Source organism: Streptomyces sp. NPDC096132, assembly GCF_044763345.1.
GTDB lineage: Bacteria > Actinomycetota > Actinomycetes > Streptomycetales > Streptomycetaceae > Streptomyces.
Window position 1 is genome coordinate 724,288 of record NZ_JBIWGA010000001.1, and the last position, 57,671, is coordinate 781,958.

Annotated in this window: 40 protein-coding genes and 4 pseudogenes (1 of these 44 running past the window's edge); 26 read left to right on the forward strand and 18 right to left on the reverse strand. The window is 71.5% G+C overall.

What is annotated here, in order from left to right:
- The 3 genes and pseudogenes from ACIRF9_RS03100 to ACIRF9_RS03110 form a co-directional block, all read right to left on the reverse strand.
- Positions 1-377, reverse strand: a pseudogene (locus ACIRF9_RS03100) (hypothetical protein); the annotation flags it as partial.
- A gap of 325 nt (positions 378-702) precedes the next feature.
- Positions 703-2,643, reverse strand: coding sequence for a glycogen debranching N-terminal domain-containing protein (locus ACIRF9_RS03105; protein ID WP_403815384.1), 1,941 nt, complete (start codon positions 2,641-2,643; stop codon positions 703-705).
- Positions 2,640-4,046, reverse strand: a complete 1,407-nt coding sequence (locus ACIRF9_RS03110) for an MGH1-like glycoside hydrolase domain-containing protein (protein WP_403815387.1) — start codon at positions 4,044-4,046, stop codon at positions 2,640-2,642. Before ACIRF9_RS03110 ends, ACIRF9_RS03105 begins: the two co-directional genes overlap by 4 nt.
- 120 nt (positions 4,047-4,166) lie before the next feature.
- Here ACIRF9_RS03110 and ACIRF9_RS03115 point away from each other — a divergent pair, with 120 nt between their 5' ends.
- The 7 genes from ACIRF9_RS03115 to ACIRF9_RS03145 all read left to right on the forward strand — a co-directional run bounded on the left by ACIRF9_RS03115 (position 4,167) and on the right by ACIRF9_RS03145 (position 15,010).
- Positions 4,167-5,387, forward strand: coding sequence for an ROK family protein (locus ACIRF9_RS03115; protein ID WP_403815390.1), 1,221 nt, complete (start codon positions 4,167-4,169; stop codon positions 5,385-5,387).
- A gap of 422 nt (positions 5,388-5,809) precedes the next feature.
- A complete protein-coding gene (gene ppdK, locus ACIRF9_RS03120; protein WP_403815393.1) occupies positions 5,810-8,557 on the forward strand; it encodes a pyruvate, phosphate dikinase in 2,748 nt (915 codons plus the stop codon).
- A gap of 404 nt (positions 8,558-8,961) precedes the next feature.
- Entirely contained in the window at positions 8,962-9,126 is a 165-nt protein-coding gene (locus ACIRF9_RS03125) for a hypothetical protein (protein WP_403815397.1), read from the forward strand.
- A 569-nt stretch (positions 9,127-9,695) separates the two neighbouring features.
- On the forward strand, positions 9,696-11,525 hold the full coding sequence (locus tag ACIRF9_RS03130) for an ABC transporter ATP-binding protein (RefSeq protein ID WP_403816099.1): 1,830 nt from the start codon (positions 9,696-9,698) through the stop codon (positions 11,523-11,525).
- A gap of 246 nt (positions 11,526-11,771) precedes the next feature.
- Positions 11,772-12,194 (forward strand): hypothetical protein, encoded by a 423-nt coding sequence (locus ACIRF9_RS03135; RefSeq protein WP_403815400.1) that lies wholly within the window; start codon positions 11,772-11,774, stop codon positions 12,192-12,194.
- A gap of 78 nt (positions 12,195-12,272) precedes the next feature.
- Complete coding sequence (locus ACIRF9_RS03140; protein ID WP_403816102.1) at positions 12,273-12,944, forward strand: ABC transporter ATP-binding protein; 672 nt, start codon at positions 12,273-12,275, stop codon at positions 12,942-12,944.
- A 587-nt stretch (positions 12,945-13,531) separates the two neighbouring features.
- Positions 13,532-15,010, forward strand: coding sequence for an FtsX-like permease family protein (locus ACIRF9_RS03145; RefSeq protein WP_403815403.1), 1,479 nt, complete (start codon positions 13,532-13,534; stop codon positions 15,008-15,010).
- On the opposite strand, the gene ACIRF9_RS03150 is transcribed toward ACIRF9_RS03145, so the two are convergent.
- The 3 genes from ACIRF9_RS03150 to ACIRF9_RS03160 all read right to left on the reverse strand — a co-directional run bounded on the left by ACIRF9_RS03150 (position 14,976) and on the right by ACIRF9_RS03160 (position 19,283).
- Positions 14,976-16,133, reverse strand: coding sequence for an alkaline phosphatase PhoX (locus ACIRF9_RS03150; RefSeq protein WP_403815406.1), 1,158 nt, complete (start codon positions 16,131-16,133; stop codon positions 14,976-14,978). The genes ACIRF9_RS03145 and ACIRF9_RS03150 overlap by 35 nt on opposite strands.
- Positions 16,134-16,599: 466 nt before the next feature.
- The gene (locus ACIRF9_RS03155) at positions 16,600-18,681 is read right to left on the reverse strand and encodes a SulP family inorganic anion transporter (RefSeq protein WP_403815409.1); all 2,082 of its coding nucleotides are present in this window, start codon (positions 18,679-18,681) and stop codon (positions 16,600-16,602) included.
- Positions 18,678-19,283, reverse strand: coding sequence for a carbonic anhydrase (locus ACIRF9_RS03160; protein WP_403815412.1), 606 nt, complete (start codon positions 19,281-19,283; stop codon positions 18,678-18,680). Before ACIRF9_RS03160 ends, ACIRF9_RS03155 begins: the two co-directional genes overlap by 4 nt.
- A gap of 267 nt (positions 19,284-19,550) precedes the next feature.
- Between ACIRF9_RS03160 and ACIRF9_RS03165 the strand changes: the two are divergent.
- A pseudogene (locus tag ACIRF9_RS03165) lies at positions 19,551-20,447 on the forward strand (response regulator transcription factor); the annotation flags it as partial.
- A 311-nt stretch (positions 20,448-20,758) separates the two neighbouring features.
- Positions 20,759-22,258 (forward strand): ATP-binding protein, encoded by a 1,500-nt coding sequence (locus tag ACIRF9_RS03170; RefSeq protein ID WP_403815415.1) that lies wholly within the window; start codon positions 20,759-20,761, stop codon positions 22,256-22,258.
- Between the two features lie 471 nt (positions 22,259-22,729).
- Here the strand turns inward: ACIRF9_RS03170 and nirD are convergent, their stop codons facing one another.
- The 3 genes from nirD to ACIRF9_RS03185 are packed head-to-tail and all read right to left on the reverse strand — an operon-like array spanning position 22,730 to position 26,993.
- On the reverse strand, positions 22,730-23,092 hold the full coding sequence (gene nirD / locus ACIRF9_RS03175) for a nitrite reductase small subunit NirD (RefSeq protein WP_403815418.1): 363 nt from the start codon (positions 23,090-23,092) through the stop codon (positions 22,730-22,732).
- Positions 23,089-25,686, reverse strand: a complete 2,598-nt coding sequence (nirB, locus tag ACIRF9_RS03180) for a nitrite reductase large subunit NirB (protein WP_403815421.1) — start codon at positions 25,684-25,686, stop codon at positions 23,089-23,091. The genes nirD and nirB overlap by 4 nt, the downstream gene beginning before the upstream one ends.
- Positions 25,686-26,993 carry an NAD(P)/FAD-dependent oxidoreductase gene (locus ACIRF9_RS03185; RefSeq protein WP_403815424.1) on the reverse strand — a complete coding sequence of 436 codons (1,308 nt, stop codon included), beginning with the start codon at positions 26,991-26,993 and terminating at the stop codon, positions 25,686-25,688. The genes nirB and ACIRF9_RS03185 overlap by 1 nt, the downstream gene beginning before the upstream one ends.
- A gap of 254 nt (positions 26,994-27,247) precedes the next feature.
- On the opposite strand from ACIRF9_RS03185, the gene ACIRF9_RS03190 reads away from it, so the two are divergent.
- The 6 genes and pseudogenes from ACIRF9_RS03190 to ACIRF9_RS03215 form a co-directional block, all read left to right on the forward strand.
- Positions 27,248-27,808 carry an RNA polymerase sigma factor gene (locus ACIRF9_RS03190; RefSeq protein ID WP_403815427.1) on the forward strand — a complete coding sequence of 187 codons (561 nt, stop codon included), beginning with the start codon at positions 27,248-27,250 and terminating at the stop codon, positions 27,806-27,808.
- Positions 27,805-28,623: a zf-HC2 domain-containing protein gene (locus ACIRF9_RS03195; protein ID WP_403815429.1), complete on the forward strand. Its 819-nt coding sequence runs from the start codon at positions 27,805-27,807 to the stop codon at positions 28,621-28,623. Before ACIRF9_RS03190 ends, ACIRF9_RS03195 begins: the two co-directional genes overlap by 4 nt.
- A gap of 29 nt (positions 28,624-28,652) precedes the next feature.
- Positions 28,653-29,462, forward strand: coding sequence for an ABC transporter ATP-binding protein (locus ACIRF9_RS03200; protein WP_403816105.1), 810 nt, complete (start codon positions 28,653-28,655; stop codon positions 29,460-29,462).
- On the forward strand, positions 29,459-30,838 hold the full coding sequence (locus ACIRF9_RS03205) for a hypothetical protein (protein ID WP_403815432.1): 1,380 nt from the start codon (positions 29,459-29,461) through the stop codon (positions 30,836-30,838). Before ACIRF9_RS03200 ends, ACIRF9_RS03205 begins: the two co-directional genes overlap by 4 nt.
- Positions 30,835-31,395 (forward strand): hypothetical protein, encoded by a 561-nt coding sequence (locus ACIRF9_RS03210; RefSeq protein ID WP_403815435.1) that lies wholly within the window; start codon positions 30,835-30,837, stop codon positions 31,393-31,395. The genes ACIRF9_RS03205 and ACIRF9_RS03210 overlap by 4 nt, the downstream gene beginning before the upstream one ends.
- A 589-nt stretch (positions 31,396-31,984) precedes the next feature.
- A pseudogene (locus tag ACIRF9_RS03215) lies at positions 31,985-32,278 on the forward strand (TSUP family transporter); the annotation flags it as partial.
- Between the two features lie 32 nt (positions 32,279-32,310).
- Here ACIRF9_RS03215 and ACIRF9_RS03220 read toward each other — a convergent pair.
- The 3 genes from ACIRF9_RS03220 to ACIRF9_RS03230 form a co-directional block, all read right to left on the reverse strand.
- Positions 32,311-33,024: a class F sortase gene (locus ACIRF9_RS03220; protein ID WP_403815438.1), complete on the reverse strand. Its 714-nt coding sequence runs from the start codon at positions 33,022-33,024 to the stop codon at positions 32,311-32,313.
- 132 nt (positions 33,025-33,156) lie between these two features.
- The gene (locus tag ACIRF9_RS03225) at positions 33,157-33,684 is read right to left on the reverse strand and encodes a hypothetical protein (protein ID WP_403815441.1); all 528 of its coding nucleotides are present in this window, start codon (positions 33,682-33,684) and stop codon (positions 33,157-33,159) included.
- Positions 33,685-33,898: 214 nt separating this feature from the next.
- Positions 33,899-34,333, reverse strand: a complete 435-nt coding sequence (locus tag ACIRF9_RS03230; protein ID WP_403815443.1) for a gamma-glutamylcyclotransferase family protein — start codon at positions 34,331-34,333, stop codon at positions 33,899-33,901.
- 191 nt (positions 34,334-34,524) lie between these two features.
- Here ACIRF9_RS03230 and ACIRF9_RS03235 point away from each other — a divergent pair, with 191 nt between their 5' ends.
- Both ACIRF9_RS03235 and ACIRF9_RS03240 read left to right on the forward strand, forming a co-directional pair.
- Complete coding sequence (locus tag ACIRF9_RS03235) at positions 34,525-36,171, forward strand: M4 family metallopeptidase (RefSeq protein ID WP_403815446.1); 1,647 nt, start codon at positions 34,525-34,527, stop codon at positions 36,169-36,171.
- Between the two features lie 127 nt (positions 36,172-36,298).
- Positions 36,299-37,078 (forward strand): DUF6215 domain-containing protein, encoded by a 780-nt coding sequence (locus ACIRF9_RS03240; RefSeq protein WP_403815449.1) that lies wholly within the window; start codon positions 36,299-36,301, stop codon positions 37,076-37,078.
- 204 nt (positions 37,079-37,282) lie between these two features.
- Here ACIRF9_RS03240 and ACIRF9_RS03245 read toward each other — a convergent pair whose 3' ends face one another.
- Positions 37,283-37,624 (reverse strand): hypothetical protein, encoded by a 342-nt coding sequence (locus ACIRF9_RS03245; protein ID WP_403815452.1) that lies wholly within the window; start codon positions 37,622-37,624, stop codon positions 37,283-37,285.
- Positions 37,625-37,868: 244 nt separating this feature from the next.
- On the reverse strand, positions 37,869-39,374 hold the full coding sequence (locus ACIRF9_RS03250; protein ID WP_403815455.1) for an MFS transporter: 1,506 nt from the start codon (positions 39,372-39,374) through the stop codon (positions 37,869-37,871).
- Positions 39,375-39,587: 213 nt separating this feature from the next.
- Between ACIRF9_RS03250 and ACIRF9_RS03255 the strand changes: the two genes are divergently transcribed.
- Positions 39,588-40,340 (forward strand): TetR/AcrR family transcriptional regulator, encoded by a 753-nt coding sequence (locus tag ACIRF9_RS03255; RefSeq protein ID WP_403815458.1) that lies wholly within the window; start codon positions 39,588-39,590, stop codon positions 40,338-40,340.
- A 3-nt stretch (positions 40,341-40,343) separates the two neighbouring features.
- Here the strand turns inward: ACIRF9_RS03255 and ACIRF9_RS03260 are convergent, their stop codons facing one another.
- Complete coding sequence (locus tag ACIRF9_RS03260; RefSeq protein WP_403815460.1) at positions 40,344-42,824, reverse strand: molybdopterin oxidoreductase family protein; 2,481 nt, start codon at positions 42,822-42,824, stop codon at positions 40,344-40,346.
- Between the two features lie 299 nt (positions 42,825-43,123).
- Between ACIRF9_RS03260 and ACIRF9_RS03265 the strand changes: the two are divergent.
- The 3 genes and pseudogenes from ACIRF9_RS03265 to ACIRF9_RS03275 all read left to right on the forward strand — a co-directional run bounded on the left by ACIRF9_RS03265 (position 43,124) and on the right by ACIRF9_RS03275 (position 46,779).
- Positions 43,124-44,744: pseudogene (locus tag ACIRF9_RS03265) on the forward strand (amino acid adenylation domain-containing protein).
- Positions 44,741-45,988, forward strand: a complete 1,248-nt coding sequence (locus ACIRF9_RS03270) for a hypothetical protein (protein ID WP_403815463.1) — start codon at positions 44,741-44,743, stop codon at positions 45,986-45,988. Before ACIRF9_RS03265 ends, ACIRF9_RS03270 begins: the two are co-directional and overlap by 4 nt.
- Positions 45,989-46,011: 23 nt before the next feature.
- Positions 46,012-46,779 (forward strand): enoyl-CoA hydratase-related protein, encoded by a 768-nt coding sequence (locus tag ACIRF9_RS03275; RefSeq protein ID WP_403815465.1) that lies wholly within the window; start codon positions 46,012-46,014, stop codon positions 46,777-46,779.
- 809 nt (positions 46,780-47,588) lie between these two features.
- Here the strand turns inward: ACIRF9_RS03275 and ACIRF9_RS03280 are convergent.
- A complete protein-coding gene (locus ACIRF9_RS03280) occupies positions 47,589-48,266 on the reverse strand; it encodes a vancomycin high temperature exclusion protein (protein ID WP_403815467.1) in 678 nt (225 codons plus the stop codon).
- A gap of 208 nt (positions 48,267-48,474) precedes the next feature.
- Between ACIRF9_RS03280 and ACIRF9_RS03285 the strand changes: the two genes are divergently transcribed.
- The 5 genes from ACIRF9_RS03285 (at position 48,475) to ACIRF9_RS03305 (ending at position 55,387) form a co-directional block, all read left to right on the forward strand.
- Positions 48,475-49,254 carry a sirohydrochlorin chelatase gene (locus ACIRF9_RS03285; RefSeq protein ID WP_403815469.1) on the forward strand — a complete coding sequence of 260 codons (780 nt, stop codon included), beginning with the start codon at positions 48,475-48,477 and terminating at the stop codon, positions 49,252-49,254.
- Between the two features lie 137 nt (positions 49,255-49,391).
- A complete protein-coding gene (locus ACIRF9_RS03290; protein ID WP_403815472.1) occupies positions 49,392-50,657 on the forward strand; it encodes a deoxyguanosinetriphosphate triphosphohydrolase in 1,266 nt (421 codons plus the stop codon).
- Positions 50,658-50,790: 133 nt separating this feature from the next.
- Complete coding sequence (locus ACIRF9_RS03295) at positions 50,791-52,056, forward strand: NAD(P)/FAD-dependent oxidoreductase (protein ID WP_403815474.1); 1,266 nt, start codon at positions 50,791-50,793, stop codon at positions 52,054-52,056.
- A gap of 147 nt (positions 52,057-52,203) precedes the next feature.
- Positions 52,204-54,099, forward strand: a complete 1,896-nt coding sequence (dnaG, locus tag ACIRF9_RS03300) for a DNA primase (protein WP_403815477.1) — start codon at positions 52,204-52,206, stop codon at positions 54,097-54,099.
- Between the two features lie 115 nt (positions 54,100-54,214).
- Positions 54,215-55,387 carry an RNA polymerase sigma factor gene (locus ACIRF9_RS03305; RefSeq protein ID WP_403816108.1) on the forward strand — a complete coding sequence of 391 codons (1,173 nt, stop codon included), beginning with the start codon at positions 54,215-54,217 and terminating at the stop codon, positions 55,385-55,387.
- 145 nt (positions 55,388-55,532) lie between these two features.
- On the opposite strand, the gene ACIRF9_RS03310 is transcribed toward ACIRF9_RS03305, so the two are convergent.
- Together ACIRF9_RS03310 and ACIRF9_RS03315 are read right to left on the reverse strand one after the other, a co-directional pair.
- Entirely contained in the window at positions 55,533-57,461 is a 1,929-nt protein-coding gene (locus ACIRF9_RS03310) for an ABC transporter ATP-binding protein (RefSeq protein ID WP_403815479.1), read from the reverse strand.
- A protein-coding gene (locus ACIRF9_RS03315) for an ABC transporter ATP-binding protein (RefSeq protein WP_403815482.1) crosses the window boundary here: on the reverse strand, positions 57,461-57,671 show its 3' portion. Its footprint extends 1,523 nt past the window's final position; only the last 211 of its 1,734 coding nucleotides appear in the window; the start codon falls outside the window, past its right edge; it ends in the stop codon at positions 57,461-57,463. Before ACIRF9_RS03315 ends, ACIRF9_RS03310 begins: the two co-directional genes overlap by 1 nt.

Genomic DNA, 57,671 nt, shown 5'->3' on the forward strand with positions numbered 1-57,671 from the left:
GGTTCGTTCGCGTCCGTCGGCTTCTCGGCGGTCGCCGGTTCCTTGGCGCCCGCCGGTTCCTGCGTGTCTACCGGCTTCTCGGTGGGCGCTGCTTCGTTCGCGTCCACGGGTGCCTCGGCACCCGCCGGTTCGTTCGCGTCCGTCGGCTTCTCGGCGGTCGCCGGTTCCTTGGCGCCCGCCGGTTCCTGCGTGTCTACCGGCTTCTCGGTGGGCGCTGCTTCCTTCGCGGCCACGAGTGCCTCGGCGGTCGCCGCTTCGTTCGCGTCCCCCGGCTTCTCGGCGGGCGCCGGTTCCTCGGCACCCGCCGGTTCCTGCGTGTCTACCGGCTTGTCGGCGGGCGCCGCTGTCTCCGCGCCCGCCGGTTCCTCGGTCGCCATCGATCGCTCGGCCTTCACCGATGCCCCGGCAGCCGCCGACTCCTGAGCACCCGTCGGTTCCCCAGCCGGCGGCTCTTCCTCGGCGCTCGTGGACTGCGCGACGTCGTCCTCGGGTTCTTGCGAAGCCGGCGGCTGGGATGAGCGAGTGGAGACAGGCACCCGAGGGTCCTTCCGTACGAAGCCCGGTGGTTCGGCGGGTCCGACGCGGGAAGTCGGATCCGCCTCAGTTTCGTACGGCCTGCCCTCGGCGCGCGTTCAGCCCCCTCGGCCAGTGCTCGGCAAACACCGTGCAAACGTCAGGCCAAGCACCCGGCCGAGGCGGGCGTCACGCACCCCCGACCGCTGTGAGCAGCGCCAACGGGGCCGCCGCCGAGCGGGATTCGCGCACGCACGCGTGCGGGTACGGAACCGGCTCCGCGTGGGTGTCACGGCCGTAGCCCGCGAGCACCTCGGGAAGCCGGTGACCGGTCGCCGTCGCCGCGTCGACCAGGGCGTGGGCGACCGTGCGGGCCTCGTCGTGCAGGCCGTAGCGGGCGAGGCCCAGCGTGATCAGCGCGTTGTCGTGCGGCCAGACCGAGCCGCGGTGGTAGGAGAGCGGGTGGTACGCCGGCTGCCCGGCGGCGAGGGTGCGCACGCCCCAGCCCGAGAAGAAGTCCGGCTCGAGCAGGCGCCGGCCGACGACCTCCCCGTACTCCTTGTCCAGCAGCCCGGACCAGAGCAGATGCCCGGCGTCGGAGGCCAGCGCGTCGACCTGGCGGCCCTCCCCGTCCAGCGCGAGCGCCGGGAAGGACCGCTCGGCCATCCAGAAGTCCCGCTGGAAGCGGTCGCGCAGGTCGGCGGCCGCCTGTTCGAGCAGGGCCGCGTACGTGGCGTCCTCCCACACCGTGCGCGCCACCCACGCCGTGCGGCGCAGCGCGTCGTACGCGTACCCCTGGGCCCCCGCCGCCATGACCGCTCCGGTTGCGCGGGTGCCGTCCGCGGAGCAGATGGCGCCGGGGGAGTCCTTCCAGTTCTGGTTGGCGAGACCGCCCTGGTCGGCGCGGTAGACCAGGTAGCCGCGGGAGGTCAGCCCGCCGTGGTCGAGCATCCAGCCGATCGCCGCACGGGCGTGCGGCTCCAGCCGGCGGGCCATCGCGATGTCGCCCGTCTGTTCGACGTACGCCCCGAGGACGACGAGGAAGAGGGGCGTCGCGTCGACCGAGCCGTAGTAGCGGCCGAACGGGACCTGCCCGAAGTGGGCCAGCTCGCCGTGGCGCACCTCATGGACGATCTTGCCGGGCTGGGACACCGACTGCGCGGCGGTCCCGGTCGCCTGGGTGGCGGCCAGGGCCGGCAGCGTGGCGGCGGCCAGCTGCGGACGGTAGGGGAGGGCGAAGAGGGAGGTGAGCAGGGCGTCGCGGCCGAGCAGGGTGAGGAACCAGGGCGCTCCGGCGGCCGGGACGCGCAGTTCCTCGCCGTCCGGACCGGTCGCGTGGACCTGGAGCGCGGCCAGGTCGGAGAGCCCTCGAACACAGGCGGTCGCCAGTTCGGGCCATTCCGTAGGAAAAGCGACACCTTCCACAAACTCGCCCTCGACCGCAAGTAGCTTTTCGGCCATTGCGGACGGGGAGCGGGGCACCCGCAGCGCCCGCTTCTCGCCATGCGGCCGGGCCATCACGCGCAGGACCAGTTCGGCGGAACCGTGCGCCTCCAGCTCGAGCTTCCACACCAGCCGGCGGGCGCCGGTGCCGGTCTCCTCGACGCCGTCCGGGGCGGGCTCGGCGGTCACCGTCGTGGAGGACTTCCACTCACCGCGCCGGTACGTGAACTCCACGCCGTCGTCGAGGACCTCGCGAGCGCGGACGGCTCCCGTCTTGGCGTACGTACGGTGGTCGGAGCGCAGCTCGAACTGGTCGGTGAAGTCCGCGTCGACGGTCACGGCCAGGCGGACCGTGGTCGCCACCGACCGGTTGCTGACGACCCTCACCGACTCCACGAACGACCCGTCCCCGACGCCCTGTTCACGGAAGAGCGTGCAGGACGGCGGCTCGTTGCGCCCGCCGCGCGGGACGAGCACACAGCGTGTGGTGTCCCCGGTCGTGACCGGCGCGAGCGCCTCCGGCACCGCCCCGTCCACCGTCAGCTGCCAGCGGCTGAGGTGCCGGGCGTCCCTGACGAATAACCCCTCCGGGGAGGAGCCGGCGCCCCGTACGCCGCTGATGTCCCCGCGGTCGCCCACGGCGGCGAACGTCCCGCCGTACACGAGCAGATGATGCCGGTCCGTCATCCCTGGTCCCCTCCCTTGTGGGCCGTGGCGTGCTGATGAAGCAGGTCGAGCGTGAGCGCGGCGGTCCAGCTGAAGCCGGTCGCGCCGCAGGCCTCGCCGGTGTACGGGTCGACGTACTCGGCGAAGTCCGAGGTGAGCGCGGTGTCCAGGACGGCCTCGCGCAGCGCGTCCGCGTCGGCGGTGCGGCCGTGCAGTCGGAGACCGCGCTCCAGCAGCCAGGCGGTGTTGAACCAGGCCGGGCCGCGCCAGTAGCGGTGCGGGTCGAAGGCCTCGCCGAGCAGGTCGTAGCTGGGGACGAGACGGGTGGTCGTACCGACCGCGAAGTGCGGGCCCTTCAGCGTGCGGACGACGGCCGTCGTCACCTCGCGCGGCAGCCCGGGCAGGAGGAGGGGGACGAGTCCGGAGACCCCGCGCTCGCGCACGAGCCCCCCGCCCCGCACGTCCCGGCAGAAGAACATCCCCTCCGCCGGGTCCCACAGCCGCTCGACGAGCGCCGCCGTCAGCCGCTCCGCGCGCGCGTGCCGGGCGGTGGCCGTGGCCCCCAGCTCCCGCGCGATCCGCGCGAGGGCGTGCTCGGAGGCGATGAGCAGCGCGTTGAAGGAAGGATCCTCCACCGCGAAGTCGCTGTTCCCGTCGGCGTACTGCCCGTCCCGGTAGTCGGTCGCCAGCCGCACGTACCGCCCGTAGTCGAGATCCGTCGGCCGGTCCTCGGCCGCCCCGTGGTCGAGGTCGGCGCGCCGGAAGGAGCGCGCCGGGGCCGGGACGATCCGGGCGAGCGGGGCGTCCCAGCTCGGGGCGTTGTCCATGCCCTGCTCCCACGGGTGGACGACGCAGGCGAGCCCGCCTCCGCCGAGGTCGCGCCGGTGCAGCAGATAGCGGTGCCAGGCGGCCAGCCGTGGGTAGACCCGGGCCAGGAAACCCCGTGCCCGGGAGAGCCCCGGATCGGCGCGGTGCACCAGCCAGGCGGCGAGCGCGTGCACCGGTGGCTGCACGATGCCCGAGGTCTGTACGGTGCGCGGGGCGCCCGCAGCGCGCCCCGCGGTCGAGGAGCGCCAGAAGTCGGGGCTCGGGAAGTACGCGTCGAGCGGCACGGAGGGGTTGAAGACGATGTGCGGGATGCGCCCGTCACCCCACTGGGCGTCCAGCAGCGTCTCCAGCTCGGTCTGCGCCCGCAGCGGCGAGACATGCCTCAGGCCGATCGCGATGAACGCCGAGTCCCAGGACCACTGGTGCGGGTACAGCCGGCGCGAGGGCACCGTCGACGTGCCCGTCCAGTTGTCCTCCAGCACCTCCGCCGCCCCGCGCCGCAGGGCCCTGAGGTGCGGCGAACCCGGCGGTGCCGCCGGATCGTATACGGCGGCGTACTCCGCCGGGCGGGCGATGAGCTGGGCGGTGCGATCCACTCGGGGCTCCCCGAAGACGACAAGGCTCCCTGGTTCGGCAGGGTCTACCGTAGGGTTACGTCTATTTAACACGCAAAACTCAATATGTAATGCAAGCTTGAGAAACACAAGGGGGTGCGCATGACGGGGCGTCCGGGACGGACCGGCAAGGCGAGCGGTCAGGCCAGTGCGGGAGATCTGCTGGAACTGGTGCGCAGCGGTCGGGCGACGACACGCGGTGCCCTCCAGCAGGCCACCGGCCTCTCCCGCGCGACCGTCGGACAGCGCCTGGACCGCCTCTTCCGCGCGGGCTGGCTGCGCGAGGGCGCCGGCGGCCCGGTCGACTCGCCGCTCGGCGGCCGCCCCTCGATCACCCTGGAGTTCGACGACGCGCACGCGGTCGTGCTCTCCGCCGACCTGGACACCCGGCACGCGCGCGCGGCCGTGCTGTCCCTGACCGGCGAGATGCTCGCGGAGCACTCCGGGACGCTGGCCGTCGAGGACGGCCCGGACACGGTGCTCGGCGAGCTGGGCGGCTGGTTCGCCGAGCTGCTGGAGAAGGCGGGCCACCGGGCGGAGGAGGTCTGCGGCATAGGGCTGGCCGTGCCCGGCCCGGTGGACAGCGAGACGGGCCGGGTGGTGCAGCCGCCGATGATGCCCGGCTGGGACGGCTACGACATAACCGGCCGGCTGGCGAGGGCGTTCACCGAACGCACCGGGGCGGCCGCGGTGCCCGTCCTGGTCGACAACGACGCGAACCTCATGGCATACGGCGAACAGCGCACCGGATACCCCGACTGCTCGGCGTTCGTCCTGGTCAAGGTGTCGACGGGCATCGGCGCCGGGGTCGTGGTCGACGGCTCGATCTTCCGGGGGATCGACGGCGGCGCCGGGGACATCGGACACATCCGGGTGGGCGCCGAGGCACTGTGCCGGTGCGGCTCCTACGGCTGTCTCGCCGCCGTCGCCAGTGGTGGTGCCGTGGCCCGGAAGCTGGCCGAGACCGGGGTGCCGGCGGCCTCCGGCTCGGATGTGCGGGATCTGCTGGCGGCCGGGCACCCGGGGGCTTCGGCGCTGGCGCGGGAGGCGGGGCGCCGGGTGGGGGACGTGCTGGCGACGGTCGTGACCCTGCTGAACCCGGGCGTGCTGATGATCGCCGGGGACCTGGCGGGAACCCCCTTCCTCACCGGGGTGCGCGAGCTGCTCTACCAGCGGGCGCTGCCGCGTTCCACCGCCCATCTGGACGTGGTCACCTCGCGGCTCGGGGACCGGGCGGGGCTGGTGGGAGCGGGTGCGCTGGTCGTGGAGCACCTGTACGCGCCGGAGCGGGTGGAGGAGCGGTTGCTCGCCCTGGGGGTGTGAGGGACGCTCGTATGACAGGCGGGTTTCACTGCGGATACCCGTCCGCATGGTGGAACCGGGCCATGGGCCGCAGCGTGATTCTCGCCACCCTTGAGGGGGGTTGTGCTCAGATGAGCGGATCATGGATCGAATGCACTTCTCCAAGGGGTGGCACTGGGTGCCACCCCTTGATCGTTCATCGATCGAAATCAGACGTGCGGAGTGCCTGCTCATCTGAGCGGCAAATCGCACCTATGGGGTCCGTCGCGTTCAAGAAGTGAAAACATATGCCGGTCTCCGCTTGCCAAGCTTTGACTTTCGATCCACTGGCGGACGACTGGTTACAGGCACATGACGCACGAGTGGACGTACCCAGGCGCCTTCGATCTGGGTATGTTCCTCGCCGTCAGGGCAGCCACCGCGTCCTCGAGGAGTCGAGACCCGTGTCGGAAAACAAAGATCTCCCGGTAACCGAGCAGGCCGCGAGCGTTGAGGGCGTGAAGTTCGTTTACGACTTCACCGAGGGCAACAAGGACCTCAAGGACCTCCTCGGTGGCAAGGGCGCCAACCTCGCCGAGATGACCAACCTGGGCCTTCCCGTTCCGCCCGGCTTCACGATCACCACCGAGGCCTGCAAGGTCTACCTCGACAGCGGCGAGGAGCCGGCGGCACTGCGTGACGAGGTGAGTGCGCACCTCGTGGCGCTGGAGGACCGGATGGGCAAGAAGCTCGGCCAGCCGGACAACCCTCTCCTCGTGTCGGTCCGCTCGGGCGCGAAGTTCTCCATGCCGGGAATGATGGACACGGTCCTCAACATCGGCCTCTCCGACAAGTCGGTCCAGGGCCTGGCGGCCCAGGCCGGCGACGACCGCTTCGCCTGGGACTCCTACCGCCGGCTCATCCAGATGTTCGGCAAGACCGTCCTCGGCGTCGACGGCGAGCTCTTCGAGGACGCGCTGGAGTCGGCGAAGGCGGCGAAGAAGGTCACCGTCGACACCGAGCTGGAGGCGGCGGACCTGAAGAAGCTGGTCACCAGGTTCAAGAAGATCGTCAAGACCGAGGCCGGCCGGGACTTCCCGCAGGACCCGCGCGAGCAGATGGACCTCGCCATCAAGGCGGTCTTCGACTCCTGGAACGGCGACCGCGCCAAGCTGTACCGCCGCCAGGAGCGCATCCCCGGCGACCTCGGCACCGCCGTCAACGTCTGTTCCATGGTCTTCGGCAACCTGGGCCCGGACTCGGGGACGGGTGTCGCGTTCACGAGGGACCCCGCCTCCGGCCACCAGGGCGTCTACGGCGACTACCTCCAGAACGCCCAGGGCGAGGACGTCGTCGCGGGCATCCGCAACACCGTCCCGCTCGCCGAACTGGAGCAGATCGACAAGAAGTCCTACGACCAGCTCCTCGGGATCATGGAGACGCTGGAGAACCACTACAAGGACCTCTGCGACATCGAGTTCACCATCGAGCGCGGTCAGCTGTGGATGCTCCAGACCCGCGTCGGCAAGCGCACCGCCGGTGCCGCCTTCCGCATCGCCACCCAGCTCGTCGACCAGGGCCTGATCGACGAGACGGAGGCGCTTCAGCGCGTCAACGGCGCCCAGCTCGCCCAGCTGATGTTCCCCCGCTTCGACGAGGACGCGAAGGTGGAGAAGGTCGGCCGGGGCATCGCGGCCTCCCCGGGCGCGGCCGTCGGCAAGGCGGTCTTCGACTCGTACACCGCCGTGAAATGGTCCCGCTCGGGCGAGAAGGTCATCCTGGTCCGCCGGGAGACCAACCCCGACGACCTCGACGGCATGATCGCGGCCGAGGGCATCCTGACCTCCCGCGGCGGCAAGACCTCCCACGCGGCCGTGGTGGCCCGCGGCATGGGCAAGACCTGTGTCTGCGGCGCCGAGGAGCTCGAGGTCGACACCAAGCGCCGCCGGATGACGGTCCCCGGCGGCCACGTGGTCGAAGAGGGCGACGTCATCTCCATCGACGGCTCCTCCGGCAAGGTCTACCTGGGCGAGGTCCCGGTGGTCCCCTCCCCGGTCGTGGAGTACTTCGAGGGCCGGATGCACGCGGGCGCCGACGACGCCGACGAACTGGTCGAGGCCGTCCACCGCATCATGGCCTTCGCCGACCGCAAGCGCCGGCTGCGCGTCCGCGCCAACGCCGACAACGCCGAGGACGCGCTGCGCGCCCGCCGCTTCGGCGCCCAGGGCATCGGCCTGTGCCGCACCGAGCACATGTTCCTCGGTGACCGCCGTGAGCTGGTGGAACGCCTGATCCTGGCGGACACGGAGACCGAGCGCGAGGAGTCCCTCAAGCAGCTCCTGCCGCTGCAGAAGAAGGACTTCGTCGAGCTCTTCGAGGCGATGGACGGCCTGCCCGTCACCATCCGCCTCCTCGACCCGCCGCTGCACGAGTTCCTGCCCGACATCACCGAGCTCTCGGTACGCGTGGCACTCGCCGAGTCCCGCCAGGAGCCGCACGAGAACGAGCTGCGCCTGCTCCAGGCCGTCCACCGCCTGCACGAGCAGAACCCCATGCTGGGGCTCAGGGGCGTGCGGTTGGGCCTGGTCATCCCCGGTCTGTTCACCATGCAGGTCCGCGCCATCGCCGAGGCCGCCGCCGAGCGCAAGAACGCCAAGGGCGACCCGCGCGCCGAGATCATGATCCCGCTCGTCGGCACCGTCCAGGAGCTGGAGATCGTCCGCGAGGAGGCCGACCAGGTCGTCGCGGAGGTCGAGGCGGCGACCGGTGTCTCGCTGAAGCTGTCGATCGGCACGATGATCGAGCTGCCGCGCGCCGCGCTGACGGCGGCCCAGATCGCCGAGGCCGCCGAGTTCTTCTCCTTCGGCACCAACGACCTCACCCAGACGGTGTGGGGCTTCAGCCGGGACGACGTGGAGGCGAGCTTCTTCACGGCGTACCTGGAGAAGGGCATCTTCGGAGTCAGCCCCTTCGAGACGATCGACAAGGACGGCGTCGGCTCCCTGGTGAAGGCGGCGGCGAAGGCGGGCCGCGAGACCCGTCCCGACCTCAAGCTCGGCGTCTGCGGCGAGCACGGCGGCGACCCGGAGTCGGTCCACTTCTTCCACGAGGCCGGACTCGACTACGTCTCCTGCTCCCCGTTCCGGATCCCGGTGGCCCGGCTGGAGGCGGGGCGGGCGGCGACGCAGTCGGAGGGCAGCGACCACCGCTGAGTCCCTGCGGGGCGCTGAGCCTCCTTGAGGGGGCTGAGCCCCCTGAGGGGCCATTGAGCCCCGGAGCCGTCGTCGGTCCCCGACCCTCAGTACCGATCGACGGCGGCTCCGGCACGCAAGAGGAGGGCGGCACCCTGTGCGGGGGTGCCGCCCTCTTGTGTTGCCTCTGGTGTTGCCGATTGGGCTGGTCAACGCGGCACACCCATTCAATTCCCAGGAAAACCCAAGGTTTTCACAGCTTTCTTTTCCTCGCAGAATTCTGGGTTTTCTCTTCCCCTTCTGATGGGCCGTGTTAAGTTCTTTCTCATCGGGCGGCGGGATCGCCCAGGGTGACGACCCTGATCCCTCACCTGTCCGTGCGGAATTCCCTTCCCGCAGATACTGGAAACTCAGAAGGAGTCAGTATGAGCTTCAGGGTGATTGCACCGCTTACCCCCCGCCGGAACGCCAACGCGGACCCGAACGCGAACCCCGCCGCCAACGCCGGCCAGGTCCCGCCGCCCCCGCAGCAGCAGCGGCGCCGCCGCCCCCGCCCGGGTGAGCCGGTGCCCCAGCAGCCCGGCTTCTGAGGAAGAACCCCCTGGTCAAACGGGAGGGCCGTCGGTGATCCGTCGGCCCTCCCGGGTTGTGCACGGGCTGTGGATCCACTCGGAAACACCTGGCAATCAGGCAAAGTCACGGAACTTGCAGCACTCTCGCTCATAAATTGTTCATGCTTCGAGTCGTGCCCTGAATCACGCCCTGAAGCGTGCTCCTGGTCGTGTGTGATGGGAGAAATATGCGCGCGCCCAAGAAGTCTTCAGGGTTCGATTTCCCTCGGCATATCCCGCCGGGCCTGGAACTGTCGGAATACGGTCTGCCGATTTTCCGGGAAAAGGAAGAGGGCGTCGGCGGGGCCGGGGGCGGCGCCGAGGCCGGTGTCGACGGCGAGGGCCACGGATATGCGTACGAGGACTATGGGGAGGCGTACGAGGGCTTGGGGGCTGAGCACGAGTCCTTCGGGGATGCCTACACCGCCCCCGGCACTGAGTACGACGCCGCCCCCAGCAGTGAGCACCACGACACACTCCCTTCTCCTCTCTCCCCCCTCTCTCCTCCCGCCCTGTCCCCCCGCGCCGCCTTCCGCCGCTTCTGGCCCATGACGAAGGGGCTGCGCCAGTGGCTGGTGGGGGTGTGGCTGTGCACCGTGCTGGGTGCGCTCGCCGAGACCGCCGCCATCCTGCTGTTCAGCGGCCTCACCGACAATGCCCTGCAGAAGGGCTCACTGGACGCCTTCTGGACCCCCGCGGTCCAGTGGCTCGGCATCGCCGTGGTGGGCGCCGCCATCGGCTACGCCGGCGGCTCCCTCGCGGTCTGGGTCTCGGAGCGGTTCGTGATGCGGCTGCGCGAGCACGTCTTCGATCACGTACAGAAGCTGCCCCCGCACTTCTTCCAGCGCCACCGCCAGGGCGACCTGCTCTCCCGGCTGACCGGCGACGTGGAGGCCATCGAGCAGATGGCGGTGTCAGGCCTGGTGGGCACGGCCTCGGCGCTCTTCAGCGCGGTCTTCTACGCGGCGGCCGCGTTCTGGCTGCGCTGGGACCTCGCGGCGGCGACCTTCGTCCTGGCCCCGCTGTTCTGGCTGGCGGCCAAGAAGTTCTCCGCCGGCGTCAGGTCCGTGGCGCGCGAGGGCCGGGTGGCCGACGGCGCGGTCACGTCCGTAGTAGAGGAGTCCCTCGGCAACCTCGTCCTCACCCAGGCGTACGGCCGTCAGGACGCCGAGCGGCGCCGGCTGAGCCAGGAGGCGACGGCGTGGTTCCGGGCCGCCGTCCGCTCGGCGCGGCTCAACCAGGCGTACGGGCAGCTCGTGCAGGTCATCGAGACGGTGTGCGTCCTGGCGGTGATCGGCATCGGCGTCTGGGAGATCTCGGAAGGCCAGATGACACTGGGCCAGCTGTTGGCCTTCGCCGCCCTCCTCAGCTACCTCTACCCGCCCATCCGCAGCCTCGCCCAGCTGGGCCTCCTGATCACCGCCGCCACCGCCGGCGCGGAACGGCTCGCCGAGATCCTGGACACCCGCCCCGCGGTGGCCGACCCCACGAGCCCGACGCCCCGGGAGACGGGACGCCCGGACGGCGTCATCGAGATGCGAGACGTCTCCTTCCGCTATCCGGGCACGCAGGCGGCGGCCGTCGAAGCCCTCTCCTTCACCGTGAATCCCGGGGAGCTGGTGATCATCACCGGCCCGAGCGGAGCGGGCAAGTCCACCATCTCCAAACTCCTCCTCCGCTTCTACGACCCCGACTCCGGCGCGGTCCTCCTGGACGGCACCCCGCTCCACGACTTCCCCCTGGACCGACTGCGCGAGTACATCACCCTCCTCCCCCAGGAGACCCTCGTCCTGCACGACACGGTTCGCGCGAACATCGCCTGCGGCCGGCCCGGCGCGAGCGACCAGGCGATCGTCGACGCGGCGAAGGCGGCCGACGCACACGACTTCATCACCGCACTGCCCCAGGGGTACGACACACAGGTCGACCCCAACTCCTCCCGCCTCTCGGGCGGCCAACTCCAGCGCCTCGCCATCGCCCGGGCCGTACTGCGCGACGCCCCGGTCCTCGTCCTCGACGAACCGACCACCGGCCTGGACGCCATCGCCACCCGCCGCATCATCGAGCCCCTGCGGCGCCTGATGACCGGCCGCACGACCATCATGATCACCCACGACCTCACCCTGACCCCCGACGCCGACCGCATCCTCGTCATCGACCACGGCGAAATCGTGGAAACGGGCCGCCACGAAGACCTCATCAACCGAGGCGGCACGTACACCCGGCTTCATGGCTCTCAGGGCGCGGGGGTGACGGAGGGGGCTTTGGCGGAGCCGGGCGTAGGCGCGTACGCACCATTCCCTCCGGGGGTGTACACGGGGCAGGCCCAGGGTGAGCCGTACGGATGGACGGACTCTTGGGCTGGGCGGGCGTCATGAAGTGAGGAGTGTGGCTGAAATCGGCGGTCCCTGATCCTTACTGATCGGCGGCGGTTCGGCGTGCAAGAAGAGGGCGACACCCTGTTCGGGGCGTCGCCCTCTTGTGTTGGGTTTGGGGCGGCGTGGCTGGAAGTCGATCACCTGATGTAGTGGAGATCGGTGACTGAAGGTTTCGCCTTGTGATTGATCCATTACCTTCTGTGATGCCCGGAGGCTGTCGGGCTTTCGGCTCCAGGAAGGTGAGGCATGAAGAAGGTATTGGCCAGCGTGATGGCGGCAGCGGCGTTTCTGGCGGGTGCCGGTACGGCCGTGGGGGCGGGGGACTGGCGTGCGATCGAGACGCTGAGGTCGCCGGGCGTCAAGTTCCAGCAAGGTGACTACCGCTTCAATCCTCCAGGGCGGAACCATGGAGCCTTCGAATGGCGGGGAAGGCTGAGGGACGCAGACAAGGAAGACGGTCACAACGTCTACATGGAAGTGCGCGTCCAGGGCCACGACTGGGTTGCCTACTATGGCAAACAGGGCAAGACGGTCTTCATGCATCACCTGAACTGGGATGGTGCCCAGCGGTACACCAACCACGCCTTCGTTCGATCCTGTCGCGACAAGGGCACCCTCCGGCCGGACAACTGTTCCATGGCCAGGCACTACCAGATTGCGCGCGACTAGCATCCGGCCGAACTCTGAGCCCAGATGCGTGCATCTGGGCTCAGCTTGTCATAGGGGAACGTCATCAACACGTCAGAAATCCTGTCCGCCAAAGAAGTTGATCTCTTCTATGGTGAGACCCCTGCCGTGCGGCAAGCGGATATCTGCTTGCGTCGCGGAGAGGTCGTTGCGATTACCGGCCAAAGCGGCTCAGGCAAGTCGTCTCTTCTGTACTGCCTGGCTGGGGTGCTGCCTGTGGCGCGCGGCAAGGTGTCCTTTGAGGGTCATATCCTCGCTGATTTTGACGACGAGGAGCTGAGTGCGCTGCGTCGCGAGCGGTTCGGGTTTGTCTTCCAATACGGCGAGCTCCTACCCGAGTTGACCGTGGAGGAGAACGCCGCGCTTCCACTGCGACTGGCAGGGCAACGCAAGGCTAAAGCCCTGGCCGCTGCTGGAGAGGTTTTGGGGCGGCTGGGGCTCGCAGATCTGCGACAGCGCAGACCCTCTCAGGTTTCGGGCGGCCAGAGCCAACGTGTGGCCGTTGCCCGAGCGTTGGTTCATCGACCTGCTGTGGTCTTCGCGGACGAGCCGACGGGCTCGCTCGACAGCGCCAACGCCGCAGCTGTGCTGGAGGAGTTCTTGTCCCTGGCTCGTTCGCAGGGGACGGCAGTCGTGCTTGTTACCCACGATGCCGAAGTCGCTGCCCGTGCAGATTCCCGCTACAGCATGCGTGACGGCGTCCTTACGGCCCTGGCGCGGGAGGCTTCGTGAAGGAGCTACTCCTAGGTCTTCGCCTGCTGCTGGGTAGCGGGCGGGGCAACCGTGCGCGGTTCCTGCTAATGGTTCTGGGAGGTGCAATCGGAGTGTGCTGCCTTGCCATGGTGCTTGCAATTCCTGGAGTCCTGGCGGCGCAGGATGCGCGGCAAGCGGCACGGCAACCGGGCTGTGTGTCGCATGGCCAGCCGAAGTGTGCTCCTGGAGAGGAGGCGGCCCTTGAGGTCACCAGGAGAGACCCGTATGGTTCTCACCCCTTGACCCGTGTCTTCCTGGCACGTGGGACGGCTGCGGTGGAGCTACCCCCGGGGTTGGATAGCTTTCCCAAGTCCGGCGACGTATTCGTCTCCCCGCAGTTGCACAAGGCGCTCCAGAGGGAGCCGGGTCTCTCGAAACTCCTCCCGGGCAGGGAGCGGGGGCAAATTGAAGCATCGGGTCTGATCCGTCCTGACGAGCTTTACGCGTACATCGGAGTTCATCGCGACGCACTCGAGAAGCAAGGCGCACCCCTTAATCATTTCGGGACAGCGCGCCCATGGTCTCCCACTGTAGAGCCCTCGGCCCTCGATATTGTGCGATTCACCATGGCAGCGGTCGTGCTGTTCCCGCTCGGAGTATTTCTCGCGGTGTGTGCTCGGCTCTCCGCCGCAGCGCGGGCTCGCCGGCTGGCCGCTCTGCGGCTTCTGGGGATGAGCATGAAGGGGGTGCAACGCGTCAACGCCGCGGAGACCGTTGCCGCCGCTTTGCTTGGCGCGGGCCTCGGCTTGGGTGTGTACGGAGTCGTCAACCAACTCGTTTCGCGAGTGGGGTTGCCGGGTTTCAAGTGGTACCCGGACGACGGATCGCTCTCCGGCGCAACACTGTTCATCTGTCTTGCGGGGTGCCCGGCTTTGGCATGGTTTGTGGGCCAGGTTGGTGTTAGGCGAGTGGCCAAGAACCCCCTGGAAGTCCGGCGCAGCGCCGTTGCCAAGCGGCCGAGCAAGTGGGGGCTGGTTCCTCTCCTCCCTGGGATGGGGATCGTGGTGGGTTACTGCGTGGCCGGCGCAACAGGGCACGCCCCCCGCGACACCGGGATCTCGTCCATCTTGATGCCGCTCGCTGTGGTGCTGGTCGGTACCGGCCTGGTGCTGAGCTTGCCGCTCCTGTCGCAGGTGCTCGCTCAACGCATCGCCCGCTCGACGCGCTCGGTCTTTCTCGGGCTCGCCATGCGACGCAACGAGGTCGAACCTGGGGGCGCGCTCCGTGTGGCGACTGGCTTGGTTCTTTTGGTCTTTGCCGCATCTCTTGTGCAGGGTGTGCTCATCGAACTCGACCAAGTGACCAAGAACTCGGGGGATGTTCAGGGGTACGACATCGCGCTGAACACTGTCACCGAGGATGAGCAGCGCGGCTTCGAGAAGGTGTCGGGTGTGCAGGGCCATGCAGTGCTGGCGACATCGTGGAGGGAGCCCGGGGCCGAGAATCCCCCGACTGTCAATGCGGTGGTTGCCACGTGCAGTCAGCTGCGTCCCATGGTCCTTGAACTTGGGCATTGTGTGGACGGAAGGCCTGTGCGGTTGATCAACTCACGCGAGACGGTGTGGGAGGGCAGCAAGCCAGGCGCGAGCTTTCCGTTTCATCTGGTCAATGACAAGGGTGAGCGACGGGTGATGACTCTGAAGGTGCCGCACCAAGAGGCGCGGTTCCACGACGACCCCGCTACGTCGTCATTCACGAGCGGTGATGTTCTCCTTCCCCCGTCATCCCTGCCGCACGGTTTCCGGCTTGATGACGCGACTCTCACCCTGGTCAGCAGCGCCGATCCCGGAACGGTCAGGTCTGTTCTGGACGGAATCGGGGGTGTCGCCCCGACGGTGGCGGTTCAGCCTTCCGGCTTTAACGTCGATGCGCTCCGTTCTGGACGACATCGCGGGGGATCCCCGGCTGGAGGCGACCGCGTTGCAGACCGTGGGGTCCAAGGGGTGGGACGGGTTCACTCTCGTGAGGCGGATTCGCTGACGTCCACACCCCCATCCGCCTGCTTGCAGGTCATGCGCGGAACGGGCCCTTCACCTCGTACGTGATGCCGCCCGACGAGCTGCCGGTCGTGCCGCGTTGGCTGGAGAAGTACAGGCGGGTGCCGTCCGGGGAGAAGGCCGGGCCGGTGATCTCCGAGGAGGACTGGCCGTCGATGCGGAGGAAGGGGGTGACGATGTCGTCCGGGGTGATCAGGCAGATTTCCATGTTGCCGCCGTCCTCTGCCACGAACAGGTCGCCGGAGGCCGAGCCCGTGACGTTGTCCACGCCCGTGAGAGGGGCTGTCCCGCTGGTCACCAGTGAGTCGTCGTAGGCCAGTTCGATGGTCTGGGCGGCCGTGTTGTACTGCCAGACGCGGTTGTCGCCCTTGGTCGTGAACCAGCAGGTGTCGTTCGCGTAGTAGCAGCCCTCGCCGCCGTTGAAGTGCTTGGCGCCGGAGACCTGGTTGCGGGTGGCGGTGGCGCCGGTGGGGTCGGGGATCGGGGACCAGGTCACCGGGCCGGAGGTGGCCGTGCCGGCGACCAGGACCTCCAGGGTGCCGGAGGACAGGTCGCCCCAGGTCGTGGGCCGGAAGCGGTAGAAGCAGCCGGTCGTCTCGTCCTCCGTCAGGTAGATCACCTTGCGGACGGGGTCTGCGGCCGCCGCCTCGTGTTTGAAGCGGCCGAGTGCGTCGCGGCGGACCGCCGTCTGGACGCCCCAGGGGTCCGTTTCGTAGACGTAGCCGCGGTCCACCTCCTCGCAGGACAGCCAGGTGTTCCACGGTGTCTTGCCGCCCGCGCAGTTCTGGCGGGTGGAGGAGAGGATGCGGTGGGCGCCGGTGATCGCGCCCGTCGACGAGAACTTCACCGCGCTCGCGCCGCCCGAGGGGTTGAGCTCCGAGTTGGAGACATAGATCCAGCCCGTGCCGTCCGGGTAGCAGGCGCCGCCGTCGGGGGCGTTGTGCCAGGTGTACGACGTTCCGGTGACCGTCTGGCCCGAGCGGGCGATCACCCGGCTGGTGAAGCCGGCCGGGAGACGGATGCCGTTGGTGTCGGGGGAGCCGAGTGCCCCGTAGGGGCCGGTGCCGGGCTGGGCGGGGGCGGCGTACGCGGCGCCGCGCCAGAGGGTTCCGCCGAGTACGGCGGAGGAGCCGGCGACCGCGGCCGCACGCAGGAAGGTACGACGTTCCACGTTCACTCAAACACTCCGAGGGTGTCGTGAACCGGGCCCGGCGCCGGTCGGTGCCGGGGTCGTGCGCTGCCGAACGCTAGAAGCGCAGGGTAGCCGTGTCGTGGACATGCCGTAACGGGGAGGTGCGGGGTGGATGGCGACAACCGGCCGCCCGGCCCGCGACCCGTTGCAGCTCGTCGAGACGCGGGCCCGGCGCGGAGGTCGTCGCGGTCGCCTCGCGCACGGAGACCTCGGCGCGGGCGGCACGTCGAAGGAGCCGCCGGAGCGGCCGGCCTCGCGGCGGGCGGTGGTGTCGGTGTCGCGCGTCCAGACCGGTTGCCGCGGGGCCCGAGTCGCTGAACAGGGCCATCCGGTCGCGCCGCGCCCATTGCCGTGCGCGGCCGATGTCCTCAGGGACACCGGACCGCGCGACGGAGTTGCGGCGGTATCGGGGGTGCGGATGCACGGGGGTGGTCCCCCCGGCGGCCTACCTTCCTGCGTAACCCGGCGCGTACTCCTCCGCGTACCGCTGCGCGAAGTCCTCCGGCATGGGAGTGGTGTCCAGGTAGAACCACTCGGCGGTGGGGCCGGGGGCGACGGGGGAGGGCGCGGGGGCGGTGGTGGTGCCACGGCGGGGCAGGGAGCCCGGCCGCGAGTGCCGGCCGGTCCCGGGCCGCCCTGGCTGCGAGGGCCGTGCGGCGCCGGAGGGAGAAGGCCAGTCCGCGTCGGATGGGGAGGGCCAGTCGGCATCGGGCCGTGACGGCCGTTCGGCGTCGGGGCGCGACGGCCGGCCGGTGTCGGAGTCCGACGGCCAGTCGGTTCCGGGCCTGGAGGACCAGTCGGTTCCGGGCCGGGAGGGCCAGTCGGCGTCGGGCCGGGAGGGCCGGTCCGTGTCGGACTGCGGGTAGTGCTCGGTCTCGGACCGTGTGGGGGTGTCCGCGTGGGTGGTCAGCGGCTTCGCCGGGCCCGGCATCAGCAGTTCCACCCGCAGACCCTTGCCGCGCTGCTGGGCGGTGAACTCCTCCACCTGGCTGCGGCAGGCGTGGTCGAGATGGGTGACGCCGGTGAGGTCGAGGCGGATGCGGGGCTTGCCCGACTCGGCGGCGGCCTCCAGGGCCTCGATGACCTGGGGCAGGCGCAGGAACGTGGCGTTCCCGGCCATGACCACCTTCGCGGTGTCCTCCTCGATGTGCTGCTTGATGACCGTCTGCGACATGCGTACGGCCGCCAGCACGATGCCCGCCGCGAGGCCGATCAGGACGCCTTCCAGGAGGGCGGTGGCCACGATCACCAGCGTGGTGACCGTCATGACGGCGAACTCGCCGCGGTCCTGCCGCCACATCTTCGGGAACTCCTCGGGCGCGAAGAGCTTCCAGCCGCTGTGGATCAGCACACCCGCCAGGACGGAGATCGGGATCAGGGCCAGCACCTGGGGGAGGAGGAGCGCGAAGGCCAGCAGCCACAGGCCGTGGAGGGTGCGGGAGAGTCGGGTCTTGGCGCCCGCCTGGACGTTCGCCGAGCTGCGGGCCACCACCGCCGTGATGGGGAGGGCGCCGAGCAGGCCCGCGATCGTGTTGCCGGCGCCCTGGGCGATCAGCTCGGGGTTGTAGCGGGTGCGCGGCCCGTCGTGCATACGGTCCACCGCGGCCGCCGTGAACAGGGACTCGGCGGAGGCGATCACCGTGAAGGTCAGGATCGCCGTGATGATCCCGGCGTCGGCGAGGCCCGCGAACTGCTCCGGGCCCGGTACGTCGACCGAGGCCAGCAGGTTGCCCACCTGGAGTGTCCTGACCTCGACGCCCGGGATCGCGGCGACCGCGATGCCGATGCCGACGGCGACCAGCGCGGCCGGGATCTTCTTGACCGGTCCGGGCGCCTTCTTCCACAGGAAGCTCAGTACGACCGTGGCGATGCCGAGGCCCGCCGCGATCATCGCCTGCGGGTCGGCGAGCGTGTCCGCGAGCAGGCCGGGGATGCCGGCCATGTTCTCGATCGGGGTGCCGGGGGCCTTCGCGTCCATCGCCGGGTACGCCTGGCTGAACATCAGCGGCAGACCGATGCCGGCCAGCATGCCCTGGACGACGGCCAGCGAGATCGCCTGGAAGAACCGGCCCAGCTTCACCAGGCCGAGCACGATCTGCAACAGGCCCGAGAAGAGCACGATCACGCCGAGCATGGCCACACCGTGCTCCAGCACGGTCTCCGCGACCAGCGCGGCGAGACCGGCGGCCGGGCCGCTGACCTGGAGCGTGCTGCCGCGTGCCGCGCCCACCACCAGACCGCCGATGACACCCGAGATGATGCCCAGCTCGGCGGGGACACCGGAGGCGACGGCCACACCGATGCAGAGGGGGAGCGCGACCAGGAAGACGACGAGGGACGCGGTGATCTCGGTGGCGAGGTCGGCCTTCGGGCCCTGCTGTTTCTTCTGGTCGGTCTGTTTCTTCTGGCCGGTCGTTTCCCGGCCCTCCCCCGGCGACGTGTCGTGCACCGTGGGATCCACGGGGGTGCCGGCCCTGGGGTCGCGGGCCCGCAGGCCGCGGGTCCTGGTGGCGTGTGCGCCGCTCATGCCGCATGCACCCGGAACAGACCGTCCTCGTCCAGCTCGTGCACCCGGCCGGTGTCCACCTCGTAGTACCAGCCGTGCAGCCGCAGGCTCCCCGTGTCGAGACGCCGACGCGCGGCCGGGTAACTCCGCAGCACGGCAAGCTGGTTGACGACGTTCAGCTGGGCGATCTCCGGCAGCCGCGGGTCCTCCACCGCGCCGTCCAGGACGGGGGCGAGCCGCGGGCGGGCCAGCTGCAGCCAGGCGTCCACACCGGGCAGGGCGGACAGGTCGTCGCCCGACTTGAGGGCGCCCATCGCACCGCAGTGGGAATGGCCACACACCACGATGTCCTGAACGCCGAGCACCTCCAGCGCGTACTCGATGGTGGCCGCCTCGCCCGAGGCGCCCTGACGCGCGTGCGGTGGAACGATGTTTCCGGCGTTTCGCAGCTCGAATATCTCGCCGGGGCGCGCGCCCGTTATCAGGGCTGGAATCACCCGTGAATCCGAACAGGTGATGAACAATGCCTCGGGGTATTGCCCCTCGGCCAGCCGCCGGTATTCGCCGCTTTCGAAGTCGACCCGCCGTTGGAACGAGCGGGCGCGGTCCAGCAGTGCTTTCACAGTTCCTCCCGGTGCTTTCATCCCAGGTCAGAGCTGGTCGTCATGGGGGTACGACCAGTTCTCCATCACCGTAGAGGAGGCTTTGCCAGGCGAAGGTTAGAGGAACACTAAACCGCCGACAAGAATGGGACAGTTTTTGTCCCGCAGCGTCTCGGACTGAGCCGCTGCTCACATTCTCCGGATCGATACGGCGTTTTATCTGTCGCTCTTGTAGCGTGGCGTGTCCACGGAACACGCGAATTCGGTTCACGGGAGAGACGGGAACGCATGGGTGTACGAGTCCTGCTCATCGAGGACGACCAGACGATCGCCGAACCGCTCGTCGAGGGGCTCGGGCACTTCGGGCTGACAGTGCATCACGTCGGCACCGGGAACGAGGGGTTGAGAGGGCCGTACGGCGATGTCGTCCTGCTCGACCTGGGGTTGCCCGACATCGACGGCATCGACGTGTGTCGCGGCATCCGGCAGACCTCGGACGTCCCCATCATCATCCTCAGCGCGCGGGGCGAGGAGGCCGACCGGGTGCTGGGCCTCGAACTCGGGGCCGACGACTATCTGGCGAAACCGTTCAGCATGCGGGAGCTGGTGGCACGCGTGCGGGCGGTGACGCGGCGGACCCACCGGGGGCTGGGGGAGCGGGAGTTCGGGGGGACGGGAGCGGATCCGCTCGGTGGCGAGGCCTTCGCGCCCGGCTACGGCTCCACAGCCCCGTCGGCTGCCTCGGCTCCCTCCGTCTCCCCGGCTTTCTCCGCCCCCTCGGCCGCTTCGGCCTTCTCGGCGCCCTCGGCCTCCTTCGAGCCCACACCCCCGCCTCCGGCCCCGGCCTCGTCCTCGGACCCGCTTCCGTCCCAGCCCTTCGAAGCCGTCGAGGGGGCCGTCGGGCCGCTCGTCGTCGACCGGCGGACCCGGCAGGTGTGGGTGGGGGAGAAGGCGGTGACGCTGACGCCCAAGGAGTTCGAGCTGCTCGCGCTGCTCACCGAGGACCCGGGGGCCGTGTACTCGCGCCAGCAGATCCTCGACCGGGTCTGGGACCCGCACTACGAGGGCCCGACCAAGACGCTGGACGTGCATGTCGCCACGTTGCGGCGGAAGCTGGGCAACCCGGCGTGGATCCAGACCCTGCGCGGCGTCGGCTTCCGGCTGGCGGTCCGCACCCGGCCCCCGGCCACGGCATCGTCCGGCGCGGAGCGGCCGCCCGTCCAGGAGCCCCAGTCGTACCCGCCCTCGGACTACCGGGCTTCGGACTACCAGGGTTCGGACTACCGGGGTTCGGATTACGGCTCGCCGGACTACCAGTCCTCGGGCTACCAGTCCTCCGCGTACCAGACCCCGTCCCGGTACGAGCAGACCGCCTACGAGCAGTCGGCCTACGACCGGCCCACTTACGACGACCGGCCCGCCTACGACGACCGGCCCACCCGCGAGCGCCCCTTCACCCGGCCCCTCCCCACCCCCCACCCCTCGGCGGCCTACTGATGACGCGCCGGCTGCTGCTCAGTTACCTCACGCTCGCCGCCCTGCTCCTGCTCTGTCTGGAGATCCCGCTCGGCTTCGTCTACTCGCGGGCCGAGCGGGAGCGGGTGATCAACGCGGCGAAGGACGAGGCGGAGTCGGTGTCGGCGTTCGCCTCGCTGTCCGTCTCGGCGGGCCGGGCCGCGCAGGACCTGCCCGAGCGTGCCGCCCACTGCGCCGAGCGCATCGGCGGCAAGGTGCTGATCGTCGACCAGGCCGGCGCCCTCCTGGCCACCTCGCATCCGCTCAGCGCGTCCGAGGAGTCCCGCCTCGCCTCCTGGCCGGGTATCGCGGCGGCGCTGCGCGGCACCGCGACGGCGGACGTGCGCACCTCCACCATCGGCGGCGTGGAGTACCTCGCGGTGGCCACTCCCGTACGGCACGGCGTCGAGGAGCAGGGCGCGGTCAGGATCACCGTGCCGACCAGGATGGTGGCCGACCGGGTCCACCACGTCTGGCTGCTGCTGGGCCTCGGCGGGCTCGCCGCGCTCACCGCGGTCGCCGTGATCGGCTTCGGCATCGCGCGCTGGACCGGCCGCCCCATCCGTGAACTGGAGAACGCCACCAACGAGTTGGCCGTCGGTGGCACCGCCGTGCCCGTGGCGATCACCAAGGGGCCGCCGGAGGTGCGCAGCCTGGCCGCCACCTTCAACCGCACCGCCGCCCGGCTGGAACACCTCCTGGCCTCCCAGCGGGCCTTTGCCGGTGAGGCCTCGCACCAGCTGAAGACCCCGCTCGCGGCGTTGCGGCTGCGGCTGGAGAACCTCGAGAACGACATCGCCCTGAACGCCCGGGGCTCGCTCACCGCCGCGCTGACCGAGACCGACCGGCTGGCCCGGATGGTCGAGGGGCTGCTGGCGATGGCCCGGCTCGACGAGAGCGCCGCCGAGCGGGAGCCGGTCGACCTGGGGCAGGTGTGCGCGGAACGCCATCGCGCCTGGACTCCGCTGTACGAGCAGCACGGCGTGTGGCTGGCGCTGGCCGGGGACTACACCGGCGAGGTGCTGGCCCTGCCCGGAGCGGTGGAACAGATCCTCGACAACCTGCTCTCCAACGCCCTGCGCGTGTCGCCCCCGGGATCCACGGTCTCGATCGACCCGCGCCGCCACGCACCCCACGAGCGCCGGTTCCCGCACCGCCCGACGCATCGCGCGGTGGGTCCGGCCTGGGTGGAGCTGCATGTCATGGACGAGGGCCCCGGTATGACCGAGGAGCAGCGCCGCCGCGCCTTCGACCGCTTCTGGCGCGCCCCGGACGCGCCCAAGGGCGGTACGGGGCTCGGCCTGGCCCTGGTGCAGCGCCTCGCCCACGCGAGCGGCGGCGAGGCGGTGCTGCGGCGAGCGCCGCTCGGCGGCCTCGACGCCGTGATCCGCCTCCCGGCGGTGCCGGCCCGACTCGGCACCGCGGTACCGCCCCACCGCCCGGCCAGACCCCTGCAGACGACTGCGCCGGGTCGGCGGTGACCCCGGGTCGGCGGCGACCCGGACCGGTGATGCCTCGGCACCGAAGAAGGCCTGGGCCGTCGGTGATCCGGGCCGAGGCAGGCCTGGCCTGGCGATGCCCTGGGGCCGTCGGTGGCCTGGGTCGAAGAGTTCCGGGCCGGGGCAGGCTCGCGCCGACGGTGATCTGGGCTGGCGGTGACTCAGACCGGGAGGGCCCAGGCTGTCGGTGCCCGGGGTCGAGGCAGGCATGGACCGGCGGTGACTCGGGCTGAAGAAGGTCTGGGCCGTCGGTGGCCCGGGCCCAAGCAGACCCAGCTCGAGCAGGCTCGGGCCGATGCAGACCCAGGTCTCAAGCAGCCCCGGCCCCAAGCAGACCCCGGCCGAAGCGGACCCAGGCCCAAGCAGACCCGGAGCGCAACAGACCCCAGCCTCAAGCAGACAGCAACCGACGGTGACCCGGGTCGACGCTGACCCGGGTCACCGTGGGGTCTTTCAGGCCGCCGTTCGGACCTCGTACGTCGCGATGCGTACCGTCTCGTCGTCGAGGCACTGGCCGCTCCGCAGGTCGAAGCGCTGCTTGAGGAGGGGGGAGGCGACGAACGGGCGGCCCTGGTGGGTGCCGGTCAGGCCGCGGGAGAGGACTGCCGCGCCGCCGAACGGGTCGCGGTTGTCGATGGCGTACAGCTCGCCTGACCGGTCACGGAACAGGGCGACCTGGCGGCCGTCGGGGAGCAGCGCGGCCACACCCCGTCCGGGAAGGAGCTGGTTCAGGTCGCAGATCGTGAACCAGCCCTCCGCGTCCTCCCCCAACCGCAGTTGAACCTTCAGGTCGGTCGTCTCGGGTGCCAGGGTCATCGCTGGGCGCTCCCTTCCAGGGGACGGTGGCCGATGGTCAGCAGCGGCAGGTCGGGCTTGATCTGGTCGCGCTCGGGGACGAAGCCGACGACCGGGTCCGGGGTGTCCGGCGCGTTGATGAAGGACACGAACCGGGCGAGCTTCTCGGGGTCGTTGATGGTGGTGGCCCACTCGTCGGCGTAGTGCGCCACGTGGTCCGTCATCAGGGACTCCAGCTCCTCGCAGATGCCGAGGGAGTCCTCCACGACGACGTCGCGGACGTGGTCGAGGCCGCCGGGGATCCGCTCCAGCCAGGTGGAGGTGCGCTCCAGGCGGTCGGCGGTGCGGATGTAGAACATCAGGAAGCGGTCGATCAGCTTGATCAGTTCGGCGTCGGACAGGTCCTGCGCGAGGAGGTCCGCGTGGCGCGGGGTCGCGCCGCCGTTGCCGCCGACGTACAGGTTCCAGCCGCCCGAGGTGGCGATCACGCCGAAGTCCTTCGACTGGGCCTCCGCGCACTCACGGGCGCAGCCCGAGACGGCGGACTTGAGCTTGTGGGGGGACCTGAGCCCCCGGTAGCGCAGCTCCAGGTCGATCGCCATGCGGACGGAGTCCTGGACGCCGTAGCGGCACCAGGTCTGGCCGACGCAGGACTTCACGGTTCGGAGGGACTTGCCGTACGCGTGGCCCGACTCGAAGCCGGCGTCCACCAGTCGCGCCCAGATGAGGGGGAGCTGCTCGACGCGGGCGCCGAACATGTCGATCCGCTGACCGCCGGTGATCTTCGTGTAGAGGCCGAAGTCGCGGGCGATCTCACCGATCACGATGAGGCCCTCGGGGGTGATCTCACCGCCGGGGATGCGCGGGACGACCGAGTACGAACCGTTCTTCTGGAGGTTGGCGAGGAAGTGGTCGTTGCTGTCCTGCAGCGCCGCCTGCTCGCCGTCCAGCACATAGCCGCTGGCGCCGATCGTCGGGGCGAGGGACGCGATGATCGACGCGACCGCCGGCTTGCAGACCTCGCAGCCGTCGCCGCCCTTGGCGTCGTCGCGGCCGTAGCGGTCCAGCAGGTCCTGGTAGGTGTTGATGCGCAGGGCGAGGACGATCTCGTACAGCTCCTCGCGGGTCTGTGAGAAGCAGCCGCACAGGCCCTTGTCGACCTCGACGCCGCTCGCCTCCAGCTCGGCGGTGACCAGCTGGCCGAGGACCTTGACGCAACTGCCGCAGGTCGTACCGGCCTTGGTGCACTTCTTGACCTCGGGCACGGTGGTGCAGTTGTGCTCGGTGACCGCGCCGCGGATCGTGCCCTTGCGGACGTTGTTGCAGGAGCAGATGATCGCGTCGTCCGGCAGCGCGGTCGGGCCGAGCTGGGTGGACTCGCCGGCACCGGCGGGCAGGACCAGCGACTCGGGCGAGACGGGCGGCACCGAACCCGTGAAGGCCTTCAGCGTGCCGTACGCCTCCGCGTCGCCGACCAGGATGCCGCCGAGCAGCGTGCCGTCCCGGCCGATGACCAGCTTCTTGTACAGGCCCGCGCGGGAGTCGGAGTAGACGACGTCCAGGCAGTCGGCGGTGGTGCCGTGCGCGTCGCCGAAGGAGGCCACGTCCACGCCGAGCAGCTTCAGCTTCGTCGACAGGTCGGCGCCGACAAAAGCAGCCTCGTCGGAGGCGATGGTGGCCGCGGCCGTCTCCGCCTGCTCGTAGCCCGGGGCCACCAGGCCGTACACCCGGCCGTCGGAGGCCAGCGCGCACTCGCCGATCGCGAAGACGTGCGGGTCGGAGACCGTACGGCACTGCTCGTCGACCGCGATGCCGCCGCGCTCGCCGACCGTCAGGCCGCAGTCGCGGGCGAGCTGGTCGCGGGGACGGACGCCGGCGCTGAACACCACCATGTCGGTGGCGAGTTCGGAGCCGTCGGACAGCTTCATACCGGTGACGGCACCCGCGGAGTCGACCACGATCTCCTGCGTGCCCACGCCCGTGTGGACGGTCAGGCCCATCTCCTCGATGGTGCGCAGGAGCGCGGCGCCGCCGCCGTCGTCGACCTGGACGGGCATCAGACGGGGCGCGAACTCGACGATGTGGGAGGTGAGTCCGAGGCCCTTCAGGGCACCGGCCGCCTCGAGACCGAGCAGACCGCCGCCGACCACCGCGCCGACCGTCGCCTTCGACTTCGCGTACGCCTCGATCGCGAGGAGGTCCTCGATCGTGCGGTAGACGAAGCAGCCCTCGGCGTCCTTGTTCGGGACCGGCGGGACGAACGGGAACGAGCCGGTGGCGAGGACGAGGGTGTCGTACTCGAAGACCTGACCGGACCGGGCGGTGACCTTCTTCGCCTCGCGGTCGACGGTCTCGGCCGGGTCGCCGACGTACAGCTCGATGCCGTGCGTGGCGATGAACTCCATGTCGGTCATGGAGAGGTCCTCGGGCGTCTTGCCCGAGAAGTACGAGGTGAGCGCCACACGGTCGTACGCGGGACGCGGCTCCTCACAGAGCACGACCACGCGGTGCGTGGCGGTCAGGCCGCGCTCGGCGAGCGCTTCGAGGAAGCGCTGGCCGACCATGCCGTGGCCGACGAGCACGATCGTGGGGGTGGCCCCCAGGGTGGCGGTCATCAGGAGCCTCCATCGTTGGTGAGCAGGTGGAGCAGGGGGCCGCCGTCGGACGGGAGCGGCTCTGCTCCCTCCCAGGCGCGCGCCAGCGCGCCGACGGTGCCGAGTTCGCCGACGAGGACCCCGCCGACCAGGCGGTCGTCGCGGACGACGACCTTGCGGTAGGTCCCTCGGGTGGCGTCGGCGAGCTGCACGACGTCGTCGCCGGGGCGCGGCTCGGTCTCGCCGAACGCGGCGAGGTCGAAGACGCCGTTCCCGGAGAGGGTGAGCCGGGTGAGGACACGGGTGCCGCCGTAGCGGGCGGCCGGGTCTCCGGCGAGCGACTCGGCGAGGGCGTCGGCCTGTTCGAGCGCCGGGGCGGCGAGGCCGTACACGGTCCCGTCGTGCTGGGCGCAGTCGCCGATCGCGCGGATGTGCGGGTCGGACGTACGGAGTTCGTCGTCGACCAGGATGCCCTTGTGCACGGCGAGCCCCGCGTTCTTGGCGAGACCGGCGCGCGGGGAGACCCCGCAGGCCAGCACCACCAGGTCGGCGTCGAGGGCGTAGCCGTCGGCCATCTCGACGGAGCGGACGGCGCCGCCGACGCAGCGCACGTCGCGGACGCGGCACTCGGTGTGGACCTCGACACCGAGGTCCTTCAGGTGCCGCAGCACCAGCTTGGAGGCGCCCGGGTCGAGCTGGCGCTCCATCAGCCGCTCGGCCTGCTGGGCGAGGACGACCTGGGCGCCGCGCATCGCGAGGGCGCGGGCCGCGGAGACCCCGAGGAGCCCGCCGCCGACGACCACGGCCCGCACACCCGGCCGTACGGCCTTCGACAGGCCCAGGCAGTCGTCCATGGTGCGGAACGCGTGGACGCCCTCGGGCAGCACGTGGTCGGGGGTGCTGTGCCTTCCCGGGGGACGACCCCCGGACCCCCGGCCGGAAAAGCGGGGCGGATCGCCTGCCCGGTGTGCCGACGCGAGGTACATGTCCGTGAACAGGCCGCGCAGGGGCGGCAGCACCGGGTTGGAGCCGGTGGCCAGGACCAGCGTGTCGTATGCGATCTCCGAGCCGTCCGCGCAGGACACGGTCCGCCGGGCGCGGTCGATGCCGGTGACCCGGGCCCGGACCAGTCCGGCGGGCGCGGGCAGCGCGATCACCTCGGGGGCGTACCGGCCGGCCAGCACCTCGGCGAGCAGGACCCGGTTGTACGGGCGGTGCTCCTCCTCGCCGATGAGCAGCGCGGGCATGCCCAGCTCACCGAGCCGGCGGGCGAGGCGTACGCCCGCGAGGCCGGCGCCGATCACCACCACACGCGAATTCGAGGTCATGCCATCGAGCGTGCGGTGCGGAGGTTACCCGGTCGCATCACGGTTGTTTCCCGCGAGGAACGCTGCCCTCAGCGGGGGCCGGGCGGGGGTGTGAGGGTTTCCGTGGCCGGTGGGAGGGGGTGTGTGAGGTGGTCGCGGAGGGTGGCGGGGCGGGCGTGTGAGGTGTCGGGGCCGGGCCGGACCCTGCTCCGGGATGTGTGACGGGGATCACCTCGTAGGGAAAACCTGCCGTCGGGGCCCCGCGTCTAGCGGGTGTGAGATCAGTCAGGAAGGCACCGGGCGAGCTCGACGAGGAACGGCTCGTGCGGCTGGTGGCCAAGGGCGACCGGGCCGCGTTCGAGGAGCTGTACCGGCGTACGTCGCCCTGGATGGCGGTGCGGCTGCGTCGCCGCTGTGCGGACGAGCAGCTCGTCGCCGAGGTCATGCAGGAGACGTATCTGGCGGTGTGGCGCGCTGCGGGCGCGTTCGCCGGGACCGCGGCCGGAGGGTCGGCCCTCGGCTGGCTGTGGACGATCGCGGCGCGCCGGCTCGTCGACGCGTTCCGGCGCCGGGCCCACCACGCCGAGCCGCCGCCCGCGGCCGCCGCGCAGCCCGTCGCGCCCGCCGCCGAGGAGGAGGCGCTCGCCGCCACCGTCGGCGGTGACGTCGGGGACGCGCTGCGGCGCCTCGCGCCGGAGCTCAGACAGGTACTGCAGGCCATGGTGCTCGACGGGCTGTCCGTCCGGGAGACCGCGGTCCTGCTCGGGCTGCCCGAGGGCACGGTCAAGACCCGTGCCCGGCGGGCCCGGATCGCGATGCGGAAGGCGCTGGCATGAGCGGGGAACACGCGTCGATGCGGATCATCGACCAGTACGCGCGCGGTGACACGGACATCGCCGCCGACGAACTGTGGGCCCTGGAGGCCCATCTGGAGGAGTGCCGGGTGTGCCGCGACCGGCTGTCGGCGGCCGTCGCGGCACAGGCGCCCGAGGTGACGACACTGGTCGGCATCGTGTGGGCCGGCCTCGAACCCGAGCTGGCCGCCATCGCCCCGATGCCGTACCGCAGGCGCTGGTCCGCGCGGCTGTCGACATGGCTGACGCCCGCGATGGCGCCATGGCTGGCGATGGTCGCGAGCGTGACCCTGCTCGCGCTGCTGCTCGACCTGATGGACACCGGCACCGGCCAGGTGTCGCCGGTGCTGCTGCTGGCCCCGGTGCTGCCCGTGCTCGGCGTCGCGGCGTCCTGGTCGCGTGGCCTGGACCCGGCGTACGAGCTGACGGCGGCCGCGCCGAGGGCGGGGCTGGATCTGGTGCTGCGGCGCACCGCGGCGGTGCTCGCCGTGGTCGTCCCCGTGCTGCTGGCGGCCGGTGGGGCGACGGGGGTGAACGCCGCCCAGTGGCTGCTGCCCTGTCTCGCCTTCACCTCCACGACCCTGGCGCTCGGCGGTGTCGTCGGCGTGACCCGGGCCGCCGTCGCCCTGGTGGCCGTATGGGTCGCCGTGATCCTGGCGCCGACCCTGGCCACGAGCCGTACGGCCGTCGTCCTGCAGTCGGGCGGGCTGCCCGGGTGGGCGGCCGTGCTCGCGCTCGGCACCGGGGTCGTGATCACCCGCAGGGGCGCCTACTCGCTGATGGGAGCCCATCGATGACCGACTCGACGATGAACGGAAAGGACCGCATGATGCGCGCGGTGAGCGCGGAAGACCTCGCTCCGACGACATACGCCTGGCAGATCCGTGCCACGGGGCTGAAGGTCAGGGTCGGACGGAAACGGCTGGCCGTCGACGGGCTCGACCTGTCGCTGGGCACCGGCGTGCACGGCCTCCTCGGACCCAACGGAGCCGGCAAGACCACCCTCATCCGGGCGCTGGCCACCGTGCTGCGCCCCGCCGAGGGCACCCTGGAGCTGCTCGGGGAGCCGGTCGGCGGCCTGGGCGAGCACCGTGCGCTGCGCCGCAGGATCGGCTATCTGCCGCAGGAGTTCGGTTACTACAAGCGGTTCACCGTGCGCGAGTTCGTCGAGTACATGGCGTGGCTGAAGGAGGTGCCCAAGGCGGACATCCCCGCGGCCGTCCAGCGTGCCGTGGAGCGCGTCGGTCTCGCCGACCGTGCCGACGAGCGGATGAAGGCCCTGTCGGGCGGCATGGTGCGGCGGGTGGGCATCGCCCAGGCCATCGTCAACGACCCGGCGATCCTGCTGCTGGACGAGCCGACGGTCGGCCTGGACCCGGCGCAGCGGCTGCGCTTCCGTGAGTTGCTGCAACAACTCGGCACCGACACCTGCGTGGTGGTCTCGACCCACCTGGTGGAGGACGTCGCCGCCGCCTGTACCGACGTCGTGCTGATCGCCGACGGCCGGCTGGTCTTCCAGGGCACCCCGGACGAACTGGCCGCGGCGGGCGGCCCCGAGCACGTCGGCGACAGCCCGCTGGAGCGCGGCTACTCGGCCCTGCTGCTCAACCCGGCTCAGGAAAGGGGGACTTGGTGAACGGCCGCATCCTGCGCATCGAACTGAGGCGCTCCGTCGCCCCGTGGGCCGGCGCCCTGGTCCTGGGGAGCGCCCTGGCGTTCCTGTACCTGATCTCCGGACAGTGGTGGAACGGCACCGCGCGGTGGACGGCCCAGTGGACGCCCATGGCCCTGTGGACCCGCTGCCTGCTGATCGTCCAGTGGCCGCTCGTCGTGGGGCTCGGCGCGCTGCAGGGGCTGCGCGACCACCGCTCGAAGATGGCGGAGCTGCTGGCGACCACACCGCGGCCCGCCCGGCACCGCGCGGCCACGCTGGCGGGCGCGACGGCGATCACGCTCGTGTCGGGCTTCGCGCTCCTCGTCCTGGTGGGCGGGGTCCAGGTGCTCGCCGCCACCGAGTACCACCACATCGGCTGGCTGCCGATCTCGCTGGTGGCGGCGCTGTCCCTCGTCGCCGGGGCCGCGCTGGGCATGGGGATCGCGCGGGCCCTGCCGTCCCCGCTCACCCCGCCCGTGCTGGTCGTGGCCGCCTTCGTGGTCCTCAACCTCCTGCGGGTGTCGACGGACGAGGCGTTGCCGACGGCCGTGCTGGACAACCGTGCCGCGCTGCTCTCGCCGGCGGTGCCGGAGGTGCGCGAGGCGTTCCTCACGCTCACCGGAGCCGTGCACCTGGGACAGACGGTGTGGCTGCTCGGCATGGCCGCGACGGGCTTCGCGCTGGTGGTCGCCGCGACCGGACGCGGCCGGCTGCTCGCACTGACGCCCGTCGTGGCGGGCGCCGCGATCGCCCTGCTCGTGCTGCCCTCCGACCCGCGCGGGACGTACGTCGTCGACGAGGCCGCCACCGCGCGGGTGTGCGACGGCCCGGTGTGCGTGACGAAGGCCCACCAGGACCGCCTCGCCCAACTGGCGGGCCCGGGACGCAAGGCGCTGAGCCTGCTGCACGACACCCTGGGCGACAGTGCCCCGACGACGATCCGGGAGACCACGGCCCTCCGCGGGATCATGGACAGCCCCGAGCGGTCCCGCACCGCCGTCCTCGTCGACTTCGACGACGGCGCGATCGCCGGCGCCGAGGGCGAGGAACTGACCCGTGCCCTGCTCGCCCAGGGTCTCGCGCCGACGTGCTGGGCCCGCAGCGCCCTCCAGAGCGGCAGCACCGGCGACATCGCCGCGCAGGACATCGCCGCGGGCTGGGTCCTCGGCGACCTGAAGCCGCTCACCGGCACGCAACACCGCGAGATCGACCAGCTCGAGCAGGCCGAGCCCGTGTGGCAGAAGCTCAAGGCGCTGCCGAAGGCCGAACAGCGCTCGCGGATCGCCGCGATGCACGCGGCCGCGATCTCCTGCGAGGGCGACGCGTTCACCGTGCTGCAGGGCGGTGAGTCCCGGTGAGGTGGGTGACGCTGTACGCACGCTCGCGGCAGGTGCCCCTGTCGTTCGCGGCGGTGGTGCCGGCCGCAGTGGCGGTGTGGGGGACGGCCGACGCCGGTGATCCCCGGCCGGCCGTGCTCGTCCTCGTCGCGGGGGTCACGGCCGCCTCGGTCGGGCTCGGCGGGCAGGACGTCGCACTGGACCGGACGGCCGCGATCGGCTGGGTGCCCCGCCGGGCGGCGCATGTGCTGCTCATCGGCACGGTCGTCGCCGCGGTGCTGCTCGCCGTGCAGACGCTGGGCCGGGACCCGGCCGCCGCCGCGTTCGTCGTCCGGGACAGCGCCGGGCTGACGGGGCTGGTCGCCGTCGGGGCGGTGGTGTGCGGGGCGCGCTACGCATGGACGCTGCCGATGGCCTGGCTGGCGGTCTCCTTCTTCGGCCCACCCCCGACGGACGTACCGTCCCAGGTGGCGTCCTGGCTCCTGCTGCCCCCCGGCACACCGACGGGCACCTGGACGGCCCTGCTCCTCGCACTCGGGGGGACGGTGACGTACGCGGCGGCGGGGCCTAGGGGGTGAACGGGCCGGGGGGACTGGGCTGAGGGGCGCCGGGGTGAGGGGGCGCTGGGGCGGAGGGGGATCGGGCCCAAGGGCGCTGGGTCGGCAGGGCATTGGGGCGGCCGTGCGCCGGGGTGAGGGGGTACTGGGGCGGAGGGGGGGTCGGGCCGGAGGGGATCGGGCCCAAGGGCGCTGGGTCGGCAGGGCATTGGGGCGGCCGTGCGCCGGGGTGAGGGGGTACTGGGGCGGAGGGGGGGGTCGGGCCGGAGGGGATCGGGCCCAAGGGCACTGGGCCGGCAGTGCACCGGGCCGAGGGGACACCAGGCTGAGGGGAGTGAGTGGCTGAGGGGGCACCGGGCCGTGGGGGTGACCATGCCGAGGGGCACCGGGCCGCGGGGGTGACCATGCCGAGGGGCACCGAGGCGGGGGTGGACCTCGGATGATCCTCAGGTTCGTGGCCTGCGCACACACCCGGGCCGTAGGGTCCTGATCAGGCCCGACACACCCCTCGCCGTGATCGCCGCCCTCGCGGCCGGGTGGATCGACGCGGTGGTGGGCGGGGGAGGGCTGCTGCTCCTGCCGGTGCTGCTGCTCGGGCTGCCGGCCGGCAGGTACCTTCCTGGTCCTCGCCCTCACCGCGGTGCTCCACCTCGACCTGGTCAGCGCCTCGGCCACCGCCAAGATCGTCAACTGCTGTACCAACGCCGGCGCCCTCGCCACCTTCGCCTGGCAGGGCACCGTCCTGTGGCAACCGGCCGCCCTGATGGCCGTGTTCAACCTCGCGGGCGGCACCCTCGGCGCGCACACGGCCCTGAAGAAGGGCAGCGGGTTCGTGCGCGTGGTGCTGCTCACGGTGGTGCTCGCGCTCGTGGCGAATCTGGCGTGGGAGCAGTGGGCGGGCTAGCGGCGCCCGAGTGCCTCCCGCGGCGGAGGAACTCATCGGCTGCCCGTGAGGTGCGCGAACACCACCACGTTCCCCTGGTAGCCGGTCGCCTTCGAGTAGCCCCCGCCGCAGGTGATCACCCGTAGCTCGGGGCCGGCGGCGGCGCCGTAGACCTTCGCGTCGGGGAAGTGGCGGGCGTCGTAGACCTCGACGGCGTCCACCGTGAAGACGGCCACGGTGCCGTCCCTGCGGTCCACCTCGATGGTGCTGTGCTTGCGCAGGGCGCCGAGGTCGTAGAAGACGGCGGGGCCGTCGGCGTTGTCGACATGGCCGGCGACGATCGCGGTGCCCCGCTCGCCGGGGGTGGTGCCGGCCTCGTACCAGCCGGCGAGGTTCTTCCGGTCGGCCGGAGGGGCGTCGAGGCTGCCGGACGGGGTCAGGGCGAGGCCGGTCAGCGGGGCGTCGACGTGGAGGGAGGGGATGCGGATCCGGTCGGGAGGGGAGGGGGACATGGCCGGGGCGGACCGTATGGCCGTATCGCCGACGGGACCACCGGCCGTGCGGCCCCCCCTGTGGTCACTCGTGCCGCCACCCGTGCCGTCCCCCGCACCGCCCCCCGTTCCGTCATCCGTGCCGCCCGAGTGCGCCTGGGCGGCGGACGGTTGCGGCGGGGCGTGCGTCTCGGTGCCGCTGTGCAGCAGCCACGCGCCCGCGCACAGGGCGGTCACGGTGACGCCCGCTATGAGGCTGTTGCCGACTTTTCGCATCTCAACCCCTTCTCGCTCACGGCACTCCGCTCCCGGACGGGGCCCCGTACCCCCCTCCGGGCCGCGAGGGGCGTCGGGCCCGGAGGGGGAGGGGACATGCGGTACCGGTGGACGGACAGCGGAGGGTGTCCGTCAGATCCCGTCGCCTCTCGCCCGGCGATGCAGGAGCCAGGTACCGCCCGCGGCGGCGACGGCGAGTGCCGCCACGCCGGCCGCGGTCTGCACGGGGTCGGTGCCGAGTGCGCCGCCGACCCCCGTCTTCACACTTCCGCGCGGAGCCACCGGCTGCCGCGCCGAGGCCAGGGTCACCACCAGGTCCCCGGTGATCCGCCGGCCGCCCCGCGCGCACTGCGCGACGATCTCGTACGTTCCCGGCTGCGCGCTCGGCGGCACCCGGAACTCCCCGACCGCCTCGCCCCCGTGGGCGCCGGGCGCGAGGGTGAACCGCCCGGCGCCCACCGCGCCCGCGTCGCCCGCCGCCGTGCCCGACTCGCCGCACGCCGCGGTGTCCACCGTGACCGAGCCGCCCGGCACGGCGGTGGCGGGGTGGATCCGCAGGTCCCCGCCGGTGCCGTCCTCCGCGTACACGGGGCCGGCGATCCCGCCCGCGGCGGCGACGGCGAGCGCGGTGCCGGTCAGCAGACGGGTCGTACGTCGCATCTGTGCTCCTTCGAGCTCCTCGGGGCGCGTCCCTGCCCTTCCGAGGTAAGTCCCCCCGCGCCGTACGCGCTTCCTGAGGGAACGTCAGGAATGGGATGAATGGGTGTCAGGAGGTGCGGGGGCGGGGCGTGCCGGCGGCCGTTTCGGCAGGTCACCGGGGTGTCGGCGGGACGGGGCGGAAAAGCGCCCGGAGGGGGTGTGAACGGGTGACCGGTCAGCGGCGGGCGAGCCAGTCGCCGCCCTCTATGAGCTTGCCCCGCGTGCGCAGCCGGGCGGCCACGTCCGGCGCCGCCACATAGACCCAGGCGGGCGTGGAGCCGTCGCCGACCGTCACCCGGCGTGCCACCCGCTCGTACAGGTTGCGCGGATCACCCGGGGCGTACTCCTCCAGCCGGTCCAGCTCGGCCAGCAGGCGCGCGTACGCCTCCGGCCGGGCGGTGACGAGCTCCCCGGTCACGACCCCGCCGGGTTCCTCCACCGCGTACGGATAGCCGGGGCCGTCGTAGAGCACCGCGCCCGTCAGCCGGGCCGGTTCCTCGCGCAGGGTGCGGCCGCGCAGGAACAGGTCGTGGTTGACCTCGCCGGGGCGGAGAGTGCCGTAGACGAAGAAGGGGAGGTCGGCGCGGGGCGGGCTGGTCGGGAAGCTCACGGAAACGATTCTCTCCTCTTCACGGCCCCCTCACTGCTCCGGCACGGAGGCGCTATGGACATGACATGTCAGGCCCCTTTAAATCGCAGGACGGCATCAGCAGGACGGCGTCAGGCACGAGCCCTGTGCCGGCCCTGCGCCGCCCCCACACGCGCCCCCACGGCGCCTTCCCAAGGAGACCGAGCAGACTGATGAGTCGGATACGGCAGCACGTCCGAGGTTCCCGTCTCGCCACCGCCGGCATCGCCGCCACCACGGCCACCCTGCTGGCCGCCGCACTCTCCCCGGTCGCCGACGCGGCCGACAGACCCACCCGCGCCACCGCGCTCGACCACGCGGCCGCCGCCCTCGCCGACCACGCCATGAGCCTGGGCCTGACCGCCCCCCAGGACACGGCCGTCCGGGACGTCGTCATCGACAAGGACGGCACCCAGCACGTCCGCTACGACCGCACGTACCGCGAACTCCCGGTCCTCGGCGGTGACTTCGTGGTCCACCTGGCGCCGGACGGCGCGTACCGCAGCGCGAACCGCGCGACGAAGGCGGTCATCTCGCTGTCGAGCATCACCCCGAAGCTGTCGGCCCCGAAGGCCGCCGACGTCGCCGTGAACGCCCTGCGCGCGGCCAACCTCGGCGAGACCCTCAAGCAGGTCAAGGCCAAGCCGCAGCTGGTGGTCGACGCCCTGCACGGCACCCCGAAGCTGGCCTGGCGGACGAACGCCGTCGGCCTCGACTCCCTCGGCAACCCGGTCGCCCGCACGGTGCTCACCGACGCGCGCACCGGCGCCCAGATCGACGCCTGGGACGCCATCGAGACGGCGACGGGCGACGGCAAGTCCCTGTACGGCGGCACGGTCCCGCTGGAAACGACCCTGTCCGGGTCGACGTACCAGCTCAAGGACCCGACCCGCGGGAACACGTACACGGGTGACGCGGCGAACAAGACCGACCTGTGCATCTTCGGGATCTGCATCAGCCGCGCCCCGGCGACGCTGTTCACCGACACCGACAACCACTGGGGCACGGGCGCGACGTCCGACCGCTCCACGGCCGCCGTGGACGCGCAGTACGGCACCGACGTGACCTGGGACTACTACAAGAACGTCCACGGCCGCAACGGCATCGGCAACGACGGCAAGGGCTCCTACAACCGCGTCCACTACGGCAACAGCTACAACAACGCCTTCTGGGACGACAGCTGCTTCTGCATGACGTACGGCGACGGCGACGGCACCCAGCTCGGTCCGCTGGTGGCGCTGGACGTGGCGGGCCACGAGATGTCCCACGGCGTGACGTCGAAGACGGCCAACCTGACCTACTCCGGGGAGTCCGGCGGCCTGAACGAGGCCACGTCCGACATCTTCGGCTCCCTGGTCGAGTTCTACGCCAACAACTCCTCCGACACCGGTGACTACCTCATCGGCGAGAAGATCGTCCGCTCCGGCTTCGGCCGGGACGCTCTGCGCTACATGGACAAGCCCAGCAAGGACGGCAACTCCGCGGACTACTGGAGCAGTTCGGTCGGCAACCTGGACGTCCACTACTCCTCCGGCGTCGCCAACCACTTCGCCTATCTGCTGGCGGAGGGCAGCGGCTCCAAGACCATCAACGGCGTCACCTACAACTCCCCGACGTCCAACGGCTCCACGGTCACCGGAATCGGCCGGGACAAGCTGGGCGCCATCTGGTACCGGGCGCTGACGGTGTACATGACGTCCTCGACCAACTACGCGGGCGCGCGCACGGCGACCCTCAACGCCGCCCGCGACCTCTACGGCTCCGGCAGCACGGAGTACAACGCGGTGGCGGCGGCCTGGAGCGCGGTGAACGTGAACTGACCCCTGAGGCGAGGGGTCGGAGGTGCGGAAACTCCCTTCCCCGTGAGTCGATCACCCGTTAGGCTCCCCCGGCGCACGCGGACCGGTGTGCGCCGGGGGAGCGGGTGACCAGGGGGTAATGGGGGCAATGGGGGAAACGACCGGGGCGGCCGTGGTGGCCGAGGCCGGGGCTGCCGGGGCTGCCGGGGTGGCCGGGGTGGCCGGGGCGGCCAGAAAAGAACCGAACGCCTTCGTCCAGATCACCGCCGCGTTCGTGGTGGTGGGGGCGCTGGCATGGGGCCTGTGGGCGCAGCAGAAGGACAACGGCGTGGAGGAGAGCGGTGCCGGGACCGCCGGACCGATCTCCTGCTCGGCGTCGACGCCCACGGGGTTGCCGAAGATGGTGCGGGCAGGCGTGAAGTACGTCTCCGCGAACCAGCTCTGCCAGGTGCTGAACCGTCCGGACCTGGCCACGCTGCTCGGCACGCCGGGGGAGCGGCCGATGTCGTACGGGGGCGGTGACGACTCCGTCACGCTGGGCGGCGCCGATGTCCCCGCGCCGGAGATGAACGTCACGCTGACCACGTACTCCGTTCAACTCTCCGCGTCCTACGATCACTTCGCGGTCAAGGGGATGGCCGAGCTGCTGGGCGGCGACGCGCGGGAACGGACCTTCCTCGGGCGCCCGGCGGTGCTCTACTCGGACCGGACCCTCGCCTTCGCCTTCGGTCTGGGCGGTGGCGACGCGTCCAGCGCTCCCGGGCACCCCACCCGCAGACTGGTGGTCGCGCAGGACCCGAAGGACGGCGGCGGCTCCTACGACATCGCCATCTGGCGCCAGGACTCCGGAGCCCTCGACGACGCGACCCTCCTGCGCCTCGCGCAGGAGATCCTGCCCACGATCCCGGGCTGGACCCCGGCCGCCTGACGTCCTCCGGCGCGTCTAGGGGGTGTTGTGAAAGTCCCGCACAGCACCCGCGGCGCCCGGCACGCACCCTCGCCGCACCGGCCAAAGGCCCAAGTAGCTCCGCTACGAGGGCCTTCGTCCGGCACTCCCCCAGCCTTCGGCCGGGGGACCCCCAGGGCACGCACCGGACACCGCGGGCACCGCACTGGACTTTCACAACACCCCCTAGTCCCCGACGAAGACCAGATGGCTGCCGGGAGTTGTGGCGCAGGCGGTCAGGAAGGTGGCGAGGTCGTGGGCGGCCGCCGTGTGGGCGGGGCCGGTGCAGTGGGTCAGGAGGCCGGGGATCTCGGCGAGGGCGGCCTCGGCGACCTGCTCGTTGAAGACCGTGTCGTCGTAGGGGTCGACCGTGCCGAGCCTGCCCGAGGCGGGGGCGGGGAGCCTGGCGAGCAGCTCGGCCAGGGCCTCGGCGTGCTCGTGGGACGCACGGATCAGCGTCGGCTCGCGCTTCGAGCGGCGGGTGGGCCAGTGCGGGCGGTCCTTGTGCAGCTGCAGGTCGATTCCCATGCGGCGAGTCTCCCAGGGGGTGAGCCTCTCAAGGGACGAGTGTCTCAAGGGGGGTGAGCCTCTCCAGGGGATGCGTCTCTCCAGGGACGAGTCTCTCCAGGGGACGAGTCTCTCCAGGGACGAGTCTCTCCAGGGGACGCGTCTCTCCAGGGACGAGTCTCTCCAGGGACGAGTCTCTCCACGGACGTGCAAAGGCCGGCGCCCCTCTGGGGGTGCCGGCCTTCATGGGGCGGGTGTCGTGTGGTCAGGCGACCAGGTCCGGTGTTTTCGGGGTGGTCTCCTGCGGCTGCTGCTCCGGCTTGCGGTCGCGCATGACCAGCGTGGCCAGGACCGCCGCCGCCAGGACCCCGACCGCGCTGACCGTGAAGGTCGTCGTCATCGAGGCGGTGAAGGCCTCGCGGGCCGCGTCGATCAGCTCGGTGTTCCCGTTCGCCGTGGCCAGGGCGCCGACGATCGACTGGCGGGCCGCCTCGGGGGCGTCGGACGGCATCTCCGCGGCGTAGCCGCTGGTGAGGAGGGAGCCGAGGATCGCGATGCCGAGGGCGGTGCCGGCCTGCTGGATGGTGTCGTTGAGGGCCGAGCCGACGCCCGCCCTGTCCTCGGGGATCGTGCCCATCAGGGCGCCCACCGCGGCCGGCATCGCCATGCCCGCGCCGAAGCCCAGCAGACCGAGCGCCACGGCCGCAGCGGTGAACCCGGACTCGGCGTCGACCGTCGTCAGCAGGGCGAAGCAGGCGACCATCACCAGCATGCCGCAGAGGATGACGAACCGATTGCCGATCTTCGCCGCCAGCTTCACGCCCAGGCCGTTGCCGACCAGCGCGGCGACGGCCAGGGGCAGGAAGGCCAGGCCCGCCTTGACGGGGGTGTAGCCGAGGACGAACTGCAGGTACTGGGTGAGGACCAGCAGCAGACCGCCGTTGCCGATCTGGACGAGGGCCAGGGACAGCGAACCGCCGCTGAAGTTGCGGTGCTTGAAGAGGACCAGCGGGACCATCGGCGCCGACGTCACGTTCTCCCAGACCACGAAGCCGGCCAGGGCGACGACGGCCACCGCGAGGCTGATGAGGGACCGGCCGCCGAACGCGCCGTGCTGCGGGATCTCGATGATCCACCAGACCAGCGCGGTCATGCCGACCGCCGAGAGCACGGCACCGAGCGGGTCGGGCTTCTGCCACGGCGCCCTGGACTCCGGCATCAGCAGCACACCGGCGACGAGGGCCAGGACGACGACCGGGACGTTGAGGAAGAAGATCGAGTGCCAGGAGAAGTGGTCGATCAGCACGCCGCCCAGCACCGGGCTGCCGACCAGGCCGAGCATCGACACCGAGCCCCAGGCCGCCATCGCCCTGTTCCGCTCCTCCTCGTCGAAGACGGTGATGAGGATCGAGAGGGTGGACGGCATGATCAGGGCCCCGCCCACGCCCATCGCGGTGCGCACGGCGATCACCTCGCCGGGGGCGGTGCAGATCGTCGCGGCCAGTGAGGCCGCCCCGAAGAGCACCAGGCCGATCAGCATCACCCGCCGGCGGCCGAACCGGTCGCCGAGGCTGCCCGAGGTGAGCAGCAGGCCCGCGAAGACCAGGATGTAGGAGTCGAGGATCCACTGGGTGTCCTGGGCGCTCGCCCCGAGGTCCTCGGTCATCGAGGGCACCGCGACGGTCAGCGCCATGCTGTCGATCGTCAGGACCAGCGTGCTCAGGCACAGCACGACGAGGATCCACCAGCGGCGTGGGTTGCGGGTTTCCATGGACGTCCGGTCCTTTCATCGACATGCGTACGGTGTTCTCGCCCTGCGTACACCGTTCCGGCGAGATAGTGGCTGCGTACGGTGTTCCGTCCGGTGCGAACACTGTACGCATGGCGGAACGGTGTACGCAACCCTTGAACGATGTGCGCGGATTCGGAACTCTGTACGCTGAAGCGCACGACGTACGCCAGCCGCCTACCTCGGAGTGGAGCCGTGGCCGCCAAGACGAAGAACCCGACCCCCGTCCCGTCCGTCTGGACCCGGCAGAAGCGCGAACCCGACCAGCCCTCGCTCAGCCGGGACGCGATCGTCCGCGAGGCCGTCGCGATGCTGGACGCCGAGGGCATCGAGGCGCTGAGCATGCGCAAGCTCGGCGCCCGCCTCAACGCGGGCGCGACCTCTCTCTACCGGCACGTCGCCACCAAGGACGAGCTGATGGAACTGGCCGTGGACGAGGTCGCCGCCGAGATCCGGGTGCCCGAACCGGGCGGCCCCGACTGGCGGGCGGCTGTCACCGAGGCCGCCGCCGCCTTCCGTACGACGGCCCTGCGGCACCCCTGGCTGTCCTCGGTCCTCGGTCAGGCGGGCCTCGCCTACCTGGGCCCCAACCTCATGACCTTCTCCGAGCGCCTGGCCGCCCTGTTCACGGCGGCCGGCTTCCCGGAGCCCGGCCGCGCCATCGACACCGTCCTGTCGTACGTCATCGGCATGAGCACGACCGAGGCCGCCTGGCTCACCACCGTCGCCCGTTCCGGTGAGAGCGAGGCCGACTTCATCGCCCGCCTCATGCCGGCGGCCCAGCAGGCGGCGGCCGGCCACGAGCACCTCGCCGGCGGCTACGCGGAGGCCGCCGAGGCGACCGTCGACCCCGTCGCCCTGCGCGAGGACAAGTTCCGGTACGGCCTGGAGGTCGTCCTCGACGGCCTCGCCCTGCGCCTGACGGACGGGCCGCGGGAGACGTCGTAGGGCCTACGGCGTCGCGATCTCCAGCCGCACCGCGCACACCTTGAACTCGGGCATCCGTGAGGTCGGGTCCAGGGCCGGGTTGGTCAGGGTGTTGGCGCGGCCCTCGCCCGGCCAGTGGAAGGGCATGAAGACGGTGTCCGGGCGGATCCCGGTGGTGATCCGGGCGGGGGCGACGGCCCGCCCGCGCCGGGACACCACGGCCACCGGATCGCCCTCGGCCGCCCCGAGCCGCGCCGCGAGGCGGGGGTGCAGCTCCACGAACGGGCCGGGCGCGGCGGCGTTCAGCTCGTCCACGCGGCGGGTCTGGGCGCCGGACTGGTACTGCGCCACGACCCGGCCGGTGGTGAGCAGCACCGGGTACTCGTCGTCCGGTTCCTCGGCGGACGGGCGGTGCGAGACAGGTGTGAAGCGGGCCCGGCCGTCCGGGGTCGCGAACCGGTCGAGGAAGAGCCGGGGCGTCCCCGGATGCACCGCCGCCCGCGGGGGCTCCGCATCCTGGGCCGGATCATCGGGCAACGCGTCCAGTCCGGCGTCCTCACAGTCCTCGGCACCGGCCTCCGGGCCGGCGGCCGCGCCGCCGTTCGCGTTGGCTTCCGGGCCAGGCGTGGTGTTGGCCTGCGGGCCGGTGGCGGTGTCGCCGTTCGCGTTGGCTTCCGGGCCAGGCGTGGTGTTGGCCTCCGGCCCGGTGGTCGTGTCGCCGTTCGCGTCGGCTTCCGAGCCGGGCGCGGTGTTGGCCTTCGGGCCGGCCGCCGTGTTGCCCTTCACGCCGGCCCCCGCGCCGACCGCCTTGCCGGCCTCCGCGCCGGCCGCCGAGCCGCCCTCCGTGCTGCCCTCGGCATCGGCCTCCACGCCCGCCGCCGCGCCGCCCTCCTCCTGCGGCGGTGCCGGGCACGGCCAGAAGACGCCGTTTTCCTTCGCCAGTCGCCGGTAGGTGATGCCGGAGTAGTCCGCGATTCCGCCCGCGCTGGCCCGGCGCAGTTCCTCGAAGACCTCCTCGGGGTCGGTCGGGAAGCCCTTCTCCACGCCCAGCCGGGCGGCCAGCTCGTGCATGACCTCCAGGTCGCTGCGGACGCCTGCCGGCGGGGTGAGGGCCTGTCGGCGCAGGAGCACCCGGCCCTCGAGGCTGGTGGTCGTGCCCGTCTCCTCCGCCCACTGCGTCACCGGCAGGACGACGTCCGCGAGGGCCGCCGTCTCCGACAGCACGACATCGCAGACCGCGAGGAACTCCAGCGACCGCAGCCGCTCCTCGACATGGGCGGCGCGCGGCGCGGACACCACGGGGTTCGACCCCATGAGCAGCAGCGACTTCACCTCCGTACCCAGCGCGTCCAGGAGTTCGTACGCACTGCGCCCCGGCCCGGGCAGCGAGTCGGGGTCCACGTCCCACACCTCGGCCACGTGCCGCCGCGCCGCCGGATCGTCCAGCTTGCGGTAGCCGGGCAACTGGTCGGCCTTCTGGCCGTGCTCGCGGCCGCCCTGCCCGTTGCCCTGCCCGGTCAGACAGCCGTAGCCGGACAGCGGCCGTCCCGCGCGGCCCGTCGCCAGGCAGAGGTTGATCCACGCGCCGACCGTGTCGGTCCCCTTGGACTGCTGCTCGGGTCCGCGCGCGGTGAGCACCATCGCGGCCTCGGGCTCGCAGAACAGCCGTACGGCTTCCCGGAGTTGCGGAACGGACACCCCCGTGATCCGTTCCACGTACTCGGGCCAGTGGGCCATGGCCGCCGCGCGGGCGTCCTCCCAGCCGACGGTCCGTTCCGCGACGTACTCCTCGTCGACCCGCCCCTCGGCGACGACCAGGTGCAGCAGTCCGAGCGCCAGCGCGAGGTCCGTCCCCGGCCTCGGCGCCAGATGCAGGTCGGCCTGCTCCGCGGTCTTCGTGCGGCGCGGGTCGACGACGATCAGCGTGCCGCCGTTCTCCCGCAGCTCGTTGAAGAAGCGGAGCGACGGCGGCATGGTCTCCGCGAGGTTCGATCCGACGAGGATCACGCACCCGGTCCTCGGGATGTCCTCCAGCGGGAACGGCAGCCCCCGGTCCAGGCCGAACGCCTTGATGCCGCCCGCCGCCGCCGACGACATGCAGAAACGGCCGTTGTAGTCGATCTGTGAGGTGCCCAGCACGACCCGGGCGAACTTGCCGAGCGTGTACGCCTTCTCGTTGGTCAGCCCGCCCCCGCCGAACACCCCGAGGGCGTCGGCGCCGTGCTCGGCGCGCACGCGCCGCAACTCCCCGGCGATCCGGTCCAGTGCCTCGTCCCAGCCGGCCGGCACGAGCGAGTCGCCGGAACGCACCAACGGGGAGGTCAGGCGCACCCGGGACGAGAGCACCGCGGGCGCCGTACGGCCCTTGCCGCACAGCGCGCCCCGGTTCACCGGGAAGTCCGTGCGCTCGACCACCTCGACGCCCCCCGTGGGCAGGGGCGACAGGGCCATCCCGCACTGCAGGGCGCAGTACGGGCAGTGGGTGGGCGTCGAGGTGGTCCGCATGTGTTTCAGCGTGCTTCGGCCGTGTTACGCGCCGTGCGGTCTCCTGTTACGGCGGTGTGGTGGTGCGCTCCCCTGCGCGGGGGCGTCGCCGTGAGGTTGCGTGAGTGGTATGTGGGACAAAAGACGCCTCATGTGACTCATTTCGTACCGTAGTTGGCCGATCACGCATGGTTGAGAGTTGAAGTGCCGCCACTACAGTCGAGACTCCGCACGACCCCGCACGGCGTTCGAAATCCCGGGCATGCCGCCGCCCCCGGACATGTCACCGACACTCGAAGCAGCCTGGAGGTCCCCCCACCATGCCTTTGCGCCATCTCACCCCCCACGACCGGCGCCTCTTCCGGCAGTACGGCCACGCCCCCGCCGTCCCCGTCCCGGACCCCCTGATCCACCGCGCCGTGGAACGGCACGCCGCCGCCACCCCCCACGCCGTCGCCGCCGAACACCAGGGCGCGACCCTCACCTACGGCGAGCTCGACCGCTACGCCGGCGCCCTCGCCGCCCGCCTGGTCCGCGAGGGCGTACGCCCCGGCGACCACGTCGGCCTCTTCGTCCGCCGCTCGATCCCCATGCTTGTCGGCCTGCTCGGCATCCTGAAGGCGGGCGCCGCCTACGTCCCCCAGGACATCGGCCTCACCCCGAGGGCCCAGCTCGACCACGTCGTGCGCACCGCCGCCACCGCCGTCGTCCTCACCCCGCGCGCGTACGCGGGCAAGGTGCCCGCCGGCCCCCGGGTGATCGCCCTCGACGACCCCCTCGAGCCCGCGCCGGCCCCCCGCCCCCGGATCGCTCCCGACGACGGCTGCTACGTCCTGTTCACCTCCGGCACCACCCGGCCACCCCAACGGCGTGGAGGTCACCCACCGCAACGTCGCCAACATCCTCCTCACCCAGCCCGGCGCCCTCGGCATCCGCCCCGGCGACCGCGTGGCCCAACTCCTCAATGTGGCCTTCGACATGGCCGCCTGGGAGATCCTCGGCTGCCTCGCGCACGGCGCGACCCTGGTGATCCGGGGCAAGGACATCGCCGCCGCCGCCCGCACCGCGACCGTCCTGATCGCCACCCCGACCGTGCTGTCCGGCATCGACCCGGCGGCCTGCCCAGGGGTGCGCGCGGTGGCCGTCGCCGGGGAGCCCTGCCCGCGCCCGCTGGCCGACCGCTGGGCCCGCCGCGCGGCCTTCTTCAACTGCTGCGGCCCCACCGAGACGACCATCGTCAACACGATGAGCCGTCACGACCCGGCGGACCCCGTGCTCACGATCGGCCGTCCCACCCCCAACAACACGGTCTACGTCCTCGACGCCGACCGCCGCCCGCTGCCCATCGGCGAGACCGGCGAGATGTGGGCGGGCGGCGACTGCGTCTCGGCGGGCTACCTCGCCGACGAGCCGCTGAACGCCGAGCGGTACGCGCCCGACCCCTTCCTCGGCGGCGGCCGCCGTATGTTCCGCACCCGTGACCTGGGCCGCTGGACCGCCGACGGCCGGCTCGAACACCTCGGCCGCACCGACGACCAGGTCAAGGTGCGCGGCTTCCGCGTCGAACTGGACTCCGTCTCCTCGGTCCTCGAGCGGCTCCCCGGCTGCACCCGCGCGGTGACCCTCCGGCGCGACGCCCGCAGTCTGGTCTCCTTCGTCTGCCCGGCGGACGTCGACCCGGACGCGGCCCGCCGCGCCGTCGCCGACGCGCTGCCGTACTACTGCGTGCCCGAGGATGTCATGCCCCTGACATCATTACCGGAGACCGACCGCGGCAAGATCGACAAACAGGCGCTGCTGAGGCTGGCCCAGGAGCGGGCGGCGGTGGGTCCGGAGCGGGCGGCGGTGGCTCAGGAGCGGGCGGCGGTGGCCCAGGAGTCGACGACGGTGACCCCGGAGCGGACGGCGACGGCCCGGAGCCGGGTGGCGGTGACCCGGTGACGACGTCCCTGGACCGCGCGTCCGTAGAGCTGCCCCCGCTCGCCTCGGCGCCCCGTCGCCTGCTCAAGCACCCCCTGCTGATGCACCACAACCGCCTGGCGGCCCTGGTGCTCGTCGTCAACGTGCTGTGGGCGTATGCCAGTTGGCCCCTGTCCGACCGCACCCTCGCTCACGCGGCCCTCGCGAACCTCGCCCTGGCCGTCCTCATCCGCCAGCAGTACGTCATCAACCTCCTCTTCCGGCTGGCGACTTCGGCTCCGACCCACTGGCCGCTGCGGCTGCGCTGGACGCTCGGCAAGGTCTACCACTTCGGCGGACTGCACATGGGCGGGGCGCTGGCGGGCGCGGCCTGGTTCCTGGCGCTGACCCTGAGGACGACGAACAGGCCTCTGCTGGCGGTGAGTTGGTCCTTGGTGGCCCTCCTCGCGGTGATCGTGGCGACGGCCCTGCCCCCCTTCCGTTCCCGTCACCACGACACCTTCGAGAAGATCCACCGCTTCGGCGGCTGGACGGCCCTCGCCCTGTTCTGGACGCACACCCTCATGTCGGCCCCCGGCCCGCTACCGGTGGCGGTCCTCGCGCTGGTCACCTTCAGCGTCGCCCTGCCCTGGCTGAGGCTGCGCAAGGTCGACGTACGCGCCGAACGCCCCTCCCCGCACGTGGCGCTGGCCCGCTTCGACTACGGCGAGACCCCCTTCGCCGGCTCCTCGACCGCGATCAGCCGCAGCCCGCTCACCGAGTGGCACTCCTTCGCCAACGTCCCGGCCCCCGGCGAGTCCGGCTTCCGGCTCACCATCTCCCGGGCCGGCGACTGGACCGGCTCCTTCATCGACGACCTGCCCCCGAAGGTCTGGACGAAGGGCATCACCACGGCCGGCGTCGCCAACATCGAGGTCCTGTTCCGGAAGGTGGTGTACGTGGCGACCGGCAGCGGCATCGGCCCCTGCCTGCCCCATCTGCTCGCCGCCGAGGTTCCCTCCCGCCTGGTCTGGGCGACCCGCGAGCCCCGTACGACCTACGGCGACGCCCTCGTCGACGAGATCCTCGCCGTCCAGCCGCACGCCGTCGTCTGGGACACCTCCCGCCGCGGCAAGCCCGACATGGTCGCCCTCGCCTGCGCCGCCTACCGGGACTTCGGGGCGGAGGCGGTGATCTGCATCTCCAACAAGAAGCTGACCTGGCAGGTGGTGCACGGGCTGGAGCGGCGCGGGATTCCGGCGTACGGCGCGATCTGGGACTCGTAGAACTCTCTGGTGAGGAGGGGAAGATGAGCAACCTGAAACTCGAACGCGAAGGCGCGGTCCTGACCGTACGCCTGCACCGCCCGCACGTCCTGAACGCGCTGGACTCCGCGCTGCTGGCCGAACTCCTGGACGTCCTGCGCCCGTTGGACGCCGACCCGGCCGTCGGCTGTGTGGTTCTCACCGGCTCCGAGCGGGCCTTCGCCGCGGGCGCCGACATCAGGGAGATGGCGGGCAGGTCGGCCGTGGAGATGGCGGCGGAGGACTACTTCGCCGGCTGGGAGGAGTTCGCGGACCTGCGCATCCCGAAGATCGCGGCAGTCAACGGCTTCGCCCTGGGCGGCGGTTGCGAGCTGGCGATGATGTGCGACCTGGTGATCGCGGGGGAGTCGGCTGTGTTCGGCCAGCCGGAGATCGGGCTGGGCGTGATCCCGGGCATCGGCGGCACCCAGCGACTGACCCGTCTGGTCGGCCGCGCCAAGGCGATGGACCTGGTCCTGACCGGCCGCACGATGGACGCCGGTGAGGCGGAACGCGCGGGCCTGGTCTCCCGGGTGGTCCCGGACGGCCGCGTCCTGCCCGAGGCCCTCGAAGCGGCGGCGACCATCGCCTCGTACGGCCGCGCGGCGGTACGGGCGGCCCGCGAGTGCGTGGACCGCGCCCTGGAGACCGGCCTACGCGACGGCATCCGCTACGAACGCCGCGTCTTCCACGCCCTGTTCGCGACGGAGGACCAGAAGGAGGGGATGGCGGCCTTCCTGGAGAAACGCGCGCCGAACTTCCGGGGACGCTGACGGGTGCGGTGCGGCATGGCTCGGCACCCGCGTGGCACGGCCGGGGCCGGGAAGCGGCCGTCGCCATTCCCGGCCCCGGCCCCGGTCAGCACACGTACGCGTAGTACGGCACGTGGCCCGCGTCCAGGCCGATGGTCTCGGTCCGGTAGGGGGAGATCTGCACCGGGGGCACTACAGGTGATCGGACGGCTACAGTCGGTATCCAGCGTGCTCTTCTCACCGCCGGGTGAAGTGAGCGCGTCAAACCCGGCGTGCGAGAGCGCGGGGGCCGCGCGGGGCCGACCGACCGCCGCGTGGAGTCACACGGAGCCGCGGAGTCTTCCGGCGGCGCGTGGAGTCATCCGGAGCCGCGTGAAGTCGCCTGGCGCCGTGCGGAGTCATTGCGCCGTGCAAAGTCACCTGCGCCGTGCAAAGTCATCTGGCGCTGCGTACAGGCTCCTGGCGCTGCCTCCATGCTCCTTGCCGGTGGCCTCCAGTCGCCTGGCGGGGCGTGCAGTCGCCTGGCGGGGCGTGCGGTCCCCTGGCGGGCGTGCAGTCGCCTGGCGGGGCGTGCGGTCCCCTGGCGGGCGTGCAGTCGCCTGGCGCCGCGTCGAGTCACCTGGCCGCCCTGCGGGCTCCTCCGGCGCCCCCCGGCGAGTTACTTGGCCGCCGTGCGGGGCTTCTCCGGCGCCCCCCGGCGAGTTACTTGGCCGCCGTGCGGGGCTTCTCCGGCGCCCCCCGGCGAGTTACTTGGCCGCCCTGCGGGGCTTCTCTGGCGCCCCCGGCGAGTTACTTGGCCGCCCTGCGGGGCTTCTCTGGCGCCCCCGGGATCATCCGGCCGCCGCCAGCGCCCGCTCCACGCCCGGCTCCTTCGGGCCGAGGAAGCGCGGATCCGGCTCGAACACCGCGTCCAGGGCCGCCTTGCCCGCCGCGAAGATCTCCCGGGTGCCGCCGTAGTACCAGGTCACGTCGTGTTTGGCGTCGACGCCGACGCCGTACGAGTCGACGCCCGCCGCCTCGCACAGGGCGACCGCCCGCCGGATGTGGAAGCCCTGGCTGATCAGGACGGCCCGGTCCACACCGAAGATCTTCCTGGCGCGCACGCAGGAGTCCCAGGTGTCGAAACCGGCGTAGTCGCTGACGATCCGCGCGTCCGGCACCCCGTGCTTCGTCAGATAGGTCCGCATGGCGTCGGGCTCGTCGTAGTCCTTGCGGCTGTTGTCACCGGTGACGAGGACGACCTCGATCCGGCCCTCCCGGTACAGCTTCGCCGCCGCGTCGAGCCGGTGCGCCAGATACGGCGACGGCTCCCCGGCCCACAGCCCCGCGCCGAAGACCACGGCGACCTCCCGGTGCGGCGCCCCGGCCGTCGTACCGATCCGGTCGGCCGTGGACACGTACAGCCAGGTGGCGGGCAGCAGCGCGAGCACACACCCGGCCATCGCGGCCTGCAGCAGCCGGCGCCGCCCGGCGCGCGTGCGCGGCAGCCGCGGTCGACGGATGTTCATGTGGTGCCCCCCGATAGAGCTGGATCCGGCTCGATCTTCCGTTCGACCTGGGAAGACGCAGCATAGGGTGATCCGGTTCGCTCCCCGCGCCGAGGGGCCACCGTCCGGGGCGCACCTCACACCGCCCCGAGGCGCGCGGTGAACGCCCCGAAAATACTCGTGACGGTCAGGCAACGGGGGTGCAACCTCGCCCCGGGAGGATCGGTGCATGAGCCAGCCAAGCCTCGTCCAGCTCGACGCCCGCCGGCGCCCGGCCCCGCCCGCGCTGGTGGTCGTCGCCCACGGCAGCCGTGACCCGCGCGCCCTGAGCACCGTACGCACCCTCCTCGACCGCGTCCGCGACCGGCGGCCCGGCCTGCCGGTGCACCTCGGCCACATCGAGCTGAACGAGCCCCTGCTCACCGACACCCTGGCCGACCTGGACGCCCGCGGCACGACGGACGCCGTCCTGGTCCCCCTCCTCCTCGCCCGCGGCTACCACGTCAAGCGCGACATCCCCGAGATGGCGGCCGACGCCCGGGTACGCACGCGCGTGGCGGCACCGCTCGGCCCGCACCCCCTGCTGGTGGACACCCTGTACACCCGCCTGGTGGAGGCGGGCTGGCGCACGGACATGACGGACGAGGAACGCCGCACCAGCGCCGTGGTCCTCGCGGCAGCGGGCTCCCGCGACCCGGACTCGGCGGCGGACACCCGCCGCACGGCCAACCTCCTGGCGGCACGCCTGGGAGTCCCGGTGGTCCCGGCGTATGCATCGACAGCCACGCCCACGGTCCCGACGGCGATCCAGGCCCTGGCGGCGAGGGGCCGGGACAGGGTGGCGGTGGCCTCGTACTTCGCGGCCCCCGGCCGCTTCGCGACGGAGTGCGCCCAGGCGGCCCCATGGATCACCTCGGCCCCTCTGGGCACCCACCCCGCGATGGCCGACCTCTTGCTCCACCGCTACGACCAGGCACTGGAAACGAGCGACAACAGCAACGCCGCCTAAAGGGGCGCGGGGCTGTATCGATTTGCGGCTCCGCCGCGCGGGCGCGACCAGCCCCACACAACCCGCACGCGCCGAACCACAGAACCCGGCACTTCAGTAGGCACCCAATTGTCACTACCGCCGCTTACTGTCGAAACATGCCCTATGACCTGCCGTCATCCGAACGCTGGGCCCCCGAACCGGACAAGCGCCCCGGCCGCACCGCCTTCCAACGCGACCGCGCGAGGATCCTGCACTCCTCGGCGCTGAGAAGACTCGCCGGAAAGACCCAGGTCGTCACGCCGGGCGACCACAGCCAGGACTGGGATGCCACCCCCCGCACCCGCCTCACCCACTCCCTGGAATGCGCCCAGGTGGGACGAGAGCTGGGCGCGGCCCTCGGCTGCGACCCCGACCTGGTCGAAGCGGCCTGCCTCTCCCACGACCTCGGCCATCCCCCTTTCGGTCACAACGGCGAACAGGCGCTGAACGACTTCGCCCACGACTGCGGCGGCTTCGAGGGCAACGCCCAGTCCCTCAGACTCCTCACCCGCATCGAGCCCAAGCGCTTCGTCGCCGACGACCAGAGCTCCGTCGGCCTCAACCTCACCCGCGCCACGCTCGACGCCGCCACCAAGTACCCCTGGCCGAGGGGCGCCCACCCCACGACCCCCGCATCCCCCAAGTTCGGTGTCTACGAGGACGACCGACCCGTCTTCGACTGGATCCGCAAAGAGGCCCCCGGCACGCGTACGTGCTTCGAGGCGCAGGTCATGGACTGGTCCGACGACGTGGCCTACTCGGTGCACGACGTGGAGGACGGTCTGCACGCCGGCCACATCGACCCCGCCAGCCTGCGCGCGGAGCCGGAGCGCGCGGAGGTCTTCCGGGTGGCCGTCGGCCGTTACGTCCCCGAGGACACCGACCCGGCCGAACTCGCCGCGGCCCTCGACCGCCTCCAGGACCAGGAGTGGTGGCCGCACGGCTACGACGGCACGGCGGTCGCGCAGGCCCGCCTCAAGGACGCCACCAGCCAGCTCATCGGCCGCTTCTGCCTCGCCGCCGAGGGCGCCACACGCGCGCGCCACGGCAGCGGCCCCCTCACCCGCTACGGCGCCGAACTCGTCGTACCCCACGAGACCCGCCTGGAGTGCGCGGTCCTCAAGGCCGTCGCCGACCGGTACGTCATGCAGCGCGCCGAACAGACCCGGCTCCGCGCCGACCAGCGCATCGTGATCACCGAGCTGGCCGAGGCCCTCACCGCCCGCGCACCCGAGGGACTCGACCCCCAGTTCCGCGCCCTGTTCGAGCAGGCCGCCGACGACCGCGCCCGCAAGCGGGTGATCGTCGACCAGATCGCCTCCCTCACCGACGCCTCGGCCCGCTCGCTTCACTCCCGGCTGGCGGGGCACACGAGACCGTGACCCGGGCGGGAGGGGTGCGCCCAAACGGGCCCGAACGTGACCCAGGGTGCCCTGATCGGGCTCGTCCCCCTTCCCCCATCACGTTGCGTGCGGGACGCTCGCATGTGGCGGTTCTCTCACGAGGAGGCAACACGTGGTCGACGCGGATCAGACATTCGTCATCGTCGGAGGAGGCCTGGCCGGCGCGAAGGCGGCCGAGACGCTGCGGGCGGAGGGCTTCACCGGCCGCGTGATACTGATCTGCGACGAACGCGACCACCCCTACGAGCGCCCGCCGCTGTCCAAGGGCTTCCTGCTCGGCAAGGAGAGCCGCGAGAGCGTCTTCGTGCACGAACCCGCCTGGTACGCGCAGAACGACATCGAGCTGCACCTGGGCCAGACCGTCGACGCGATCGACCGCACGGCGAAGACGGTCCGCTTCGGCGACGACGGCACCCTCGTCCACTACGACAAGCTGCTCCTGGCCACCGGCGCCGAGCCGCGCCGCCTGGACATCCCCGGCACCGACCTCGCGGGCGTCCACCATCTGCGCCGGCTCGCGCACGCCGAGCGCCTCAAGGGCGTCCTGGCCGCCCTCGGCCGTGACAACGGCCACATCGTGATCGCCGGCGCCGGCTGGATCGGCCTGGAGATCGCGGCGGCGGCCCGCGAGTACGGCGCGGAGGTCACCGTCGTCGAGCCGGAGCCGACCCCACTGCACGGCGTCCTCGGCCCCGAGCTGGGCAACGTCTTCGCCGAACTGCACCGCGAGCACGGCGTCCGCTTCCACTTCGGCCGCCGGCTCACCGAGATCGTCGGCCAGGACGGCATGGTCCTCGCCGCCCGCACCGACGACGGCGAGGAGCACCCGGCGCACGACGTCCTCGCGGCGATCGGCGCGGCCCCCCGCACCGGCCTCGCGGAGGCGGCCGGCCTCACCCTCGCCGACCGCGCCCACGGCGGCGGTGTCGCGGTCGACGCCCGGCTGCGCACCTCCGACCCCGACATCTACGCCGCCGGAGACGTCGCCTCCTTCCCGCACGGCCTGTTCGACACCCGGCTGCGCGTCGAGCACTGGGCCAACGCCCTCAACGGAGGGCCTGCCGCCGCCCGCGCGATGCTCGGCAAGGACGTCACCTACGACCGCGTGCCCTACTTCTTCACCGACCAGTACGACCTGGGCATGGAGTACAGCGGGTGGGCGCCGCCGGGGTCGTACGACGAGGTGGTGATCCGGGGGGACGCGGGGAAGCGGGAGTTCATCGCGTTCTGGGTGAAGGAGGGACGCGTACTGGCCGGGATGAACGTGAACGTGTGGGACGTCACAGAGCCGATCCAGAAGCTGATCGCTTCGCGGATTGCCGTGAATACGGAGGCGCTGGCGGATCCCCATGTGCCGTTGGAAAGTCTTGGCGCGTAGCGTCTGCCGGGCGCTGTCGTATCGCGGGTGCCGGCCGTGGGTGGCTGGGCGCGCCCACGCGGCGGAGCCGCATATGTCACAGCCCGCGCCCCTGAAGGGGCGCAACAGCTCGCCGGAGTTGTCACCCGCCCCCCGTAGAATCACCTCGTGGCAGGACGGATCAACGACGAGGACGTGAAGGCGGTACGGGACGCGGTCCCGATCGACGCCGTGGTGTCCGAGTACCTCCAGCTGCGCAACGCGGGCGGTGGCAACCTCAAGGGGCTGTGCCCGTTCCACGACGAGAAGTCGCCCTCCTTCCAGGTCAGCCCGAGCAAGGGGCTCTTCCACTGCTTCGGCTGCCAGGAGGGCGGCGACACCATCACGTTCGTGATGAAGGTCGACCATCTCTCCTTCTCGGAGGCGGTCGAGCGGCTCGCCGCCCAGGCCGGCGTCACCCTGCGCTACGAGGAGGGCGGCTACAACCCCTCCCACCAGCGCGGTGAACGCATCCGCCTGGTCGAGGCCCACAAGATCGCCGCCGAGTGGTACGCGGAACAGCTCGCCATCAGCCCCGAGGCCGACACCGGCCGGATCTTCCTCGCCGAGCGCGGCTTCGACCAGGCCGCCGCCGTCCACTTCGGCGTCGGCTACAGCCCCCAGGGCTGGGACCACCTCACCCGCTTCCTGCGCGGCAAGGGCTTCACCGACAAGGAACTGCTCCTGTCGGGGCTCGCGCAGGAGGGCCGCCGCGGGCCCATCGACCGCTTCCGGGGCCGTCTGATGTGGCCCATCCGCGACATCGGCGGAGAAGTCGTCGGGTTCGGCGCGCGCAAGCTCTACGAGGCGGACACCGGCCCCAAGTACCTCAACACGCCCGAGACGGCGATCTACAAGAAGAGCCAGGTGCTGTACGGCATCGACCTGGCGAAGAAGGACATCGCCAAGGCCAGCCGCGCGGTCGTCGTCGAGGGCTACACCGACGTCATGGCCTGCCACCTCGCCGGTGTGACGACCGCGATCGCCACCTGCGGCACGGCCTTCGGCGGCGACCACATCAAGGTGTTGCGCCGCTTGCTGATGGACAACGGCACCGCGCGTGTCATCTTCACCTTCGACGGCGATGCGGCGGGCCAGAAGGCCGCGTTGCGGGCGTTCGAGGACGACCAGAAGTTCGCCGCCGAGACCTACATCGCGATTGCTCCCGACGGCATGGACCCGTGCGAGCTGCGCCTGGCGAAGGGGGACGACGCCGTCGCGGAACTGGTCCAACCCCGTACCCCGCTGTTCAAGTTCGCGCTTCAGCAGATCGTGAATCGCTACGACCTGGAGACCGCCGGCGGCCGCGCGGCGGCCCTGGACGAGGCCGCCCCCGTGGCAGCCCGGATCAAGGAGCGCACCGCGCGGCGCGAGATGGCCGTGGAGCTCGCTGGCCTCGTCGGCATCCTGGACCCGGAGTTCGTGGTGGACCGTGTCGGTCACCTTCACCGGCGCGGTGGCGGCAAGGCCCCCGCGCCGGGTGGCAATCGCAGCCCCCAGCAGTACGAGGCCGCGCCCCGCCCCGCCACCACAGGCCCCGCCCTGACCCTGCGCAACCCCGTCTACGCGACCGAGCGCGAGCTGCTGAAACTCGCCCTGCAGCGCCCCGAGCTGGTCTCCCCGGCCTTCGACGCGTACGGCGTCGACGAGTTCACCGCCGCCCCCTACGCCGCCGTACGCCAGACCGTCCTGGACGCGGGCGGCGCCGAGTGGGGCGTCCAGGACGCCCAGGAGTACCTCGTCCGGGTCCGCGAGGCCGCCCCTGACGACACGGTGCGCGCCATGGTCACCGAACTCGCCGTCGAGCCGATCATGCGCCGCACGGTCGACGAGGTGTACGCCGGCACGGTCCTGGTCCAGGTCCGCCGCCGCGCCGTAGAACGCCGCGTCAGGGACGTCCAGTCCCAGCTGGCCCGCCACGCCGCGGGCGGCGACCAGGCCCAACTCGCGGCCGTGCAGAACGAACTGTGGATCCTTCAGCAGTACGACCAGGCGCTGCGGGAGCACGGCGCCGCAGCTCTCTGAACAGCTGGTTACGGGTCGGACTCAAAAAGTCACCGCACGCCCCTCGTGGCGGGGATGTGTCGTACTCCACACTGGGTCCGGTGCCTGAGTCCTCGGAGCGGCCCCCGGAGCACCGCTGCCGCTCACCTCAGCAGCGATCATCCTGGAGGTCGCCCCCGTGCAGACCCAGACCCTGACGCAGAACGCCAGCACTACCGACGACACGGAACCGGACGCCGAGACCGACGTGCTGGTCGCGGTCCCGCCGCAGAACCGTGCCGTGCACCACCCGGAGGCGGAACCCGAACCGGAGGCCGAGCCGCCCGCGGAGGCGCTGGAGGACAGCCCCGAACCGGAACCCGTCGAAGCACCGCCCGCCCGCGCCACCGACAGCGGCAGCCCCTCCTCCGACCTCTTCCGCCAGTACCTGCGGGAGATCGGCCGCATCCCGCTGCTCACCGCGGCCGAGGAGGTCGAACTCGCCCGCCGGGTCGAGGCGGGCCTGTTCGCCGAGGAGAAGCTGGTCAACACCCCCGACCTGGACAGCGAACTCGCCCTCGACCTCGACCGGTTGGTCGTCATGGGCCGCATGGCCAAGCGCCGCCTCATCGAGGCGAACCTGCGGCTCGTCGTCTCCGTCGCCAAGCGGTACGTCGGCCGCGGCCTGACCATGCTCGACCTGGTCCAGGAGGGCAACCTCGGGCTGATCCGGGCCGTCGAGAAGTTCGACTACGCCCGCGGCTACAAGTTCTCGACGTACGCCACCTGGTGGATCCGCCAGGCCATGTCCCGCGCCCTCGCCGACCAGGCCCGCACCATCCGCGTCCCGGTCCATGTCGTCGAGCTGATCAACCGGGTCGTGCGCGTCCAGCGCCGGATGCTGCAGGAACGCGGCTACGAACCGACCGCCGACGAGGTCGCCGGCCAGCTGGACCTGGCCCCGGAACGGGTCGGCGAGGTCCTGCGCCTGGCCCAGGAGCCGGTCTCCCTGCACGCCCCGGTGGGCGAGGAGGACGACGTGGCCCTCGGCGACCTCATCGAGGACGGCGACGCGACGAGCCCGGTGGAGTCGGCGGCCTTCCTGCTCCTGCGCGAGCATCTGGAGGCCGTACTCTCCACCCTTGGCGAGCGCGAGCGAAAGGTCGTCCAACTCCGGTACGGCCTCGCCGACGGCCGCCCCCGCACGCTGGAGGAGATCGGCCGCATCTTCGGCGTGACCCGGGAACGGATCCGCCAGATCGAGTCCAAGACCCTCAACAAACTCAGGGACCACGCTTTCGCGGACCAACTGAGGGGCTACCTGGACTAGTCCCGTTGTACTGCGGGCAATCGTGCCTCCCCCAGTGCCTTAAAGGCCTGGGGGGACCCCCAGGCGGCACGGGTGGGCGCAGCGGCACCCCGCAAGCGCGGGCAAGCGCACCCACCCCCGGCCGGCCCCAGCGCCGGGCGCGCCCTCAGTCCACTTCGGCCACCGCCTGAGCGAACTGCGCCTTGTACAGCCGCGCATACGCCCCGTCGGCCGCGAGCAGATCCGTATGCGCGCCCTGCTCCACGATCGACCCGTTCTCCATCACCAGGATCGTGTCCGCGTCCCGGATCGTCGACAGCCGGTGCGCGATGACGAACGACGTCCGCCCGTGCGCCAGCTTCGCCATCGCCTTCTGGATCAGCACCTCGGTCCGGGTGTCGACCGAGGACGTCGCCTCGTCGAGGACGAGGATCACCGGGTCGGACAGGAACGCCCGCGCGATGGTGATCAGCTGCTTCTCACCGGCGCTGACCCCACTGCCCTCGTCGTCGATCACGGTGTCGTAGCCGTCGGGCAGGGTCCGGATGAACCGGTCCGCGTGCGCCGCCCGAGCCGCCTCCTCGATCTCGCCCCGGGTGACCTCGCGGGCGGCGCCGTACGCGATGTTCTCCGCGATCGTGCCGCCGAACAGCCAGGTGTCCTGCAGCACCATGCCGATCCCGGCGCGCAGCTCGTCCCGGGACATGCGCCCGATGTCGACGCCGTCGAGGGTGATCCGGCCGCCGGAGACGTCGTAGAACCGCATGAGGAGGTTGACCAGGGTCGTCTTGCCGGCCCCGGTCGGGCCGACGATCGCGACCGTGTGCCCGGGTTCCACCTTCAGCGACAGGTCCTCGATCAGCGGCTTGTCGGGGTCGTAGCGGAACGACACGTGCTCCAGCGCGACCCGCCCCCGCAGCTCCTCGGGCCGGGCGCCCGCCGCCGGATCCGCCTTCTGCTCCTCCGCGTCCAGGAGTTCGAAGATCCGTTCCGCCGAGGCGACACCCGACTGCACCAGGTTCGCCATCGACGCGACCTGCGTCAGCGGCATCGAGAACTGGCGGGAGTACTGGATGAAGGCCTGGACGTCACCGATGGAGAGCGCGCCGGACGCGACCCGGAGTCCGCCGACCACCGCCACCAGCACGTAGTTGATGTTCGACACGAACATCATCAGCGGCTGCATGACCCCGCTGTTGAACTGCGCCTTGAACCCGGCCTCGTACAGCGCCTCGTTCTGCTCGGCGAACTGCTGTGCCGACTCCTCCTGACGGCCGAACACCTTCACCAGCGTGTGGCCGGTGTACATCTCCTCGATGTGGGCGTTCAGCTTGCCGGTGGAGCGCCATTGCTGCACGAAGTGCGGCTGCGACCGCTTGCCGACGCGCGTGGCGACGACCGCCGACAGCGGCACGGTCACCAGCGCGACCAGGGCGAGCAGCCAGGACACCCAGAACATCATCGCCAGCACGCCGATGATGGTGAGCAGCGAGTTGATGAGCTGGCCCATCGACTGCTGCAGGGTCTGCCCGATGTTGTCGATGTCGTTCGTCGCGCGGGAGAGGACCTCGCCGCGCTGGCGCTTGTCGAAGTACGACAGCGGCAGCCGCGACAGCTTCGTCTGGACGTCCTCGCGCATCCGGAACATCGTGCGGTTGACGGTCCGGTTGACCAGGCGCGTCGCCACCGCCATCAGCAGACCGGCGACGAGGAACACCCCGAGCGCGAACAGCAGGACCTCGCCGACCTGGTCGAAGTCGATGCCCTTGCCGGGCGTGAAGTCGGTGCTCTTGAGCATGTCGGCGACGCTGCTGTCGCCGCGCTCGCGCATCGACTCGAGGACCTGCTCCTTGCTGGCCCCCTCCGGCATCTGCCGTCCGACGATGCCCGCGAAGACCAGGTCGGTGGCCTTGCCGAGGATCTTCGGCCCGACCACGTTGAGGCCGACGCTGATCACGACGCAGAGCAGCATCACGTACAGGGTGAGCCGCTCCGGCTTGAACTGGGCGAGCAGCCGCCTGCCGGACCCCTTGAAGTCCAGCGAGCGGTTGTCGGGACCGGTGCCGGCCATCATGCGTCCCATGGGCCCGGCCATCAGGCAGCCTCCGCTTCCGTCAGCTGGGAGAGCACGATCTCCCGGTAGGTCTCGTTGTCGGCCATCAGTTCGCGGTGGGTGCCGCTGCCGACGACCCGGCCCTCGTCGAGGACGATGATCCGGTCGGCCTCGCGGATGGTCGCCACCCGCTGGGCGACGATCACGACGGTCTCCTCGGCGGTCTCGCGGGCGAGCGCCGCGCGCAGGGCC

Bases quoted from the DNA above. Each gene is read 5' to 3' on its own strand.
- ACIRF9_RS03105 (WP_403815384.1), bottom strand. From the start codon at position 2,643: ATGACGGACCGGCATCATCTGCTCGTGTACGGCGGGACGTTCGCCGCC.
- ACIRF9_RS03115 (WP_403815390.1), top strand. From the start codon at position 4,167: ATGACGGGGCGTCCGGGACGGACCGGCAAGGCGAGCGGTCAGGCCAGT.
- ACIRF9_RS03125 (WP_403815397.1), top strand. From the start codon at position 8,962: ATGAGCTTCAGGGTGATTGCACCGCTTACCCCCCGCCGGAACGCCAAC.
- ACIRF9_RS03130 (WP_403816099.1), top strand. From the start codon at position 9,696: ATGACGAAGGGGCTGCGCCAGTGGCTGGTGGGGGTGTGGCTGTGCACC.
- ACIRF9_RS03135 (WP_403815400.1), top strand. From the start codon at position 11,772: ATGAAGAAGGTATTGGCCAGCGTGATGGCGGCAGCGGCGTTTCTGGCG.
- ACIRF9_RS03145 (WP_403815403.1), top strand. From the start codon at position 13,532: ATGGCAGCGGTCGTGCTGTTCCCGCTCGGAGTATTTCTCGCGGTGTGT.
- ACIRF9_RS03155 (WP_403815409.1), bottom strand. From the start codon at position 18,681: ATGAGCGGCGCACACGCCACCAGGACCCGCGGCCTGCGGGCCCGCGAC.
- ACIRF9_RS03170 (WP_403815415.1), top strand. From the start codon at position 20,759: ATGACGCGCCGGCTGCTGCTCAGTTACCTCACGCTCGCCGCCCTGCTC.
- nirD (WP_403815418.1), bottom strand. From the start codon at position 23,092: ATGACCCTGGCACCCGAGACGACCGACCTGAAGGTTCAACTGCGGTTG.
- nirB (WP_403815421.1), bottom strand. From the start codon at position 25,686: ATGACCGCCACCCTGGGGGCCACCCCCACGATCGTGCTCGTCGGCCAC.
- ACIRF9_RS03185 (WP_403815424.1), bottom strand. From the start codon at position 26,993: ATGACCTCGAATTCGCGTGTGGTGGTGATCGGCGCCGGCCTCGCGGGC.
- ACIRF9_RS03195 (WP_403815429.1), top strand. From the start codon at position 27,805: ATGAGCGGGGAACACGCGTCGATGCGGATCATCGACCAGTACGCGCGC.
- ACIRF9_RS03200 (WP_403816105.1), top strand. From the start codon at position 28,653: ATGATGCGCGCGGTGAGCGCGGAAGACCTCGCTCCGACGACATACGCC.
- ACIRF9_RS03220 (WP_403815438.1), bottom strand. From the start codon at position 33,024: ATGCGAAAAGTCGGCAACAGCCTCATAGCGGGCGTCACCGTGACCGCC.
- ACIRF9_RS03225 (WP_403815441.1), bottom strand. From the start codon at position 33,684: ATGCGACGTACGACCCGTCTGCTGACCGGCACCGCGCTCGCCGTCGCC.
- ACIRF9_RS03235 (WP_403815446.1), top strand. From the start codon at position 34,525: ATGAGTCGGATACGGCAGCACGTCCGAGGTTCCCGTCTCGCCACCGCC.
- ACIRF9_RS03240 (WP_403815449.1), top strand. From the start codon at position 36,299: ATGGGGGAAACGACCGGGGCGGCCGTGGTGGCCGAGGCCGGGGCTGCC.
- ACIRF9_RS03245 (WP_403815452.1), bottom strand. From the start codon at position 37,624: ATGGGAATCGACCTGCAGCTGCACAAGGACCGCCCGCACTGGCCCACC.
- ACIRF9_RS03250 (WP_403815455.1), bottom strand. From the start codon at position 39,374: ATGGAAACCCGCAACCCACGCCGCTGGTGGATCCTCGTCGTGCTGTGC.
- ACIRF9_RS03260 (WP_403815460.1), bottom strand. From the start codon at position 42,824: ATGCGGACCACCTCGACGCCCACCCACTGCCCGTACTGCGCCCTGCAG.
- ACIRF9_RS03275 (WP_403815465.1), top strand. From the start codon at position 46,012: ATGAGCAACCTGAAACTCGAACGCGAAGGCGCGGTCCTGACCGTACGC.
- ACIRF9_RS03280 (WP_403815467.1), bottom strand. From the start codon at position 48,266: ATGAACATCCGTCGACCGCGGCTGCCGCGCACGCGCGCCGGGCGGCGC.
- ACIRF9_RS03285 (WP_403815469.1), top strand. From the start codon at position 48,475: ATGAGCCAGCCAAGCCTCGTCCAGCTCGACGCCCGCCGGCGCCCGGCC.
- ACIRF9_RS03290 (WP_403815472.1), top strand. From the start codon at position 49,392: ATGCCCTATGACCTGCCGTCATCCGAACGCTGGGCCCCCGAACCGGAC.
- ACIRF9_RS03310 (WP_403815479.1), bottom strand. From the start codon at position 57,461: ATGGCCGGGCCCATGGGACGCATGATGGCCGGCACCGGTCCCGACAAC.